Origin of the sequence: uncultured Allobosea sp. (assembly GCF_945957345.1) — a bacterium.
In the GTDB taxonomy this organism is placed as follows: domain Bacteria; phylum Pseudomonadota; class Alphaproteobacteria; order Rhizobiales; family Beijerinckiaceae; genus Allobosea.
The window spans coordinates 53,470-97,302 of the sequence record NZ_CAMFKW010000015.1 but is presented as its reverse complement, the minus strand read 5'-3'; the positions used below and the strand labels follow the sequence as shown (position 1 = coordinate 97,302).

The window sequence follows — 43,833 nt, the reverse complement described above, 5'->3', positions numbered from 1 at the left end:
GGGCGCTGCATGTCGTCGGCCAGAACAACCCGACCGGCGTCGAGGTGAAGAACGTGCAGAAGGACACCGTGCCGTTCACGCCCTATGCGACCGTCAAGGACATCCTCGGCATGGTCGTGTTCATGATCCTGTTCTCCTGGTTCGTGTTCTATCAGCCGAACTTCATGGGCCATGCCGACAACTATATCCCGGCCAACCCCGCCGCGACGCCGGCCCATATCGTCCCGGAATGGTACTTCCTGCCGTTCTACGCGATCCTGCGCGCCATCCCCGACAAGCTCGGCGGCGTCATCGCCATGGGCTCGGCCATCGTCGTGCTCGCCTTCCTGCCCTGGATCGACACCTCCAAGGTCAAGTCGATGAGCTATCGGCCGATCGCGCGCCAGCTGTTCTGGGCTTTCGTCGTGGTCTGCATCGGCCTGGGTTATCTCGGCGCCATGCCGGCGGAAGGCGGCTACGTCGTCGCCTCGCAGATCTTCACCGTGCTGTATTTCGGCTTCTTCGTCGCGCTGTTCGTCGTCGGGCTGTTCGAGCGCCCGAAGGCACTGCCGACCTCGATCGCCGACGCCGTGCTCGCTTCCGCCAATGGCGGATCGGCCGCCCGCGTCGCGACCGCCACCGCTGCCGAACCGAACGTCAAGGGCTGACGGAACCATGAGCAGAACATCGTTTCGTCTCGCCCTGACCGGGCTCGCCGCCGGCCTCTCGCTGACGCTCTTCCAGCCGGCCGTTCAGGCTGCCGAGGGCGGTCCCAAGCCGCCGCAGCTGAGCTGGTCGTTCTCCGGGCCGTTCGGCAAGTTCGACCGGGCCCAGCTGCAGCGCGGCTTCAAGGTCTACAAGGAAGTTTGCGCGAGCTGCCATGGCGCGAGCCTCGTCGCCTTCCGCAACCTGGCGCAGCCCGGCGGTCCCGAGTTCACGCCCGGCCAGGTCGCCGCGCTCGCCGCGACCTATCAGATCAAGGACGGCCCGAACGACCAGGGCGAGATGTTCGACCGGCCGGGTCGGCCGGCGGATCGCTTCCCGTCGCCGTTCCCGAACGAGCAGGCGGCCCGTGCGGCCCAGGGTGGCGCCTATCCGCCGGACTTCTCGGTCCTGGCCAAGGCGCGCACCTATACCCGCGGTTTCCCGACCTTCATCTTCGATATCTTCACGCAATATCAGGAGCAGGGGCCGGACTATATCCACGCCCTGATGACCGGCTACGAAGAGCCGCCAGCCGGCGTCACGCTCCTGCCGGGGCAGAACTACAACCAGTACATGCCCGGCCACCTGATCGCGATGCCGAAGCCGCTTTCCGACGGCCAGATCGAGTACCCGAAGGGGCCGGACGGTAAAGCGCCGGTGCCGGAGACCGTCGACCAGTATGCCCGCGACGTCGCCGCCTTCATGATGTGGATGGCTGAGCCGCACCTGGAAGCGCGTAAGCGCCTTGGCATGCAGGTGATGATCTTCCTCGTGATCTTCGCCGGGCTGCTCTACTACACCAAGAAGAAGGTGTGGTCGCGCATGCCGGATGGCTCGCCGGCCCACTGAGGCAGGCCGGATATCGTTATGGAAAAGGCCCCGGTGACGGGGCCTTTTTTGTTGTCGGGCCGTAGCGGTGATGAGCGTGACGCGGCTTCCGAAAAAGATGCGGACGGCGCGGGGAACCTCTCTCCTGTAAGGAGGGGGGCAGGGGTGAGGTGTAGGCTGTTGGATCAGTTTGCGGTGCTATGACCGCGGCAGGCGATCAGGTCGCAGCCAAAGCGTCCAACGGCCGACCTCACCCCGCCCTCTCCCTCCGGGAGAGGGTTCCCCGCGCTGTCCGCATGTCGGGCGGCAACTGGCACCGTATTGCGACCGTCATCGAAAGGTGGTCCTTTTCGCGCCGAAACAGGGAATCGACCATGAGCGAAGCTGTTCTCGGAATCATCGGCGGATCGGGCATCTACGATCTGCCGGGCCTCAGCGACCTGCGCGAAGAGCGCATCGAAAGTCCCTGGGGCGAGCCTTCGGACGTGCTGCGCATCGGCCGGATGGGCGAGACCAAGATCGTCTTCCTGCCTCGTCATGGGCGCGGCCATTCGATCCCGCCTTCCGAGATCAACTACCGCGCCAATGTCGACGTGCTGAAGCGGGCGGGCGTGACCGATCTCGTCTCGCTCTCGGCCTGCGGCTCCTACAAGGCCGAGCTCTACCCCGGCCTGTTCGTGCTGGTCGACCAGTTCGTCGACCGGACGAGCCGGCGCGAGAACTCCTTCTTCGGCCGGGGCTGCGTCGCCCATGTCTCCGTCGCCCAGCCGGTTGGGCCCGCCTTGCAGGCGCGGATCGCTGCGGCTGCCGAGGCGGAGGACCTGCCCTTCGTCCGCGGCGGCACGCTGGTGACGATGGAAGGCCCGCAATTCTCGACCTATGCGGAATCCATGACCTATCGTGGGCTCGGCTACGATCTGATCGGCATGACCGCGATGCCGGAGGCCAAGCTCGCCCGCGAAGCCGAGATCACTTATGCGACCGTCGCGATGGTCACCGACTACGACTGCTGGCACGAACTGCACGGCGCGGTCGACGTGGCCTCGGTCATCGCCGTGCTGCACGAGAATGCGGACAAGGCGCGACGCCTCGTGGCGCGGCTCGCCGCCGATTTTCCCGCGGAGCGCGAGCCATGTCCGGCTGGCTCTCACAACGCGCTCGACAATGCCATCGTGACCGCGCCGGCTTATCGCGATCCGGCCCTGCTGGCGAAGCTCGATGCCGTCGCCGGGCGCGTGCTCAAGCTCGCGTGATGACGGTGCCCTTGACGAAGCCGGCTCGGCGTCCGACCAAGGCGTCGGCTCCAGCTCCCGAGGCGGTTTCCATGAACCTTGCCGACAGCATCCGCGCGATCCCGGATTATCCCCGGCCCGGTATCGTCTTTCGCGACATCACGACGCTGCTCGGCGATGCCCGGGCCTTTCGCCGCGCCGTGGACGAGCTGGTGCAGCCCTTCGCCGGGCTGAAGATTGCCAAGATCGCGGGCATCGAGGCGCGCGGCTTCATTCTGGGCGGCGCTGTCGCGCACCAGCTCTCGGCCGGGTTCATCCCCGTGCGCAAGAAGGGCAAGCTGCCGCTGGAGACGCTGCGCGCGACCTATGCGCTGGAATACGGCACGGACGAGATCGAGATCCATCGCGACGCGGTGCAGCCGGGCGAGCGTGTCCTGCTGGTCGACGACCTCGTCGCGACCGGCGGCACCGCGGAGGCGGCGGTCAACCTGCTTGCCGGGCTAGGCGCCGAGGTCGTGGCGGCCTGCTTCATCGTCGATCTCCCGGAGCTCGGTGGCGCCGACAAGATTCGGCGGCTCGGCGTGCCCGTGCGCACGCTGGTTTCCTTTGCGGGCGATTGAACGGCGGATGAAGATCAACGGCCAGCCTTACCGGACGATCTGGCTCGCGCAGGATGGCTGGCGCGTCGTCGTGATCGACCAGACGCGCCTTCCTTTCCGCTTCGAGACCGTGGCGCTGGGCTCGATCGAGCAGGCGGCGGACGCGATCCGCAGCATGGTCGTGCGCGGTGCCCCGCTGATCGGCGCGACCGCGGCCTATGGCGTGGCGCTGGCGATGCGGGTGGATGCGTCGGACGCGGCATTGCAGGCCGCGCTCACTCTGCTCGGCGCGACGCGGCCGACCGCCGTCAATCTGCACTGGGCGCTGGCGCGGATGCGCGGCGCTCTCGTGAGCCTGCCGCCGGAGGCGCGCACTGATGCGGCCTATGCGGAAGCAGCCGCGATCTGCGAGGAGGACGTCGCCTTGTGCCGGGCGATCGGCGAGCATGGTCTGCCTGTCATCGCGGAGATCGCTGCGCGCAAGTCTGCCGGTGCACCGGTCAACATCCTCACCCATTGCAATGCCGGCTGGCTCGCGACGGTGGACTGGGGCACGGCGCTGGCGCCGATCTATCTGGCGCATGATGCCGGCATATCTGTTCATGTCTGGGTCGATGAGACCCGGCCACGCAATCAGGGCGCGGCGCTGACGGCCTATGAGCTCGGCTCCCATGGCGTGCCGCATACCGTGATCGCCGACAATGCCGGCGGCCACCTGATGCAGCACGGGCAGGTCGACATGGTGATCGTCGGCACCGACAGGACGACGGCGACCGGCGACGTCGCCAACAAGATCGGAACCTATCTCAAGGCGCTCGCCGCCCATGACAATGGCGTGCCCTTCTATGTCGCGCTGCCCTCGCCGACGATCGACTGGAGCATACGCGACGGCCTCGCCGGTATCCCGATCGAGGAGCGCGCGGCGCGCGAGGTTACGCATCTCTCCGGCCTCGCCGATGACGGCGAGGTCCGGTCCGTCCGCGTCGTCGCGCCGGGTAGCGGCGCGGCGAACCCCGCTTTCGACGTGACGCCGGCACGGCTCGTCTCGGGTCTCGTCACCGAGCGCGGCGTCTGTGCAGCCAGCACTGACGGGCTGGCGCACCTCTTCCCCGATCTTGCGAACAAGGGCGCGGCATGACCGAAATGGAACTCCGACAGGAGATCGTCGCGGTCGCGCAGGCGATCGATCGGGCCGGGTTCTGCCCGTCGAAATCAGGCAATGTCTCGGCGCGTTTCGGCGATGGCCTGCTGATCACCCCGTCAGGCCTGCCCTATGTGCAGACGAAGCCGGAAGACCTGATCCATCTCGGGCTCGACGGCACCCTCCGGAACGGCGGCCGCAAGCCGTCCTCGGAATGGCCCTTCCATGTCGCGATCTATCAGGCGAGGCCGGACGCGCAGGCGATCGTGCACACGCATTCGCCGCGCGCCACCGCGCTGTCCTGCACGCGGCGCGGCATCCCGGCCTTCCATTACATGATCGCGCTCTGCGGCGGCGCCGATGTGCGCTGCGCCGAGTACGCTACCTTCGGCACGCCGGAACTTGCCGAGAATGCCGTGAAGGCGCTGGAGGGGCGCAAGGCGGTACTGCTCGCCAACCATGGCGTGATCGCGCTCGGCCAGACGCTCGCAGGCGCGCATACGATCGTCGCCGAGGTCGAGAACCTCGCCGGACAATATCTCGACATCCTCGCGGCGGGGATCGAGCCGGTTATCCTCGACGCAGCCGAAATGGAGCGCGTCGGCGCCAAATTTGCCGGCTACGGCAAGGTCGGTTGAACCGGCCGCTTACCGACATCGGCGATCTGCGCTGCCTAGGGGTGGCAAGCGTGCCTGCTGCTGGTAGAGCGGAGCCCTACGGTTGGAGCCTGTCGCGAAGGCCAGTGCGATGAACCAGCGTGCCGCCAGAATCCCCCTGCTCAGGCGCTCCCGCGCCTTGGCGATCACACCACGCTTCTGGAAGCAGCGTTTGGTCTTCTGGGCGGGCGCGCTGGCGATCGGCATCGTCAGTGCCGCCTTCGCATGGCTCGCCGACGAGGCGCAGGCGCTGTTCGGCGCAGCCTTCCGGCATGAGGGGTGGCTTCGATACGCTCCCCTGCTGGCCACCCCGGCCGGATTTGCTCTCTGTGCCTGGATCGCCTTCCGTTTCGTTCCGGCTTCTCAGGGAAGCGGCATTCCCCAGGCAATCGCGGCGCGTCACCTGCGCGACGACACGGAGCGCGCTGGCTTTCTGTCGCTACGGATCGCAGCCGGCAAGATTGTCCTGACGGTACTTGGGTTGCTCTGCGGTGCCTCGATCGGCCGTGAAGGGCCGACCGTACAGGTCGGCGCTTCGATCATGCTGCAGGCGGCACGCTGGGGCGGCATGGCGCAGGCGCGCGGACTGATCCTCGCGGGTTCGGCAGCCGGCATCGCGGCCGCCTTCAACACGCCGCTCGCAGGCATCGTTTTCGCCATCGAGGAAATGAGCAAGACCTATCAGGCGCGGACCAACGGCATCGTCCTGTCGGCGGTGATCATCGCGGGCATTGCCGCGATCGCGCTCGTCGGCAACTACACCTATTTCGGGGTGGTTGCGATCGCTGCGGAGGTGAAGCGGGACTGGCTGCTGGTCGTGATCTGCGGCGTGGCCGGCGGTGCGCTAGGCGCCGGGTTCAGCAGCGCGATGGTCTCCCTGACGCGCCGCATCCGCCGCCTGCGTGCCGCGACGCCGCTCGTCCGGGTGCTCGCCATCGCCGCGGGCGCGGGGCTCCTGGTCGCGCTGGTCGGCATTCTGACCGGAGGCATGACCTTCGGAACCGGCTATGCGGAAGCGCGTAGCGCCATCGAAGGCACGCCGCTTCCGGCAACCTTCTTCCTGGGCAAGCTGGTTGCGACGCTCGCTTCCTCGCTCTCCGGTATACCGGGCGGATTGTTCGCGCCTTCGCTGTCGGTCGGTGCCGGACTGGGCAGCACCATCGGCAGCCTGCTGGGATCACCGATCGGACTTGCCGCGGTTCTCGGCATGGCCGCCTATTTCTCCGGCGTCGTGCAGGCGCCGATGACGGCCTTTGTCATCATCGTGGAGATGACGGGAAACCACGAGAACGTGCTGGCGCTGATGGCTGTGTCGATGTTGGGCTATGGAACGGCGCGGCTGGTGTCGCGAGAGCCGCTCTATCATGCCCTGTCGCGCCTGTTCATCGCGGACATGCTGCGCCGGCGCCGCGCGCGCGAGGCCGCCGAGCGGACTGGGGCGTGATCCTTAGTGATCTGAGCTGATTTGAGTCCTTAAAGCTGGATCGCTTTGGGTTAGAGTTTTCCGCGTCGTTTCCCATGGGCTGGGAGCAGCGGAAGACGATGAAGGATTCGAAGGTCTCGGACGCGCAGAAGGCGTTCATTCTGAAGCAGGGCGCGGACGGGTTTCCGGTGGCGGAGATCTGCCGGCGGGCCGGGATCAGCCAGGCGACCTATTTCAGCTGGAAGAAGAAGCACGAGGGGCTGCTGCCGGCCGAGATGCGCCGGCTGAAGCAGCTCGAGGACGAGAACGCGAAACTGCGCAAGCTGGTCGCCGATCTCGCGCTGGACCGTGAGATGCTGCAAGACGTCATCCGCCGACCCGAAGGGCCGCGCGGAGCAGCGAACCTCTGAGGCCTGGTCGCAAGCGCGAGCTTGTCGGCGCGATCTGTGGCGAGTGCAGGTGTCGATCCGGCGGGCCTGTGCGGTCCCGGAGTTCGACACGGCGAGCTATCGCTACAAATCGTGCCGGCCCGACCAGGCCCCCTTGGCAGCCCGGATCAAGGCGATCTGCGAGACTAAGCGTTCGCTATGGCTATCGCCGTGTCGACGTGCTGCTGCGGCGCGAGGCCTGCCGCTTCATGCAATGTCGCGTCATTCCCTTTGTCTTCGCCTAAGAATGTAGGCGAAGATAGTAGTCTTTCGAGATCCGAAGCGTGGGCCTGAACTCAGCCGAGTTGTCCGATCCATATCCAAGCTCGGGCCTGCGCTGGCCCGGCTTAGCCCTGCTCGATTGATTGCAACCGTCTCGTCCAAAATCAACAGGCAATCAAGGTACAGACAGGGATTTGAATTCTGGTATATCGCACTCAACTACGAGTATTTCCAATTTTTTAATTTTGTTTTCGATGGCTGAAAGTGTATGAATTATCGTCATTATTGCGCTTGATTCTCCATTATTATGAAGATAATTATCATTGTTCTCTTCAAAAATTTCGTAAATCTTGAAAGCATAATCATTTATTTCTTTAATTGTTTTAATTATCTTGGATGCTGGAATATTTCCTGTTTCTGTGGCTATTTTTTCGGCTATATATAGATGTTGATCTATAGAGTATTTCGCTATCTTTCTTTCATTGATGCTTCCGGAGAGTGCGTCCTTAATGAGGTCTGATCGCTTAAGCACTTCGTTCGTCGCGATTTCTGCTTCTTTTGGCAGCAGTTTCGATCCAAATTTTACTATAGATTTTGCTTTATCGTAGCCCGTGTGGTTCTCAAATCGACTCTGTATATAATTACTAGTCGCCGATATGACCTTGACCTCTGGGCGCCAGATTTCTACAGAACTAAGGATAACGTTAGATGTAGCTTTCACAAATTTTGCAGAGACCAGCATTCGGCCCCAAAATCGTTCATCTTTCTGCGCCGATCTCGCGTCGTTTAATGATTGCTGAAGTGATCTCCTGAGTTCTTTAAGGATGTCAAGGCGACCTTGAGCCATTGCGCAACTAAGGCCGGACTGCAAAGAATGTCGTTCGACAGAAAGTTGAATTTCTGTTTTGGATTTATGTTTTTTAGATAGCCCATGATGATTATGTTGTAAGTTCATGGACTTAACCTTTCAATTCTACATTCCGAATAGTTTTGAATCACTCACAGAAGGACTGGCCATTGAAGTTGAAACAGCGACCCCGGCCAGTTGCGCCCGTATTGGATGCTGGCTTGCGGGTTCTTGATCGGATATCTGATCCCCTTATGCGCTCGGCATCATTGACCGATGCTCGCCTCACGGCCGGGTCCGTGACACAGCGTGCCTGAGCATCGAGTTTTTGTCCCCGCGGACAAGCCTTGGCCACGCACCGCCCGTCTTTGGCGACCTCCCGCGCTCCGCACTTCATTGGGCACACCCGGGAACCACGCGCTTTCAGCAGCTCCAAGAAGGAGCCTGTTGGTTTTGCCGGAACGTCGACGCGTGCAGCCCGTCCGAATTCCTTGAGCGCCCGACGTGTCGGTTCGCTGTCCCATGAGAGGTCGACCGAACCGACGTAGCAGCCGACACGGTCGAGCTCGCTGGTTATGCTTCTCGCCAACCCAACGGTATCAGATGGCATGGTCAAGATGTCGGCAGCAGCCGGTAGGTTCGCGACCTGGTTCGATGGGGCGGACGGCTGCGGCTCCGACTTCTGTTCACGGGTCGATGCCTCGCTCCGCGCGCGCTCCATGCGACGTAGCTCTTCTGTAGCCTTTCGACGCTCCGCTTCGAGGGCTGCCGTCAGCTCGGCGCGCTCACGCTCCGCCGCCTCTCGCATTTCTTCCTCTGACTTGAAGCGAGCAGCCAGTTCGGCACTCGCGCGGCGGTTCTCCTCTTCGAGTTTGGCCAGCCGTTCGGAGATTAGGCGATCCGCCGCAGATTTCTGTCTGAGGGCTTCTGCCGCAGCAGCTCTCAGCCGCTCCGCCTCAATCGATGCCAGTCTATCCCTCTCCTGAAGCTGTTGTTTGCGATCAGCGTCGTCTTTGGATCGTCGCGCCTGCTCATCCGAGCGGGCGTCGAGTTCGGCCTTGGCTTTTCGATTATCGGCTTCGAGCTGAGCGATACGTCCGCTAAATCGTCGCTCCTGTTCGATTCGCTGACGGCTTGCCTCCTCCTCGGCCGCCTTGCGGGCTGTCGCTTGCTCGGCCGCTAAACGGTCCCGTTCCTTCTTCTCGCGGGCGAGCCTATCGCTCTCCTCTTGGCGTGCGGCATCAGCTGATGCGGCCGCCCGTTTGCGCTCTTCCTCGTATCGTGCGAGCTGGCCGCGGAGCTCTTCTTCGCGGCGCGAACGCTCGATGACGTCGATCCTGGCTCTGGCTGCGTCAGTCAGATAGCTCTTGGGGAAGCGTGTGAGAAATGATTGCAAGGCTGGCAGATCGGCGCTGTCACGGAGCCGGGCCCATGCCTGGATATCGGTTTCGGAGCGGTTGAAGTAGAAATCGCCGAGCAGGGAAATCGACAGCTCGGGGGTTTGCCGACCTCCGGTCCGTTGATTGACGCCGACCGCGACCTTTCGGAATAGCTGACCGATTTCAAGGCCCGGCTCTTTGAGCTGCTCCACAAATGACGCGGTAAAGGGGCTGTTTCGGCCCTGGCCATCCGCAGCCGTTTCGTTAGCTTGCGTGGCGTAGGCAATGACCATGCCTTCGCTCTGCGGCATTCGAGCCAATCCACGGCTCATGGAAATGTCTCGGGACTTTCCGGTTCGGGCAATGCGATCCGCGATTGGATTGTTTCGGCAGGCGTCCAGGATCAGGATGCGGACGCCCGTCGTGTGGTTCAAAGCCTCGGTGACGTCCGCGACGCGCGTGAGCTCATAGGGGATTCCGAACTCATCGCTTGGAGCGCTATCCACTGAGAGCAGATAATTTTCTCCCCGAAATTGCAGTCCGTGACCGGCGTAATAGAATAAGGCGACATCAGCTTCGTTGGCGGCCCGGGCAAATCGACCGAGCGCTTCTCCCATCCCGCGGCGGTCGAGGTTTTTGCCTTCGATAACCTCGAAGCCATCCTCTCGCAGCGCCGCAGAAACATCTTCGGCATCGTTTTGGGGGTTAGGCAGTTGCGGTACAGTGCGGTAGGCCGAATTGCCGATGACCAAGGCAACGCGGCGTCCTCCCGGCTCCTCAGCAACTGCTAGTCGCCCGTAAAAGAAGACGCCTAAGCTGCAAAACAGCAATGCTGAATATCTCAAGTATGCGAGCACAGAGCGTCTCCCCGACGGACCGCTGGTCGCGGATAAGCCATTCAAATACACCCTATTGCATGCCTTTAGGACATGGAAGAAAATCTATGGCATCCAGGTTAGCCGTGAACGCTCTTTCGGTGCGCGCGGTCCGTTTGACGTGAGAATTCCTCTCTTGACGACCTCGCATCGGAGTTGCCAATTTTCAGCAATGTATATCGGCGAATATATATCATTGCGGAGACCAAAATGATGATGAGACGTATTCTGCTTGGATTATCGCTCGCTATCTGCGTAGTCGGGCAGACAAGCGCTCAGACGCCTGGATTTTCCGCGCTGGAAGGGCGCTCTATTGTTTCAGATTACGAGGAAGAAGTATTAAGCAAGCGCTCTGGAAGCTTCAATAATAAATGGCATGATGAGCTCTATTTCTCAACTAAGGGGCGTATATTTCATCGACTTTCGATGGATAACGGCCGACGCGGCGATCATCGAAATCGGGATAGCGTCAGCGAAGAGGATGGATCCAATGATGGCCAGGGTGCCGCCTTTCGCTGGATCGGGAACGGCGTGATGAGAGAATGGACCAATCGTAGGGGGATTCGCCTTCGGCAATCGATTTTGGTCTATCCGTCTGCCGATGGATATTCCTGTAAGGCATCGGTTGAGCGAAACGGGAGATCGGGCAATGCGCGGGTCATTCGCGAAAATTGTCGCGTGGTTTTAGGGAATGTTCTGTCAAAATAGCGGCGACCGCCTGGTTCTGTTCAACCTTGCTCCCAGACTGATCGGTCGTAGAGTCCCACGCACCATAGAAGGCTGTAATCATTGGCGGTTCCGGCAGAGCTTATTAATCTTTAACTGTCTGGGCGACAAACATGCCAACGCTTCTGGTACGCAGCTTCGCCGTTTGGCCCGTAATACCAATTAAGCCTTTCCAATTCCGTGCCGGGTGATTGGCTCAATGTGGCTGTCGGAAAGAGAGCGCCCAAAGCGATTGCGAACAGGCCCGCTAGCGCAACATGTTTTAGCCTCATGATAGCGGCTTTTCTCCCTACGCTATCCGCGGTCCGCGCAGCTTCTTGAACTGCTCTTCGGCTGCATGCTGTCGCGCCACCGCTGCCAGCTCTCGGGAAACGACGCGTCTGCCGACCGGCCAAAAGGACAAGCCCGCGAGCTTGAACGATTGGATTCCGAAGGGAATGCCGATGATGGTTAGGCAGTTGATGATGCCGGCGATGATGTAAGAGATGAAGAGGATAAGCCCAAACGTGCAGGCCCACACAACGTTGGCAATGAAGCCGAGGGTGCCGGTGGCGCCCGTCGTGAGAGTGAGGCCCTTTCCGTCCAACTCTCGGATGTGAACGACATCCTTTCCAAACGGAAAGGCAGACATCTTTGCCATTTCCAGCGCGGCGCGTGAGAGCGGCAGGCCTACAATCGAAATAGCAAAGACAACCGCTCCAATGAGCCAAATTAGGCCCGTAATCGCACCACCGAGCACGAACCAGATCACGTTACCCGCAAACCTCATAATTCCCCCCAAGGGTCGGCTCTCAATTCTGGAATATCGCTCAATCCTTTTTTGCGGATTCCCGCTTTTTGCAACCGCCAAATTTGTAAACTAACGCGACCCCGGCGCGATCTGAGAGTCAATCGGAACTGTATTGAGTGGCGTCAAATTTCAACATGATCACGTTGAATCGGAACACGGTCGATTCGAATTCCCTGTTTGTCTTGCATACCAACTACGACCCGGAAAAATCCCGGCCACATCCGTAATCTTCAACAGAGAGTGTTTCGTCGTCGACCTCTATCAGGCGTTTGCCGTTCCATGCGGAGTTGGTGCTTTTGCCTGAGTTTTGGATGAGGAATGCCTTGTCAGCAGTATCAACTCCGAGTTCCCATTTCTGATGCTCTCGAATGTAGACGTGATATGCGGCTTGCTTGGCCGTTCATATGACGTTTACATTTGGCTCGGCCGCGATTGCATAGGATTGAAGCTGAGTGACGCCCACGCACATCGCGAGTGCCAAACGAGTACTGAAGACCCTCAACGCTGTGTCTCCTAGCCGTCGATGCCGCCGTAACCCGTATTACCAATTATAACTGGTGATCGAGCCCGCCGGAAATTACCAGCTGTGAGCGCATGGACATGCGCAAGCTGGTCGGAGAGAATTTTGCGCGACTACGGCAAGAGCGCGACCTGCCTCAGGAGCAGGTCGAGAGGCGCTCCGGCTTCAGCTAATGGTACATCAGCAGCCTTGAGCGCGGTCGACGAACCCGACGATCATCTCGCTCTACGAGCTGGCCAATGCCATTGGCGTGCGGGTGCCCGACCTGATAGCTGACGATGCTGTTTCAGCCAACGAATCGGGGCCCTCAGATGAGGCCGAAGCAGCGCATGCAGGCCCGGAAACCAAGCGTGATTGAATCTTCCGGTTCGTAGCTGCTGCGTAGATTTCCGAGAATTGGAATCCGCTTATCGCGTTATATGACATTGATTTCAAAGGGGTTTATCTCGGTCTCCGCTCGACGAACACGCAGCCGTCGAAGCTGAAGACCTCTTCGTCGTTCTGGTTCACGCCGGTGTTGCGGTGGAAAAACAGGCCCCATTGCGGCCGCGAGGCGCTCTCGCGCTTATCCACGACCTCGGAGCGATAGGTGATCCGGTCTCCGGCGAAGACCGGCTTCGTCCAGCGCAGATTCTTGAAACCGGGGGAGGGACCAAGGCGGGCAACGCGGTCCGGCGCCGCGGCGATCTGGCTCTTGCGGTGCTGGACCATGCAGGCCATCCAGACGGCCGCCGTGTGCCAGCCCGAGGCGGCAAGCCGGCCGAAGGAGCTGTTGCGTGCCGCCGCCTCGTCCATGTGGAAGGGCTGGGGATCGAAGCTGCGGGCGAAGGCGACGATCTCATCCGCCGTAAAGACGAAGCTGCCGAGTTCGTGGCTCTCGCCGACCGAGAGCTCCTCGAAGAAGCGCGTCGGTCCCGGCGGCTCTGTGGGCGCTTCCAGCGGGCTTTCGACGGCCGGGCGCTCGTAGATCGGCGCATGGTCGAGCCAAGGACCGGCCGGATGCTTGCCGATATCCGAACCCTTACGGCCGAACATGATCCAGTTGGTTTGCTCCAGGATCGGTTCGTCGCGCTGATTGAGGAGTTCGAGCCGGAAGCGAACGAGGCCCATTTCGGGGCGGGAGCGCGAGGCCTTGCTTTCCAGAACAGTGCGGCGGGCACTGACGCTGTCGCCTGGCAGGAGAGGGCGCAGCCACTTCACCTCGTCGATGCCCGGCGCGCCCATGCTGGCGGCGTCGAGCAGGAAATCCTCCGCCAGCAGGCGCATCAGCAGCGAGCAGCTATGCCAGCCCGAGCCGATCAGGCGGCCGACGAAGCTCGTCCTGGCGGCCTCCGGATCGACATGGAAATCCTGCGCGTCATAGCGCGAGGCGAAGGCGACGATGTCGTCCTGCGAGACGTCGAGGCTGCGCGAACGTGCGCTCTGGCCCGGAACGAAATCCTCGAAATACGACATCGCCGGCGGGCTCTTCAGTTCGCGAAGCGGAAATGCAGCACGTCGCCGTCCGCGACGACATACTCCTTGCCCTCGAGGCGGAACTTGCCGGCCTCGCGCGCACCGGCCTCGCCCTTATGGGTGACGTAATCGTCGAAGGCGATGGTCTCGGCGCGGATATAGCCCTTCTCGAAATCGGTATGGATCACGCCTGCGGCTTGCGGTCCCTTGGTGCCCTTTTCGATCGTCCAGGCGCGGGCTTCCTTCGGGCCGACCGTGAAATAGGTGACGAGATGGAGCAGGGCGTAGCCGGCGCGGATCACGCGGTTCAGGCCGGGTTCGTCGAGGCCGACGGCCTCCAGATACTCGGTCTGCTCCTCGGCCGGCAGGACGGCGATCTCGCTCTCGATCTTGGCGGAGACGACGACCGCGACCGCGCCTTCCTCGGCGGCGCGCTTCTTCACCAGCTCGGAGAAGCTGTTGCCCTTGTCGGCGCTGGCTTCCTCGACATTGCAGACATAGAGCACGGGCTTGGAGGAGAGCAGGCCGAGCAATTCGAACGGGCGGCGTTCCTCGGCCGAGAGCTGGACGAGGCGGGCGGGCTTGCCTTCGCGCAGCAGGGTGAGGCAGCGGTTCATCAGGTCGACCGCTTCCTTGGCCTCCTTGTCGCCGGACTTTGCCTTCTTCTCCAGCGGCAGCACGCGCTTCTCGAGGCTGTCGAGATCCGCGAGCATCAGCTCGGTCTCGATCGTCTCGATATCGTCGACCGGCGAGACCTTGCCCTCGACATGGGTGATGTCGCCATCCTCGAAGCAGCGTACGACATGGGCGATGGCGTCGCATTCGCGGATATTGGCGAGGAACTGGTTGCCTAGGCCTTCGCCGCGCGAGGCGCCGCGCACGAGGCCGGCGATGTCGACGAAGGTCAATCGCGTCGGGATGATCTCCTTGGAACCGGCGATGGCCGCGAGCTTCTCCAGCCGCTCGTCGGGCACGGCGACGTCACCGACATTCGGTTCGATCGTGCAGAACGGGTAGTTCGCGGCCTGGGCCGCGGCCGTCTGCGTCAGCGCATTGAAGAGGGTCGACTTGCCGACATTCGGCAGGCCGACGATACCGCATTTGAAACCCATGGGTCGCCTGTTCCGTTGCCCGTGGCGGATAGCTGCCGCCGGGCGTGAAGCTTTGAAAGTTGCGGCCTTATTGGGGGGCTTGCGCGATAAAGACAAGTACCGCGCGCCTTATGGCGGCCGTGTCCCTCACGCGAACGTGCATGGCGGTGCGGCGGATGCGGGTGCTGGATCGGGCCCGTCGCATTATCCGCGCCGTTCGGAGCCTCGTCATGAAGTGTTTTCGTCCTGCTCTCACTCTCTCGATCTTGGCCCTTGCTGGCGGCATCGCCCTGGCCCAGGCGCCGGGGACGCGGCTGCGCGGCACGGTCGAGCGCATGCAAGGGACGACGCTGGAGCTCAAGGCGGCGGACGGGCGGGACGTCAAGGTCGCGCTCGCGCCGGGTTTTTCGGTCGGCGGCATGGTGGCGGCGAAAGCCTCCGATATCGCCAAGGGCAGCTTCATCGGCGTCGGCGCCAAGCCGCAACCGGATGGAACGCTCCTGGCCGTGCAGGTCGTGATCTTCCCGGAGGCGATGCGCGGCACGGGCGAGGGGCATCGACCCTGGGGCGTGCTGCCGGATGCGACGATGACCAATGCGACGGTGGCTGAGACCGTCTCCAAGGTCGACGGCGCCAATCTGGTGCTGAGCTATCCCGGTGGCGAGCAGAAGGTCGTGATCACGCCGGAAGCGACGATCCTGATGGCGGCGCCGGCCGAGGCGAGCGAGCTGAAGCCCGGTGCCCAGGTCGCGATGACGGCGAGCCGGCAGGCCGACGGCAGCTACAGCACGAGCCGCGTCACGGTGGCGAAGGCGGGCGCCAAGCTGCCGCTCTAAGCGAAATCAGTCGTCGCTCTTCTCGCCGAGGCGCTTCACGGCGGCGTGGCCGCGCGCGTCCATGAAGAGATGGACCTTGTTCTGGAAGCCGGTGTCGTCATGGGCCGCGAGCGGGGCGGCATGATCGGCGCAGGCGGTGCAGAGATCCTCGACCCAGGGCTGCTCCGACTTGCCGAAATCGTTGAGCACATAGGCATGGACCAGCGCCTTGTCGCCGGGATGGCCGATGCCCATCCGGACGCGGCGGTAGTCGTTGCCGATCGCCGCAGTGGTCGAGCGCAGGCCGTTATGGCCGGCATTGCCGCCGCCGAGCTTCACGCGCAGCTTTGCGGGGGCGAGGTCGAGCTCGTCATGGAAGACGACGACATCGGCCGGCGCGATCTTGAAGAAGCGCGCGGCTTCGCCGATCGAACGGCCCGACTCATTCATATAGGTTTGCGGCTTGAGCAGGATGACCTTCTCGCCGCCGATCGTCGCCTCGCAGGCCTCGGCCTGGAAGCGGGCGCGCCAGGGCGAAGCACGGTGCAGACGCGCGATCTCGTCCACGGCCATGAAGCCGATATTGTGCCGGTTGCGGGCATAGCGCGCGCCGGGATTGCCGAGGCCGGCGAAGATCAGCATGGCGGGACTCCGGCAAGCTTATCGATACATAGCAAAACGGCCGGGGCTTGCCCGGCCGTCTCGTGATCGTTCCGAATGGAAGCGGCGCCGGTTGGCGCCGTTTCATCAGGCCTTGGCTTCCGGAGCAGCCTCGGCAGCCGCGTCAGCGGCCGGCTCGGCCTCGACGGTCGGCGGGGTGATCGAGACGATCGTGGCGTCAGCGCCAACGGAGAGCTTGGCGCCCGCCGGGAGCTTGATCGCGTCGGCATGGATGGAGTCGCCGACGTTCAGGCCGGCGACCGAGACGTCGATGGATTCCGGAATGGCGTCGGGCTCGACGGTGACTTCGAGGCTGTGCTCGACGATCTGGACCAGGCCGCCGCTCTTGACGCCGGGGCTCTGCTCCTGGCCGACGACGTGAACCGGGACCTGGACCGTGACGGTCTGGCCCTTGGCGACGCGCAGGAAGTCGACATGGATCGGGAAATCCTTGACCGGGTCGAGCTGGTAATCGCGCGGAATGACGCGCTGCTTCTTACCGGCGACGCTGATCTCGAAGATCGTGGTCAGGAAGTGGCCGCCGAAAATCAGCTGGCGGGTCTTGTTGGCGTCGAGCGCGATGGCTTCGGGAGCGGCGCCCCCACCATAGATCACGGCAGGCGTCTGGCCCTGGCGGCGAACAGCACGGGCGGCCCCCTTGCCGACCTGTGCGCGCGCCGAAGCCTCGATTTGCTTCACGGCGGTCATGTTGGATGTCCTTGACTTGTAAAATGACAAGGCCGCCTCGTGGCGGCCATCGGATGGTGCGTTCAGAGCCTCCAAGGGTGTCAGCCGAACGCAGGAGTGCTCATAGGCGAAAATCGCCGCGATCTCAAGTCCGGGTCAAGCCGCGTCCGCGACGAGGCCGGGAGCGAGGGCTGGCGCCTGCGCGGGCCGGGCGAAACGCAGCAGCCATTCGCGGATGACCGAGGCGGGAACCGCCGGGGAATACAGATAGCCCTGTCCGAGCAGGCAGCCCATTTCAGCGAGGCGCTCGGCCTGCGCCTGCGTTTCGATACCTTCCGCGACGATCTTCATGCCGAGGCGGTGGGTCATCGTCAGCAAGGCCTCGATGATGATCTCGCTGCGGGTGCCGCTGTCGATCGAACCGACGAAGGAACGGTCGATCTTGATGATGTCGATCGGGAAGTCGAGCAGATGGGTCAGCGAGGCGAAGCCGGTGCCGAAATCGTCGAGTGCGACCGGCGAGCCGCAGGCGCGCAGCGCCTCCATGGTACGCGCGACGCCGTCCTTGCGACCGCCCATGAAGACCTGCTCGGTGACCTCGACCACGAGATGCCGCATCGGCACTGCGGCCTTTTCCAGGATGCGGGCGGCGCGCTGCACCAGATCGCCCTTCTGGAAATCGGCCGAGGTGACGTTGACCGCGACATGCTGGAAATTCAGGCCGCTGGCCCGCCATTCGGCCATGTCGGCGGCGACGGCCGTCAGCATCTGCGTGGTGGTGCGATGGGCGATCTTCGGATCGCGGAGCGCATCCTGGAATTCGCCGGCGGTGACGATGCGGCCATCGTCGCGGCGCATCCGGGCCAGGGCCTCGAGGCCGACGACCTCGGCGGTGTCGAGGCGGATGACCGGCTGGTAATAGGGGATGATGCGCTCATCGCCGAGCGCGCCATTGACGTCCTGGCGAACATGGAGGCGCTGCATCATCGCGCTGCGCAGCTGACGGCGAAAGCGGACATAGCGTCCGCGCCGGGTTTCCTTGGCATGGTAGAGTGCGAGATCGGCGTTCTGCCGCAGCGTGACGCTGTCCAACCCGTCCGCTCCGGCGAGCGCGCCGCCGATCGTGATGCCGGGTTGGAGCGTGTGCCCGTCGTGCTCCAGAGGAGGCGCCATCGCCGCCAGGGCCGCGGTGGCGAGGGCGCGCATGCGGACCGGGCCCTCGCAATCCGAGATGAGGACCGCGAACTCGTCGCCACCGATCCGGCAGGTCAGGCAGCCGGTCAGCGCGGCGTCGAGACGCGCACCGACCTGGGCGATCAAGGTGTCTCCGGCTGCGTGGCCGAGCGTGTCGTTGACCAGCTTGAGATGGTCGATATCGATGAGCATCAGCCCGTAGCTGCGGCCGGCCGCGCTCATTTCGGCGATGGCGCCGTTGAACTGGCTGCGGTTCGGCAGGCCGGTCAGCGTATCGAAATAGGCGAGCCGGTGATTGCGGGTGCGGACCTCGTCATGCTCGATGGCGATGGCGCAGAGATGGACACAGGTTGCGACGATCTGACGTTCGAGCTCGCGGGCGCGGCGTGGCTTGGTGAAATAGAAGGCGAAGGCGCCGACGACGCGCCCGTCGCGCGCCTTGATCGGCGTAGACCAGCAGGCGCGCAGGCCGAGCGGCAACGCGAGGCTGATATAGGGCGCCCAAAGCGGATCGGTGGCGATATCGACGACTTCCACGGGTTCGCCGCGGTGGACTGCGGTTCCGCAGGAACCGACTTGGGGGCCGGCAGGCAAGCCCTTGATGCAGCTTACGTAATGGGCAGGCAGGCTGGGCGAGGCGAGGGGCTGGAGGCGTTGCTGGTCGTCGACCGTCACGACCGAGCAGATGACACCGGGCGATATCGCCTCGGCACGATGGCACAAGCGCTCCATGCACGCGGCCAGAGGCTCGCCCCGCGCGATATCTTCAAGAATATCGTTTTGCAGGGCTTGCAGGCGGCCCGAGGGTCTGGTCACGGCATTTCCGACCGGGTTCGTCGAAGACCCGGCTTCCTAGCGCAAATGCCTTAAGGTCAGGTTGAGACGTGGCCTTAAAATTTACGCGGGGTTGCAACGCCCGGTTTCAGGCCGCGACCAGCCCCAGCCGCTCGTCGCGGCGCCGCAGCAGATGCATCAGCGGTAGCGCGAGCAGCACCATCCAGGCCTTGCCGATGATCTGGCCGGCGAGGAAATCGAGGCTGCCGAAGGCGAGATGCAGGAAGACGAGGCTGTCGACGACAAGGCCGATGACGCTGGAGGCGAAGACCGCCGTGACGAAGCGCCGGCGCTGAAGCGGGGTATAGACCGCGAAATCCGCCAGTTCGGAGAGCAGGAAGGCAGCGACCGAGGCGAGCACGATCGCCGGCGGAGCAAGCATCGCCGAGATCAACGTGCCGACCGCGATGGCGCCGAGGCCAGCGAGCGGACCGAGGCGGCGCTGGACGATGTCGCGCAGCACCAGGGCAAGCCCGACCATCAGCACGCCGCTCGGCGCCATGACGCCGGGCCAGACCGGGACGAGGCACGGTCCATTCGGCACACAAACGGTGCCGGCATTGCCGATCATCCAGTTGGCGGCGGGAATGGTCAGGCCGAACAGGACGAGGGCGATCGCGCCTTCCGTCAGGCGCTGGCGGTCACGGGTCATGGAATAAGTCCAGTGTCGTCGGGGGCTGCGAGATAGGCCGCGAAGCCTTTTGCTCGCAAATCGCATGCCGGGCAATGGCCGCAGCCATAGCCCCACTCATGCCGGGTCGTCCTGTCGCCGAGATAGCAGCTATGGCTCTCCTCGATGACGAGGTCGAGCAGGGCCTGGCCTCCGATCTCGCGTGCCAGGGCGAAAGTCTGCGCCTTGTCGCGCCACATCAGCGGCGTGTGCAGCACGAGCCTGCGGTCGAGGCCGAGATTGAGTGCGACCTGCATCGCCTTGATCGTGTCGTCGCGGCAGTCGGGATAACCGGAATAATCGGTCTCGCAGACGCCGAGCACGATGTGCTTGAGGTCGCGGCGATAGGCGAGCGCGGCGGCGAAGGTCAGGAAGATCAGGTTGCGGCCGGGCACGAAGGTGGTGGGCAGACCTGTCTCGGCAAAGGCGATCTCGGTCTCGCGGGTCAGGGCCGTCTCGGAGATCGCGCCCAGTGCCTTGAGGTCGACGACATGGTCGGGGCCGAGCCGCTCGGCATAATGGGACGAGAGCGCCGGCAATTTTGCGCGGATCGCCCCGCGGCATTCCATCTCGATGCGATGGCGCTGGCCGTAGTCGAAGCCGATCGTCTCGACCGCGTCGAAGCGGTCGAGCGCCCAGGCCAGGGTCGTGGTGGAGTCCTGGCCGCCGGAGAACAGGACGAGGGCGCGGGAATTGCCCACGTCGGAACCTCTCAGTCGAACAGGCTCGACACGCTGGTCTCGCTCGCGGTGCGCTCGATCGCCTCGCCCATCAGGCCGGCGATGGAGATGACGCGGATGTTGCGGGCGACCTTCACGGCCTCGGTCGGCATGATCGAGTCGGTGATAACCAGCTCCTTGAGCTTGGAACCCGCGATGCGGGCGACCGCGCCGCCGGAGAGCACGCCATGGGTGATATAGGCGAAGACCTCCTTGGCGCCCTGCTCGAGCAGGGCGTCGGCCGCGTTCACCAGCGTGCCGCCGGAATCGACGATGTCGTCGATCAGGATGCAGGAGCGCCCCTCGACCGAGCCGATGATGTTCATGACCTCGGACTCGCCCGGCCGATCACGGCGCTTGTCGACGATGGCGAGCGGCGCGTCGATGCGCTTGGCGAGCGCGCGCGCCCGGACCACGCCGCCGACGTCCGGCGAGACGACCATGGCGTTCTTCCATTCCAGCCGGTCCTTGATGTCGCGCGCCATCAGCGGGGCGCCGAACAGATTGTCGGTCGGGATGTCGAAGAAGCCCTGGATCTGGCCGGCATGGAGATCGAGCGTCAGCACGCGGTCGACGCCGGCATGGGTGATCAGGTTGGAAACGAGCTTGGCCGAGATCGGCGTGCGGCCCGAGGCGCGGCGGTCCTGACGGGCATAGCCGAAATAGGGGATCACCGCCGTGATGCGCTTGGCCGAGGACCGGCGCAGCGCATCGGTGATGATCAGCAGTTCCATCAGATGGTCGTTGGTCGGGAACGAGGTCGACTGGATGACGAAGACATCCTGGCCGCGCACGTTCTCCTGGATCTCGACGAAGACTTCCATGTCGGCGAAGCGCCGGACGGAGGCCTTGGCGAGCGGGATGCTGAGATGGTTGCAGATCGCCTCGGCCAGCGGACGATTGGAGTTGCCGGCGACGACTTTAAAATGGGAGGCCATGCCGTAGCGCACCGTTGCAGTAAGGCTGAGCAGGGAGGGCCGGCATTGCCGGCTCAATTCGAACGGCTCTTAACAGCGTGGTCGGACGGAGTCGACCGCTGCAGTGCAATATCGACGAGCAAAAAGCGCGGGGCGTCGCGCCGTGACCCGGAAACCACTGCCGCAGCGTCGCTGCGGCGCGATATCAGCTCTTCTTCTTCTCGTCCGTGGCGGCGACGCGCGTGCCGGGCTTGGCAGGCTTTGCGGGCTTCTCGTCTACGGTGAGCGTCTCGACGCCCGGCGCGGTGACGAGGAAGCCGGCGATCGCATCCATCGAGTCGGAAGCGGCCTTGGCGACGATCGTCTGGTCGATGCCGGCCCAGGGATCGGAACCGCCGCTGCGCTTGCCGATGCTCTCGCCCTGAACGCGCTGGGCGCGCTGCTTGGTCGAATCGTAGACGTCCCAGACGAAGGCGAGCGCGGTCTGGCCGTCCTCTGTCGGCTGGGCCGTGAGGTAGCCCTTGACGCGGAAGCGCGCCGGCTTGTTGCCGGGGACGATTTCCATCTTGCGCTCGGCCGCAGCCTCGCCGAGCAGGCCGGCGAAGCTGGTGGTGACGTTTTCCGGCGCGCCGGAGATGCTCTGCACCGAGACCGGGACGCCGGGCGCATCGACGCGCGGACGGGCCGCGGTCTGGGTGGTTTCCTGGCAACCGGCGACAGCCAGCGCCAAAACCGGCCCCAGAACGAGGCCGCTAAAACGGTTGATCATGACGCCTCCCGCCCTTTGGGCTGTGGACTGCTTCGAGATTCCCTGCGCCGCTGTTCTAGGCTCAACGGATGACGAGGTCCAGATCGGGCAGATTGAGCGCTTCCGCGCCTCTCTCGCCGACGAGATAGGTCCGGCCCAGGCACATCGCGGTTTCGCTGGCGGAATCCATCAAAATCATATGGGCGAACATCACCATGCCCGGCACGATCGGCCAGTCATTGGCCTCATAGAACATCGGCCAATCCATCCAGGACGGGGTGAACTTGGCCCCCAATGAATAGCCGCAGGCATTGAGTCGGTGCTGCGCCAGGCCATGTTCATCGAAGACGCGGGCATGGGCGGCGAAGACGTCTCCGGCGGTGCGGCCGGGCGTCAATTCGGCCTCGCAGGCGAGCAGCGCGTCGCGGGCGGCGGCGTGATACGGGCGGTGGAGCGGGCGCGGCTCGCCGACGACGACGGTGCGCATCGCGGCGACATGATAGTGCCGGTCGGTGCCAGCGAATTCGAGCGTGATCTGGTCGTCGGCATCAAGCTTGCGGCGGCCGGATTTGTAGCGGCAGAGCAGGGCGTCGCGACCCGAGCCGATGATGAACTCGTTGGCGGGATAGTCGCCGCCGCCCGCGAAGATCGCCTTGTGCTGGGCCGCGAGAATCTCGCCCTCGTCGGCACCGACCCGAATCGCGGCGAGCGCGGCGCGGTCGGCGGCATCCGCCAGCACGGCGGCACGCCGAACATAAGTAATCTCCTCCGCCGATTTCACGGCGCGCAGGCGGGTGACGATCAGCGAGGCGTCGGCGAGCTCGGCCTGTCCAGCGAAACGGGCTTCGAGCTTGCGATAGTTCGAGGCGACGAGGCCGTAGGATTCGAATTCCACGCCGATGCGCTTGCCGGCAAGGCCAAGATCACGGGTCAGCGCGAGCAGATCGGCCGTCGGATCGGCTTCGCGTCCGTCCTTCCAGATGCGGATATCGCCGAGATTCGAGGTCTGCTGCGCCTGCCGGAGATCGGCGGAGCGCGTCAGCAGCGCCATGGTGCCGTCGGCTTTGACAACGAGGCACTGGAAGAAGCAGAAGCCAAAGGTGTCGTAGCCGGTCAGCCAGAACATCGATTCCTGCTGGAACAGGAAGAGCGCGTCGAGCCGGTCTTTCTGCATCGCGGCCAGCAGGGCTTCGCAGCGGCGGGCGAATTCGGCGGGCGTGAAATGCAGGGCCATGTGCGTCTCCTCCGGGCGGTGGAGCATGTGAGCGCGCCGGAGCTCCATGGGCAAGCCCGACATCCGGTCGCAATTGCGGCCCCCGCGCAGGCTGCCTATAGGCTGTCGTGAAAGAGTTTCGCGCCTCTGGAGCATCGGACTGAATATCGTATTCAGTCCGATGCTCCAGATCTTTGAATTTGCATCGGCTTTTCCCGAAAACCGCGTCACACTTTTCGGGCCGATGCTCTAAGGGAGAGAGCCATGGTGAACCCCGGCAACCGCATCCTCGACGATATTGCCCGCCTTGCCACGGATGCCGCCGGTGCGGCGCAGGGCGTGCGGCGCGAGGTCGAGACGGTGGTGAAGACCCAGATCGAGCGGCTGCTGCGCGATCTCGACGTCGTCACCCGCGAGGAATTCGAGGCTGTGCGCGAGATGGCGCTGATCGCCCGCGAGGAGAACGACAAGCTTGCCGCGCGGCTGAAAGCGCTGGAGGAGAAGCTCGGCAAGGCCTGAGACTCCTCCGGGGTTGCTTTAAAAGCTCGCCCCGGTTGCTCTTAGGTCATGTCCACAGCCATGTGCTGTGGACAGCCCTTCGGGGGGATTGAGCCCGCCGGCCGAATCCGCGGAGCTTGGCGCCGTGTTGGGAGCGTCACAGCGCCTGCGCTATCGTCGGTGGAAAGAATTGATTCGTCGGGCGGATTCGTCCTGCCGCGCCGGATGGGAGCATCTCCTTCGAGAGGCTCCGGAGGTGTGTTGCGTTCCTTCGGCTTTCCAGTCGCCGTGTTCCTCTTCTCGAACGCGCCGGAGCCTTTCGCTCCGGAAGGTGGACCTTAGGGCATGATAGACCTCGATATGGATGCCGAGCTGGATCGGCCTTCCAACCCGCTCGACCTGTTCGAACGCCTCGCCGCTTTCAACGACTGGTCCTTCGATCGCGACAGCGAGGATGAGTTGTCGGTCTCCGTCACCGGCGGCTGGTCGGAATACCATGTCGCGATCACCTGGCTGGCCGAGGTAGAGGCGCTGCATATCGCCTGCGCCTTCGACCTCAAGGTGCCGGAGCGGCGGCGCAGCGAGGTGCTGCAGCTCGTCAGCCTCGTCAACGAGCAGCTCTGGCTCGGCCATTTCGATCTCTGGAGCAGCGAAAGCGTGGTGATGTACCGCCATGGCCTGCTGCTCTCCGGTGGGGCCGAACCGACCGAGGAACAGGCGGCGGCGCTGGTGAAGGCCGCTGTCGAGGCCTGCGAGCGCTACTATCAGGCCTTCCAGTTCGTCGTCTGGGCCGGCAAGACCGCCAAGGAAGGCATGGAGGGCGCGATCCTGGAGACGGTCGGCGAAGCCTGAGCCGTCGATTCCATAAAAGGCAGACTTGACCGGGCGGCTATGGGACGGGAAGGCTCCCGGTCGTGAGCGTTCGGGCAGGGGCCCGCGAAACGCCTAGCCTTGAGAGGCCGTCATGTCGAATTCCCTTCCGCAATCGCTCGTGCTCATCGGCGCCGGCAAGATGGGCGGCGCGATGCTGGAGGGCTGGCTGCGCATCGGCATCGATCCCAAGGGAATCAGCCTGATCGATCCCAAGCCGTCGGACGAGATGGTCGCGCTCGCTCAGGAGAAGGGCATGCGGCTCAATCCCTCCGCCAAGGAGATACCCGCCGCCGAGGTCGTCGTGCTCGCGACCAAGCCGCAGATGCTCGATACGGCGGCGCCTGCCGTGCAGGCCTTCATCCATCCGAAGACGCTGCTGATCTCGATCCTAGCCGGTAAGACGCTGGGCGATCTTGCGGCGCGCCTGCCCAACGCCAATGCGATCATCCGCGCCATGCCGAACTTGCCGGCCGCCGTGCAGCGCGGCGCCACTGCGGCCGCACCCGGCAAGGGCGTCAGCGCGGTGCAGCGCGCCACCGCCGACGCCCTGCTCGGCAGCATCGGCAAGGTCGAATGGCTCGACGACGAAGGGCTGATCGATGCGGTCACTGCGGTGTCGGGCTCGGGGCCGGCCTATGTCTTCCATCTCGTCGAATGCCTGGCGGCAGCCGGCAGGGATGCCGGCCTGCCCGCCGATGTCGCGGAACGGCTAGCGCGGGCGACCGTGGAAGGCGCTGGCGAATTGCTGTTCCAGTCGCCGCTGCCACCCGGCACGCTGCGCCAGAACGTGACCTCGCCGGGCGGTACCACCGCCGCGGCGCTCGAGGTGCTGATGGCCGAGGACGGCATGAAGCCATTGATGCGCAAGGCGGTCGCTGCAGCGAAACGTCGCGCCGGCGAGCTTTCCGGCTGAATAGCCTTCCGTCCGCCACGATAGCGGCCTAACCTCCTCTCGACGCGAAGCGAGAGGAGCTGCCCCATGGCCCGCAAACCCGTTTCCACCCCGCCCGAGGCGCCGTCCGCGCCCGCGGCCAAGCCGGTCGATCCGCGCCGTCGCGCGGTCGATGCGCTGATGAAGCTCGCTGCAGAGCGGCCCTGGGACCAGATCGAGCTGCCGGATATCGCGACCGAGGCCGGTTTGACGCTCTCGCAGTTGCGCGGTTTGTTCCCGTCCAAGCTCGCCATGCTCGGCGGCGTGACCCGCATCGTCGACGATGCGGTCCTCGCGGGCTCCTCGGACGATCTCGCCGGCGAGCCCATCAAGGAGCGGCTGTTCGACCTCGTCATGCGCCGGCTCGATGCGATGGCGCCCTACAAGGCGGGCCTGCGCAAGATCGCGCCGGTCATCCGCCGCGACCCGCTGGCGCTGGCGGCGCTCAATCGCGGGGCCGTCAATTCCTGGCGCTACATGCTGGCCTCGGCCGGGATTCCGACAGAGGACGCGCTCGGCCACCTGCGCGTGCAGGGCGCGGTGCTGCTGATGGCGCGCGTCTCCGAGGCTTGGCTCGACGATGACGAGCCGGAGCTGTCGAAGACCATGGCGCGGCTCGATCGCGAATTGAAGACGGCGGGACGCATCATGGCCCGTGTCGAGGATGTCCACCGGCTGACGGCACCGTTCCGCGGATTGGCGCGGGCGATCTGTTCGGGGCGGCCGTTGAAGGCGCGCCGACGCGAACGCGCCTCCGAGCGTGGCGAGGACAATGAGGATTACGCCCCGGCGATCTGAGTGCCCGCGCGTCGGCGCGGACCCTGCGACAAAATGCGGCGAAACTGCGCCAATGTTAAGCGCGCCTTAGCCAATTCTGCGCGAATGAGGGGAATCTCCCATCGCGCAGGATACGCGAATGTCGTTCACCAGGAAGCTTGCGACCCTCTCGATCAGCCGTTCCTTCGGCCTGATTGCCGCCTTGGCCGTACTGATCGCCGTCGGCAGCGTTGGCTACACGCTGAACGCCGCCCGCAACGAAATGATCGGGCTCAAGCGGGCCGAGATGAAGAACGCCGTCGAGGCGGCAGCGACGACGGTGAAAGGCTATGTGGCGCGCGTCCAAGCCGGTGAGCTCAAGGAAGAAGACGCCAAGAAGCTGGCGATGGACGCTCTTGGCAGCGCCCGCTTCGACAGCGGAAACTATTACTTCCTGATCAATTACGACGGCATCAGCGTCCTGCACGCGAACAAGAAGATCCAGTCGACCGACATGCGTCCGCTCAAGGATGCGGACGGCAAGTTCTTCGTCCAGGACATGATCGCGCTGGCCAAGGCGAAGACCGAAGGCTTCATCGACTATGGCTGGCTCAAGGCCGGCGACAAGGATCCCTCGCTCAAGATTTCGTACGTCATCGGCATTCCGCAATGGCAGTGGGTGGTCGGCTCGGGCCTGCATGTCCAGGACGTCGACGCGGCCTTCATGGGCATGGTCGGTGGCGTCGCCAAGGTGCTGGTGCCGCTCGGCCTCATCATGCTGGGCCTCGTGATCGTGCTCAGTCGCCGCGCGTCCGGCATGTTGCACTCCGTGCGCGGTTCGATGGAAGGTTTGGCCGCCGGCCAGCTCGACACCCCGATCGCCCATCAGGAGCGCTCCGACGAGATCGGCGCCATGGCGCGCACGCTCGTCGTCTTCCGTGATGCCGCCCTCGCCAAGGAGGCGATGGAGACCGACAAGATTCGCATGGAGGAGGAGGCCGCCGGCCATCGCCACGCTGCCGACGGCGAACGCCGCCGCAACGAGGCCGACCGGGCCGAACATGCCCGCGTGCAGGCCGATGTGGTCCAGGCGCTCGGCCTGGGTCTGGAGCGCCTCTCGGACGGCGACCTGACCTATCGGATCGAGGACAGCTTCACGGCCGAGTACGTCAAGCTGAAGGACGACTTCAACGGCGCCATCGCGAAGCTCGAAGACGCGATGCGCCAGATCGCGACCAATACCGAGAGCATGAAGGCCGGTTCCACCGAGATCAGCCAGGCCGCCGACGATCTCGCCAGCCGTACCGAGCAGCAGGCTTCCTCGGTCGAGGAGACCGCGACGGCGCTCGACGAGCTGACTGCGACGGTGCGCCAGACCGCCGAGAGCGCGCGCCTCGCCAATCAGGCGACCGATCAGGTCAAGACCGATGCCGAGCAGTCGACCAGCATCGTCCGCGATGCGGTGACGGCGATGGGCGGCATCGAGAAGTCCGCCCAGGAAATCTCGCAGATCGTCGGCGTCATCGACGAGATCGCCTTCCAGACCAACCTGCTCGCGCTCAACGCCTCGGTCGAGGCGGCCCGCGCCGGCGATGCCGGCAAGGGCTTCGCGGTCGTCGCCTCCGAGGTGCGGGCGCTGGCGCAGCGCTCTGCAGCCGCTGCCAAGGAGATCAAGACGCTGATCGACGCTTCGACCATCGAGGTCGCGAAGGGCGTCACGCTCGTCGGCCAGACCGGTGGCGCATTGCAGCGTATGGCCTCCGAGATCACGCGCGTCACCTCGCTGGTCGCCGAGATCGCCGGAGCGGCGCAGGAGCAGGCCTCGGGCCTTCAGGAGGTCAATTCCGCCGTCGGCGAAATGGACCAGGCGACCCAGCAGAACGCCGCGATGGCCGAACAGTCGACCGCCGCCGCGCACTCCCTGTCGCAGGAAGCGGACCGGCTCTCCGCGCTGGTCGCGCGGTTCCAGCTCGGCGGCGACGTCGCAAAGCTCAAGGCGATCTCGCAGACCATGCGGGCGGCCGTCGCTGCGCCGCCACGTCCGGCGGCTCCGCGCGCCAAGGCCTATAACGGTGCCGTTGCCGCGGGGCCCAAGGCTGATGCGCGTGATGACGGGTGGGCCGAGTTTTGAGCGAGCCCGCCGCTCCGGCCGCGCAGATCGGCTTCGACGACTTTCTGAAGGTCGATATCCGTGTCGGCACGATCGTCGAGGCCGAGCCCTATCCGGAGGCGCGCAAGCCCTCGATCAAGCTCGTCATCGATTTCGGCGGCTCGATCGGCCGCAAGAAATCCTCGGCGCAGATCACCAAGCACTATCGGCCGGAGGATCTCCCCGGCCGGCAGGTACTTGCGGTGGTGAATTTCCCGCCGCGGCAGATCGGCAGGTTCATGTCGGAGGTGCTGACGCTCGGCATTCCCGATGCCGAGGGCGAAGTCGTCCTGATCGGGCCGGGACAGTCCGTGCCTGACGGCGGGCGGCTCTTCTAGAGCGACTCCGGACGCAAAACCGCTTCGCATTTTTGCTGGAATTGCTCTAGGCAGCCGCCGACCACAGGCCGGTCTGCAAGGTGGTCGGCGCGAACTCAGGCGCCGTCCAACGCAGGGGCAGCGCATACGCCCGGCGCCAGCCGCGCCGAACGTGAAAGCGCCAGAGGCGCTCGGCGCCATCGAGCCGGGTCAGCTCCGGACCCTGCCAGACGATCTCCGCCTCGCCCTGCAATTGCAGCAGCGTGCCCGTCGCGAAATCGACGAAGAGCAGCGCGGCGCGGGGCTCCTGCAGCAGGTTCCCCAAAGTGTTGAAGTAGTTGTTGCCGGCGAAGTCCGGGATCGTAAGCGTGTCGCCGTCGATGCGGACGAAGCCTGGCCGGCCGCCGCGATGCGAGATGTCTACGCCGCCGGTCTCGCTGCCGAGGGCCGCAGCACTGGCGATGAACAGGGTGTCGGCTCCGGCGATCAGGGCCTTCGCCTCAGCATCGAGACCCGACAGTTCCACGGGCTGCGCAGCGAACTCCGTTCCATCCTGAATCCGGTTGCGGATCTGGATGTATTTCGCGCAATTGCCGAAGCTCTGAGCCACCGAAACCGCGAAGCCGTCTGCGCTGACGGCCGCGATCCGGCCATTGGCGCGATTGCGGCGGCGGGTCTCAAGTTCGAGGCCGAGCAGGCCGATCGGGCTTCGCGGCCGGAAGGATTCGAAAGCCGGATCATTGCCCGAAGGCAAAGCCAGGGCCACCAGCGTGGTCGGATCCGGGCTCATGACGAAGCCCGGCCGGGCGGTCAGCACCGTCGCCAGCGGCCAGCCGTCCTGGTCGAGCACGCCGGCGAAGAGCCAGGGCAACTGGCCGAAGAAGATGCGGTGCTGATCCGGCATGAAGTTGCGGATGCCGGCGCCGCGCGAGGCGACACCGGCCAGTTCCTGCGCCGCCAGCTCGCCGGAATGGAAGGGGCCGTCAGGCAGCATCGTCGTCGAGCTCCGGCGGCAGGGGCGAGGGCGGGATCGGCTTGAAGAAGGGCAGGGCCTCGATCCGGGCGAGCCAGCGGCGCACGGCCGGATAGGGCTTCAGCGAGATGCCGCCTTCGGGCGCATGCGCGACATAGGAATAGCAGGCGAGGTCGGCGATCGTCGGGTGCGCTGTGGCGAGGTAGTCGCGCGTCGCCAGATGCTCTTCCATGAAGGTGAGGAGCCGGACCGCGATGCGTTTGGCACGGGCCTTGTCGTCGTTCAGGCCGAACTGGGTGATCAGCCGCGCGATCGAGGGGCCGTGCATGACCTCGCCTGCGGCGATCGAAAGCCAGCGCTGGACATGGGCGGCACCGACGGGATCGAGCGGCAGCCAGGTGCTGTCCGGGGCATAGCGCCGGACCAGATAGACCATGATCGCGTTGCTGTCGGCAAAGGTGAGGTCGCCGTCCTGCAGGACCGGAATCTGGCCGAGCGGGTTGAGCTTGCGAAAGGCATCACCCCGCCTGACATCGGCCGGAGCCTCCTCTGTGCGATAGGGCAGGCCGAGCGCCAGCAGCAGCAATTCGACGCGGTGGGCGTGGCCCGAAAGCGGCGTTCCGTGGAGGATGATCTCGGGCGACGGCATGACGGTTCTCCTGCTTTTGTTGAGATGATGATCGTTTCGCTGAAGAAGCTAAATCTGCTATTTTCCGAACTCAGAATTTCGATTTGTGGAATGATGTGATGGACCGGATCGAGGAGCTGGCGATCTTCGTGGGGATCGTCGATGCCGGCAGCCTCGCCGGAGCCGCCCGACGTTTGCGCAAGTCGCGGCCGGCCGTGACGCGGGCGCTTGCTGGGCTGGAGGAACGCGTCGGGACGCAACTGATCGCGCGGACGACGCGGCGCCTGACTCCGAACGATGCCGGTCGGGAGCTTGCCGCAACCGCGCGGCGCCTGCTCGCCGATTACGAAGCGGCGCTCGGCGTCGCGGCGGCCGAGCCGGTCAGCGGGCTGTTGCGCATCACCGCGCCGCTCTCCTTCGGAAGGCGGCATGTCACGCCGCTGGTGAGCGAGTTCCTCGATCGCTATCCACAGGTGCAGGTCGAGCTTGTCCTGGCGGACCGCAACCTCGACCTGATCGAGGAGGATTTGCAGCTTGCCGTCCGGATCGGACCCTTGCCGAATTCCGGCCTGCTGATGCGCAAGGTCGGGGAGGTCCGGCGCATCCTGGTCGCAGCGCCCACCTATCTCGCAAGCTGCCCGCCGCTCAGGCGCCCGGCCGATATCACGGCGCATGAGACGATCGCGAGCGTTGCCGCGAACCAGACGCTGACCTGGCGCTTCGGCGGGCCGCGTTCAGGCAGCTCGGTCGTGCTGACGCCGCGCTTGATCGTCAACGAGGTCGAGTCGGTGCTGATCGCTGTGCGGGCAGGGCGTGGACTGGCGCGGGTTTTGTCCTATCAGGCGGCGGACGACCTCGCTGCGGGGACACTGGTGCGGCTGCTGCCGGACTTCGAACCATCGCCATTGCCGGTGCAGATTGTGGTGCCTGGCGGGCGCCAGCCGTCGCCCCGCGTGCGGGCCTTCATCGACCACGCGGTGGCGCGCCTGCCCGCTCTCGCGCCGATCGGCCCCGGCGTCAGCGCAGCGAGCCTGCGAAGCTCGTGATGGCGGAGACGACCTGTCCCTCGCGGCCGATGAAGCCGTGATAGGCGCGGGCCTGGCAGGGATCGCCGGTCGAGCTGCCTCCGTCGATCCAGACCAGGCGCGCCTTTCCGCCGGTCCATTGCTGGAAGGCGACGGCCGATTCCGGCAGCGTCAGGCGACAGGTGTCCTGCCGGTGATGGATGATGAGCGTCGGCGGCAGGCGCGAGGGATCGCCGATCATACCGCGCGCGCCGTCCAGGATGGATGAGGCGAAGACGATGCCGTCCGGCCGTGCCGCCAGCGCTCCCGCGACTTTGAGGGCGCCGCGGCTCATCGCCACGACGATGACGCGCGGCGCGATCCCGCGCATGTATTCCACCGCCTCGGCCGGGTCGGCACCGCCATCGAGCGTGATGCTGGCAATGCCGCTACGTAGATAGTCCGCGCGGGTGCGCACGATCCAGTTGCCGTTGCGCGCGACGCTGCCATCGGCGCCGATGCCGACATATCCGTCGCCGCCGGTCAGCAGCACGAGCCCGGCACGGGCCCTGCCGGCGGGCTTGTCGAGCAGGGCGCGGCCATTGCCGAAGAAGCTGCCGCCGAGATCGACGACCTCCTCGGCCTGGACAGCCGTGATGGACAGCAGGAGGGCGCCCGCCAGAAGAGCCAGAGTCTTTCGTAGAAATCGCATGCCGGGCCTACCCTTGCCTCAGCGGGAGACTAGCGCCGGGCTTTGGCCGGTGTCGAGCGAAACCGCGCCTTTAGACCGGCAGCCTTACAGTCGCGCGCAGGCCGCCAAGCGGTGAGTCGCCCAGCATGATGTCGCCGCCATGGGCGCGGGCGATGTCGCGGGCGATGGCGAGGCCCAGGCCCGTACCGCCGCCATCGACATTGCGCGCCTCGTCGAGCCGGAAGAACGGCCGGAAGACGTCCTCGCGCTGGTCCGGCGGGATGCCGGGGCCGTCATCGTCCACCATCACGATCAGGTAGCGCGCGTCATGGGTCGCCCGGATCGCGATGCGGTCGCCATAGCGTGCGGCGTTGGAGACGAGATTGGTCAGCAGGCGGCGGAAGGCGTCCTGACGGATCACGACCAGCGGATCGCCCACCACCGTCAGTTCGGTCTGATGGCCCTGGCGCTCGGCGTCGGATTTCAGTTCCTCGAGCAGGGCGCGGATATCGGTCTCGACGGCCGTCTCGCCGGCATCGCCGCGGGCGAAGGCGAGATAGTCCTCGAGCATGCGGCTCATCTCGTCGACATCCTTCTCCAGCGCCTCGATCTCCCAGGAGCGCTCCATCAGGGCGAGCGAGAGCTTGAAGCGGGTGAGGATGGTGCGCAGGTCGTGGCTGACGCCGTTCAGCATCGTCGTGCGCTCGCCGATCGAGCGCTCGACGCGCCGCTTCATCTCGATGAAGGCATTGCCGGCGCGGCGGACTTCGCGGGCGCCGCGCGGCCGGAAATCGGCGTCGCGGCCCTTGCCGAATGCCTCCGCCGCGTCGGCGAGCTTCAGGATCGGGCGGATCTGGTTACGCAGGAACAGCACCGCGATGGTCAGCAGGATCAGCGACGTCCCGATCATCCAGAGCAGGAAGATGTGGCTGTTCGAGGCATAGGCCGAATTGCGCCGGGTCAGGATGCGCATCACGTCCTTGCCGAGTTTGATGCGGATCTCGATCAGGCTGGAGCGGCCGACCGTGTCGAGCCAGAACGGGCGGGCGACCTGCTGCGACAACTCGGTCGAGAGCGCATTATCGAGCAGCGAGAAGAACGGACGCGGGCCCGGCGCCGGTAGGTCGGAATCGGGGATGATGTCGAGATCCATGCCGAGCCGCTCGGCCGCGATGCGCGACAGCGTCGTAAGGTCGGCATCCTGCGGATAGCTCTCATAGACATCGATCAGCATGGCGATGTCGGCCGAGACGGCCGAGGAGAGGCGCTGCGTCACCGTTTGCCAGTGCCGCTCCATGAAGACATAGGCGATGACCGATTGCAGCAGCACGACCGGCGCGATGACGATGACGAGCGCGCGCGGATAGAGCCCCTTGGGCATATAGCGCGCGATGAGTTGCAACGGCCGGCCGATGCGTTTGAAGACCGGTCGGACCGCCTGGCCGAGATTTTCCAGCGCCCGTTCCACACCGGCAACGGCGCGCGTCACCACGCGTGCGGCGGAGCGCAGCGCGGATGGGCCTTTCCTGCCGGGTTGCAGCGGTGTCACGTCCGGTCCGTCACCAGCCTGTAGCCGACGCCGCGCACGGTCTGAAGATAAAGCGGGTCGGTCTGGTCGCGCTCGACCTTGCGGCGCAGGCGGTTCATCTGAACATCGACGGTGCGGTCATTGGCGGCGGAGCCCTGCGCGGCCAATTCCTCGCGTGGCACGACCTCGCCGGCACGTTCGGCGAGCGCCGTCAGGATTTCGCGCTCGCGCTCGGTCAGGCGGATGGTCTCCTCGCCCTTGCGCAGTTCGCCGCGCGCCAGCCCGTAGATGAAGGGGCCGAAACGGACGAAATCCGGCCGCGTCCCGGATTGCGCGGCTTCGACGACCAGCGTGCGCTTCAGGATATTGCCGAGCCTGAGCAGCAATTCACGCGGTTCGAAGGGCTTCGAGAGATAATCGTCGACGCCGATCTCGAGGCCGTTGATGCGGTCCTTGCCGTCGGCGCGGGCGGTCAGCATCAGGATCGGCACGGCGGAGCCGCCGCGGAAGCGGCGGGCGAAGTCGAAGCCGTTCTCGCCAGGCATCATCACGTCGAGCACGATCGCATCGAAGACGAGATTGTCGAGCCGGGTATCGGCTTCTGCCGCGTTAGCCGCGGTCGTCACCCGGTAGCCGTGATCGCCGAGGAAGCGGGCGAGCAACTCGCGCAGGCGCCGGTCGTCATCGACGACGAGGACATGTGGAGCCTCGTCGGGCAGAGGTTTGTGGGCCGGCTTCGCCAAGGTCTCGGTTGCGATCATCTCGCGCCTTTCTCCTGCGCCGGTCTTGGGCCGGCGCGCCGCGGTGCAGGGCTCCCATAGCATAACGTGCGGAGCCGGTCGCCGCCGAGGAGACTCTAAGCCTTGTCGAGAAGGCGCTCCACCTTCGGCCGCTCGGCCGGGTCGATCAAGGCGGCGAGATAGCGCGCGGCGATGGCTGCGGTCTCGGGGCTGGCGCCTTCGAGCGCCCGGTTGATGCGCTTCGCCTGGAGGCGGACGAGGCGCAGTGCCAGATCCTGGCCCGAGGGCGTGGTGTGGAGATGGCGCTGGCGCTTGTCCTGCCGGCCGGTGCGCTGCTCGATATAGCCCTTCTCGACCAGCTCCTTGAGCACGCGGTTCAGGCTCTGCTTGGTGATCTGGAGGATGTCGAGCAATTCGGCGATGGTGAGGCCAGGCCGGCGCTGGACGAAGTGCAGGACGCGGTGATGGGCGCGGCCGAAACCGTAATCGGCGAGGATGCGGTCCGGGTCTCCGACGAAGTCGCGATAGGCGAAGAACAGCAGCTCGATCAAGTCATGCGGCACCGCCTCGGAGGAAGGCCTGAGCGGCAGATCTTCTGCGTCGGACGGGGATGGGGCCAAAACGTGCCTTCCAAAAATTTGGGTCAGCCTTATTGACATATCTCAGACGGAAGATTACCGGTCAAGGGCGTTGAGCGAACGATTATTTCAAAGCGTGCCGCTGCAACGCAGCTTTAGACCCGCGCTTGCGTTCCGAAAACGGCTGTGTCCGAGTTCCGGAAACAAGCACCCAGGAGAAGGTCCATGTCAGTCATTCCTTTCGACCAGCGCGATGGCGTCATCTGGTTCGACGGCAAGCTCGTGCCGTGGAAGGACGCGAAGATTCACGTACTGACCCATGGGCTGCACTACGGCTCGTGCATCTTCGAGGGCGAGCGCTCCTATGACGGCGTGATCTACAAGAGCACCGAGCATTCGCAGCGCTTCCACAAGTCGGCCGAGATCATGGATTTCACGATCCCCTATTCGGTCGCCGAGCTCGACGAGGCCAAGTATCTCTGCCTGAAGGAGAACGGCCTGAAGGACGCCTACCTGCGCCCGGTCGCCTGGCGCGGCTCGGAGATGATGGCGGTCTCCGGCATGAATAACAAGATTCACACCGCGATCGCCGTGTGGGAATGGCCGAGCATGTTCGACATGGCGGCGAAGCTGAAGGGCATCCGCCTCGACGTCGCCGATTACCGTCGGCCGGACCCGGCCTGCGCGCCGGTTCATGCCAAGGCCGCGGGCCTGTACATGATCTGCTCGCTGTCCAAGCATAAGGCCGAGCGCGCCGGCTATGCCGATGCGATGATGCTCGACTGGGAAGGCAATGTCGCCGAATGCACCGGCGCCAACATCTTCTTCATCAAGGACGGCGTGATCCACACCCCGCTGGCCGATCGCTTCCTGAACGGCATCACCCGCCAGTCGGTGATCGACCTGTGCCGCCAGCGCGGCTTCGAAGTGGTGGAGCGGCGTATCCGCCCGGAGGAGCTCGAAGGCTTCAACGAGTGCTTCATCACCGGCTCCGCCGCCGAGGTGACGCTTGTCTCCGAGATCGGCCCCTACAACTTCATCACCGGCAACATGGGCAAGGTGGTGATGGAAGACTATTCGGCCGCGGTGCGCTCGCAGTCGAAGGCGGCGTGATCATTCGCCAGGTCTTGTCCACCGTTGTCATTCCGGGGCGCGCCGCAGGCGCGAACCCGGAACCCACGACCGGGTGAGACAGCCGATGCCGCGGTTGCTGGCCGATTTGCCCCGTCGTGGGTTCCGGGTTCTTCGCTGACGCGAAGCCCCGGAATGACGAAGGGGCTCTGAACGCGATTCTCGGACCGGGGCCTTGCTCCGCCCGAGAATGACGCTGTTCACTTCCCCTTGCTGCGATAGAGCGTGATCCAGTCCTCGGACGAGATGCCGCGGCATTCGCCCATCATGCTGAACTCGGTCTGGACGAAGGTGCTGCCGGTCCAGGCATAGCCGCCGGTCGCACCGCAATCGCCGATGCCGCGCCCCTTGTCGAAGAACGAGACGTGGCCGGTGCGCGGATCGAAGCTGGCATTGGTCAGATCGTTGCCGCCGCCGGCGAAGCTGAGCGGCGTCGCCTTGGCGGGCTCATTCTCGGGCATGATGAAGAACGAGGATGACAGGTTGTAGGCGCCGCGCGAGCAGGCAAGCGCGACCAATATCCGCTTGTTTCCGAGCGTCCAGGCTTCGTCCTGTTCAAGCAGGGCGGCGTCGTCCTCGCAGGAATCGGGGTCCTTCTTCTTCAACTCGGCGCGCAGGCTTGCGGCCTGTTGCTTGCCCGCCTTCATGTCGAGCATCGGCGGCGCCGGAACCGCCGCGATCACGGGAAGGGGCGAAGCCGGTGGCGCGGCTGCGGTCGTGCCCTTGCGAACCAATGCTGTGGCGGTGCTGAGGCGCCCCTGCTGCTCGTCGATCCAGAGCATCGCCGCGACCGAGCCGGCGAGCGAGACGCTGCCGGTGAGGCCGGGCGCCGAGACGGTCAGCTTCGTCGCCTTGCGCGCGGCCTCGATCAGAGCGGCCATGTCTTCGCCGGAAAAGGTCAGTGTCGCCAGATCGCCATCGACCGTAACGGGAAGCGGCTTGCCGCCTGCCGGGAAGGCGATGCCGTCGAGCTTGAGCTGGACCGTGCGCGGCGGGGTCTTCCAGTCGCCGCGCAGCCGCAGCACGAGGCTTGCCGTCCCTTCCGGACCGGCGGGACGTTCGAGGCGCAGATAGGCGACCGGATCGGCTGCCTCTGCTGGCAGGGAGAGGGCCGTGCAGGTCTTGATGTTGTCGCAGCCGGCCATCCAGTCGCGGAATGTCTTCGGCTCCGGCGCAGCGGCGAATGCAAGCGCCGGGAGCGTGGCAAAGCCCGCGGCGAATGCCGCGCTTCTCAAACTGTCAGGGAGCCTGTTCCCAGCGTTTCGCCGCATCGTCGTCATCCGTCTTGGCTTCGACCCAGCCGCCGAGCGTGCCGTCGGCGCGGTGCTCGCGCTTCCAGAACGGGGCGCGGGTCTTGAGGTAGTCCATCATGAAATCTGCGGCCTCGAAGGCGGCGCGGCGATGGGCGGAGGCCGCCAGCATCAGCACGATCTGCTCGCCCGGCCTGATCAGCCCGTAGCGGTGGATCGCGACGAGGCCGAGCAGCGGCCAGCGAGCGGCGGCCCCAGCAGCGACGCGCGCGATCTCGGCTTCGGCCATGCCGGGATAATGCTCGAGTTCGAGTGCGGCGAGCGTGCCGGCCTCGTCACGGCACAGGCCCGTGAAGGAAACGACGGCGCCGATATCGGCACGGCCGGCCAAGAGCGCGTCGATCTCGTCCTGAAGCGCGAAATCTTCCCGCTGGATGCGGACGAGGGGAGAGATCACGGCCTCAGCCGCCCGTCATCGGCGGGAAGAAGGCGATCTCGCGGGCGTTCCCAAGGCGGGCGTGAGGCTTGGCATGGACATGGTCGAGCGCGGCACGCACGATTTTCTCGTCGGCGAAGGCAGCCTCATAGCCCTCGCCGCGCGCCTTCAGCCAGCGCACGAGATCGCTGACGGTGGCGAGATCGGTGGGGATGTCGAGCGTCTCCTCGGGCAGGCCGACGCGCTCGCGTACCCAAGCGAAATAGACGATGCGGACGGTGCGTGTGCCCGCCGCTGCGGTCGCTGTTGCGGTGCTCATGGCGTGCGCTCGTCCTCTTCGACGAGATAGCGGATGCCGGCGTTGAAATAGTCCCATCCGGTGTAGATCGTCAGACCGGCGGCGGCCCAGAGCAGGACGATGCCGATCATGGTGTTGCCGGGGAGCACCTTGTCGCCGGCCGGGCCGACGACAAGGAAGCCGAGCGCGAAGAGCTGCGCCGTCGTCTTCCACTTGGCGACCTTGCTGACGGGGACGCTGACCTTCAGGTCGGCGAGGAATTCGCGCAGACCCGAGACCAGGATCTCGCGGCAGAGGATCACGATCGCCGCCCAGAGCGTCCAGCCGTGGATCTGGCCGGTATAGACGAGCATCAGCAGCAGGGCGGCGACGAGCAGCTTGTCGGCAATCGGATCGAGCATGCGGCCGATCGCGGATTGCTGGCTCCAGGCGCGGGCAATGTAGCCGTCGAGATAATCGGTGATGGCGGCGGCGGTGTAGATGCCCAGCGCGATCCAGCGCATCCAGTCGTCACGCGGCCAGAACAAGATCGCCACCAGGGCCGGGATCGCCAGGATCCGCCCGTAGGTGAGGAGGTTGGGCAGCGACCAGGGGCCGCGCCGCCTGATGGCGTCTGGAAGAATCGTCACGTCGAGCACCAAAGCAATCCGGCCATCGCAGCGTCAACATGCAAGGACGTGAATGTGGCAGAACTTTCAAGCATCGTGAAAGAAATCATGCACGGCCTTCGCCGTCGCGGCATTCACGCCCGGCGTCCGCATGAGGTCGTCGAGCTTGGCGCGCTGGATCGCCTTCACCGTGCCGAAATGCAGCAGCAACGCCCGCTTGCGTGAGGGGCCGATGCCGGGGATCTCGTCGAGCGGGTTCTTCATCGTCTCGCGCTTGCGCTTCGCGCGATGGGTGCCGATGGCGAAGCGGTGGGCCTCGTCGCGCAGGCGCTGGATGAAATAGAGAGCCGGATCGCGCGGCTGCAGCTTGAAGGGCTCCCGGCCCTCCATGTGAAAGGTCTCGCGCATGGCATTGCGGTCTTCCCCCTTGGCGATGGCGACGAGCGGGATGTCGGCCGCACCGAGCTCCTTCATGATCTTGAGCGCGGCGGTGAACTGGCCCTTGCCGCCGTCGACGATGACGAGGTCGGGGCGGGAGGGGAAGCCGTCCTCGTCCTTGCGCGGCTTCGGCGCCTTGCGGCCTTTCCCGCGCGAGCCCTCATCCTGAGGAGCCGCGTCAGCGGCGTCTCGAAGGACGTTCAAGGAGGCACCCGAGCCCTCTGGAGTATCCTTCGAGACGGCCGCTGACGCGGCCTCCTCGGGATGAGGGCTGAGGTCGACGCCGCTCTCCTTCGCCAGCTTCGCGAATCTCCGCGTCAGCACCTCGCGCATCATGCCGAAATCGTCTCCGGCGATGGTGTCGGTCGAGATGTTGAAGGTGCGGTACTGGTTCTTCACGAAGCCGTCCGAGCCCGCGACGATCATGCCGCCGACCGCGTTCGTGCCCATGATATGCGAGTTGTCGTAGACCTCGACCCGGCGGGGGGCGCTCTCCATGCCGAAGGCGGCGCCGAGTGCTGCGAGCAGCGATTGCTGCCCGGCATTCTCGGCGAGCTTGCGGGAGAGCGCCTCGCGGGCGTTCTTGACCGCATGGGCCATCAGGTCGGCCCGCTCGCCGCGCTTGGGATGGGCGACTTCGACCTTGCGGCCGGCGCGGGCGGACAAGGCCTGGCCGATCAGCTCGATTTCCTCGACCGGGTGCGAGAGCAGGACGAGGCGCGGCGGTGGCTTGTCGTCATAGAACTGGGCGACGACGGAGGCGAGCACTTCGGCCGGCGCCAATGAGCGGTCGGCGCGCGGGAAGAGGGCGCGGTTGCCCCAGTTCTGGTGGTTGCGGAAGAAGAAGATCTCGACGCAGAACTGCCCGGCCTGCTCGTCGATGGCGAAGACGTCCGCCTCCTCGACCCCTTGCGTGTTGATATCCTGGCCGGCCTGCACAGCCGAGAGCGCGGCGAGGCGGTCGCGATAGCGCGCGGCCTTCTCGAATTCGAGCTCTTCCGCCGCCGCCTGCATCCGGGCGGAGAGGAGCTGCTTCACCGCAGAGGAGCGGCCCGAAAGGAAGTCGCGCGCCTGACTTGCGAGCGCCTGGTATTCGGGGATCGAGACCTCGCCGGTGCAGGGCCCGGAGCAGCGCTTGATCTGGAAGAGCAGGCAGGGGCGGGTACGGTTCTCGTAGAAAGAATCGGAGCAGGTGCGGATCAGGAAGGCCTTCTGCAGCGCATCGATGGTGCGCGTCACCGCCCAGACCGAGGCGAAGGGGCCGAAATAGTCGCCCTTGCGCTGGCGCGAGCCGCGATGCTTCAGGATCGCCGGCGCGTCATGGTCGCCGGTCAGCAGGATATAGGGAAACGACTTGTCGTCGCGCAGCAGCACGTTGTAGCGCGGGCGGAGCTGCTTGATCAGGTTCGACTCGAGCAGCAGCGCCTCGGTCTCGGTGCCGGTGGTGACGAACTCCATGTTCGCCGTCTCGGCGATCATCCGGGCGACGGCGTTGGTATGCGCCATGCCGCGGGCATAGGAAGTCACGCGGTTCTTCAGGCTCTTGGCCTTGCCGACATAGAGCACCTCGCCGGCGCGATCGAACATCCGGTAGACGCCGGGCCTGTTGGGCAGATGCTTGGCGAATTGCTGGATGACCTCGATGCCGGCGTTGAGCGCGCCGGGCGCGGTCTCGGCGATGGCGAGCGCGGGTTCGGCGGGGAGGGCGTCCTCCTCGTCCTCGAACTCGTCCTGGGGCAGGTCGTCCTGGCGCTCGCGATTCATGGTCTCCATGTAGGATGCCGCAGCCGCTTCGTCATGTCAGGAGAGGCGCGGTTTCCTGGGTCACATGAACGGTCGTGTCCCATCCGATAGAAACAATGTGGAACTGAGAGGGGCGATCGTTTTTGACGGTTGTTTCCGGTCGTTCAGGCCGCAGATTTTCGTTTTCCCGGAGCGGCATCTTCGTTGTCGATTTGACATCGGTCCGGATGCTCCCTATCTCTTGATCTCGATTTAGGCCTGATGACTTGGCCATTCGTGCCTTTTGAGCGCGACATGCTGACGATTTTCTTCCTCTAATCGAATTCGCTGCCGCATGTTTTCCATGGGGCTTGGATAAGCATGTTTGCGGGAGGCGCAGATGGCTTCTGGTACGGTCAAGTGGTTCAACGCCACCAAGGGTTTCGGTTTCATTCAGCCTGATGATGGCGGGCAGGACGTGTTCGTCCATATCAGCGCTGTCGAGCGCGCCGGCATGCGCGATCTGCGCGACGGCCAGAAGATCTCCTACGAGATCGTCCAGGACAAGCGCTCGGGCAAGAGCTCGGCCGATAACCTGCGGGCCGAATAAGCCGCCTGGAGGCGGAACGACGACGCTTTGAGGCGACCACGGATGTACCGGCGCCACGACACGACGTTTCGCACAAGCGGTTGATGGAGGGTCGGGACTACAAGCCCGGCCCTTTGTGCTTTCTGGAAAGGATGACCATGCAAGTTCTCGTTCGGGACAACAATGTCGAGCAGGCGCTCCGCGTTCTCAAGAAGAAGCTGCAGCGCGAAGGCGTGTTCCGCGAGATGAAGCAGCGCCGCGAATTCGAGAAGCCGTCAGAGCGCCGCGCCCGTGAAAAGGCGGAAGCCGTGCGGCGCGCCAAGAAGGCCGCCCGCAAGCAAGCGCAGCGTGAAGGCTTGTTGCCGGCGCCGAAGCGCAAGCTGCCGGTCGGCAAGGGCCGCCCAGGCGCCGGGCCGGGAGCCGGGGCGCCGCGTCCGCCTTCCGTCTGACCGGCGCAGACCGATCAACGCCTGTCGCGTAAGGAGTTTCGCATGTCGAGCCGCAACATGAAGCTGGACGAGATCGCTGCCCGGGCGCAGGAGGCCCTTGCGAAGACCGAGCAGCGCCGCCAGGATTCTCTCGACGCTTGGCAGGCGCTCGAGGATGAGGCCAACCAGGCCCGCCTCAAGACCGAGAAGCTGCGCGCCCTGCGCCTCGCGCGGGATGCCGAGGAGGCCGCCGCAAAGGCGGCTGCCTCGATCAGCAAGGCGGCTGCGAAACGTCCGAGCCGGGCTGCCGCGAAGTCGCTCTGAAGCTCTTCCCTTGACGATGTTTCGGACGGGCGGCCATCTGGATGGGCCGCCTGTTCGCATTTTGGCTGGGGCGGTCTGTGTCCGGCAGAGGAGCGCGCAATGACCGATTCCTCTCCGGGGCCCGGCCGGATCATCCTGCTCAACGGCGCGTCGAGCAGTGGCAAGTCTTCACTGGCCCGCGCTATTCAGAGCCGGATCGATACGCCGTTCTGGCATATCTCGATCGACCATCTCCGCGATTCCGGCGTACTCCCGACGGCGCGGATCAGGAGCGGCGAATTCGACTGGCGGCTGATGCGCGAGGCGTTCTTCCTCGGTTTCGAACGCTCGCTGCTCGCCTATGTCGAGGCCGGCAACGACCTCATCGTCGAACACATCATGGAGAGCGAGGCCTGGCTGCTGCGCCTTGCGGACACGCTTGCCGGTCATGACGTGTTCTTCATCGGCGTGCATTGCGCGCTGGAAGAACTGGAGAGGCGCGAGCGCGAACGTGGCGACAGGCCGATCGGCGACGCCCGACGCGACTTCCACCGCATTCATTCCTATTGCCTCTACGATATCGAGGTCGATGCGATGCAGGATCGGAAGATCAATGCCGACGCGGTGATCGCCGCATGGCACGCGCGCTCGAACTCCACGGCCTTTGAACGGCTGCGCGAGCGTCGCGACCGGGGCTGAGCGCTGTCTGGTGTGGCGAGCGGTCAGGCCGCTGCGACGCAGTCGATCTCGATGTCGAACGGCCCTGGCCATGCCGGAACGCATATAAAGATGCGCGCAGGCGGGTCCTTCGGAAAATAGCGCGCATAAACTGCGTTCACTACGGGAAAGCTGTCGACCGAGGTGCAGTAGACATTGCATTTCAGAACGTTGTCCAGTGACGAACCCGCGGTCTCCAGGCAGAGCTTCATCTGCTCCAGAACGATCTCGGTCTGACGCTCGATGGATGCATGGGCGAGGATTTCGCCTGTTGCTGGATCGAAAGGCGGAAAACCCGAAACATACAGCGTGTCGCCATGACGCGTCATCGCCGAGGTCGGCGCCTTCCAACGCTCGAGCCATGTCGATAGCGGTTCGACGCGGATGATCTCTCGTTTCATCATCGTGCTGCGATAGCCTTGAATAATGGGTGGGCGGGGGCTTTCTAATTTAGCCTAGTCGAAACGCGCGCGGTTGCGATGGTGAACGCTACGGGCGTGACCGAAGCATCGGGCTCCAACAGGACATGCGAACATGATTCGGACCGATAATCTGCGCATCACTTTGGCCTCCCGCCCCGATGGCCGCCCGAGCCCGCAGAATTTCCGGCTGGAGCACGTGGCCACTCCGGCGCCCGCCGAGGGACAGGTGCTGCTCAAGATCCTCTATCTCTCGCTCGATCCCTATATGCGCGGGCGGATGAGCGCGGCGAAATCCTATGCCGCCGCGACCGAGATCGGGCAGGTGATGGAAGGCGGAACCGTCGCCGAAGTCATGGAAAGCCGCGATCCGGCCTTCAGGCCCGGCGATATCGTGCTGTCCTATTCCGGTTGGCAGTCCCATGCCGTGGCCGACGGCGCGCAATTGCGGAAGCTCGATCCGAAGAGCGCGGCG

At 64.8% G+C, this 43,833-nt stretch carries 47 protein-coding genes and 2 pseudogenes (1 of these 49 only partly in view); 24 read left to right on the top strand and 25 right to left on the bottom strand.

Going from position 1 to position 43,833, the window contains the following annotated elements; translation table 11 throughout:
- The 8 genes and pseudogenes from Q0Q36_RS10100 to Q0Q36_RS10065 all read left to right on the top strand — a co-directional run.
- A partial coding sequence (locus tag Q0Q36_RS10100; protein WP_367187169.1) for a cytochrome bc complex cytochrome b subunit occupies positions 1 to 647 on the top strand: 647 nt, incomplete at its 5' end.
- A 7-nt stretch (positions 648 to 654) separates the two neighbouring features.
- Positions 655 to 1,533, top strand: coding sequence for a cytochrome c1 (locus Q0Q36_RS10095; protein ID WP_293797832.1), 879 nt, complete (start codon positions 655 to 657; stop codon positions 1,531 to 1,533).
- A gap of 353 nt (positions 1,534 to 1,886) precedes the next feature.
- Positions 1,887 to 2,765, top strand: a complete 879-nt coding sequence (locus tag Q0Q36_RS10090) for an S-methyl-5'-thioadenosine phosphorylase (protein ID WP_293797831.1) — start codon at positions 1,887 to 1,889, stop codon at positions 2,763 to 2,765.
- 71 nt (positions 2,766 to 2,836) lie between these two features.
- The gene (locus Q0Q36_RS10085; RefSeq protein ID WP_257731306.1) at positions 2,837 to 3,364 is read left to right on the top strand and encodes an adenine phosphoribosyltransferase; all 528 of its coding nucleotides are present in this window, start codon (positions 2,837 to 2,839) and stop codon (positions 3,362 to 3,364) included.
- A 7-nt stretch (positions 3,365 to 3,371) separates the two neighbouring features.
- Positions 3,372 to 4,481: an S-methyl-5-thioribose-1-phosphate isomerase gene (mtnA, locus tag Q0Q36_RS10080; RefSeq protein WP_293797829.1), complete on the top strand. Its 1,110-nt coding sequence runs from the start codon at positions 3,372 to 3,374 to the stop codon at positions 4,479 to 4,481.
- Entirely contained in the window at positions 4,478 to 5,122 is a 645-nt protein-coding gene (locus Q0Q36_RS10075) for a class II aldolase/adducin family protein (protein WP_293797827.1), read from the top strand. Before mtnA ends, Q0Q36_RS10075 begins: the two co-directional genes overlap by 4 nt.
- A gap of 109 nt (positions 5,123 to 5,231) precedes the next feature.
- A complete protein-coding gene (locus tag Q0Q36_RS10070; RefSeq protein WP_293797825.1) occupies positions 5,232 to 6,584 on the top strand; it encodes a chloride channel protein in 1,353 nt (450 codons plus the stop codon).
- A gap of 98 nt (positions 6,585 to 6,682) precedes the next feature.
- Positions 6,683 to 7,188 (top strand): annotated as a pseudogene (locus Q0Q36_RS10065) (transposase); the annotation flags it as partial.
- A gap of 200 nt (positions 7,189 to 7,388) precedes the next feature.
- On the opposite strand, the gene Q0Q36_RS10060 reads toward Q0Q36_RS10065, so the two are convergent.
- Both Q0Q36_RS10060 and Q0Q36_RS10055 read right to left on the bottom strand, forming a co-directional pair.
- Complete coding sequence (locus Q0Q36_RS10060) at positions 7,389 to 8,168, bottom strand: hypothetical protein (protein ID WP_293797824.1); 780 nt, start codon at positions 8,166 to 8,168, stop codon at positions 7,389 to 7,391.
- A 40-nt stretch (positions 8,169 to 8,208) separates the two neighbouring features.
- A complete protein-coding gene (locus Q0Q36_RS10055) occupies positions 8,209 to 10,191 on the bottom strand; it encodes a caspase family protein (RefSeq protein ID WP_293797823.1) in 1,983 nt (660 codons plus the stop codon).
- A gap of 333 nt (positions 10,192 to 10,524) precedes the next feature.
- Between Q0Q36_RS10055 and Q0Q36_RS10050 the strand changes: the two genes are divergently transcribed.
- Positions 10,525 to 11,022: a hypothetical protein gene (locus Q0Q36_RS10050; RefSeq protein ID WP_293797822.1), complete on the top strand. Its 498-nt coding sequence runs from the start codon at positions 10,525 to 10,527 to the stop codon at positions 11,020 to 11,022.
- A 307-nt stretch (positions 11,023 to 11,329) separates the two neighbouring features.
- Here the strand turns inward: Q0Q36_RS10050 and Q0Q36_RS10045 are convergent, their stop codons facing one another.
- Entirely contained in the window at positions 11,330 to 11,791 is a 462-nt protein-coding gene (locus tag Q0Q36_RS10045) for a YccF family protein (protein ID WP_293797821.1), read from the bottom strand.
- A 633-nt stretch (positions 11,792 to 12,424) separates the two neighbouring features.
- Between Q0Q36_RS10045 and Q0Q36_RS10040 the strand changes: the two are divergent.
- Positions 12,425 to 12,708, top strand: a pseudogene (locus tag Q0Q36_RS10040) (helix-turn-helix domain-containing protein).
- An 83-nt stretch (positions 12,709 to 12,791) separates the two neighbouring features.
- Here the strand turns inward: Q0Q36_RS10040 and Q0Q36_RS10035 are convergent.
- On the bottom strand, positions 12,792 to 13,805 hold the full coding sequence (locus Q0Q36_RS10035; RefSeq protein WP_293797820.1) for a MaoC family dehydratase: 1,014 nt from the start codon (positions 13,803 to 13,805) through the stop codon (positions 12,792 to 12,794).
- 14 nt (positions 13,806 to 13,819) lie between these two features.
- Entirely contained in the window at positions 13,820 to 14,917 is a 1,098-nt protein-coding gene (ychF, locus tag Q0Q36_RS10030; protein ID WP_293797819.1) for a redox-regulated ATPase YchF, read from the bottom strand.
- Between the two features lie 209 nt (positions 14,918 to 15,126).
- Here ychF and Q0Q36_RS10025 point away from each other — a divergent pair, with 209 nt between their 5' ends.
- Positions 15,127 to 15,732 carry a hypothetical protein gene (locus tag Q0Q36_RS10025; protein ID WP_293797818.1) on the top strand — a complete coding sequence of 202 codons (606 nt, stop codon included), beginning with the start codon at positions 15,127 to 15,129 and terminating at the stop codon, positions 15,730 to 15,732.
- Between the two features lie 6 nt (positions 15,733 to 15,738).
- Here the strand turns inward: Q0Q36_RS10025 and pth are convergent, their stop codons facing one another.
- The 8 genes from pth to Q0Q36_RS09985 all read right to left on the bottom strand — a co-directional run bounded on the left by pth (position 15,739) and on the right by Q0Q36_RS09985 (position 23,374).
- Entirely contained in the window at positions 15,739 to 16,353 is a 615-nt protein-coding gene (gene pth / locus Q0Q36_RS10020; protein WP_293797816.1) for an aminoacyl-tRNA hydrolase, read from the bottom strand.
- Between the two features lie 105 nt (positions 16,354 to 16,458).
- On the bottom strand, positions 16,459 to 17,079 hold the full coding sequence (locus Q0Q36_RS10015) for a 50S ribosomal protein L25/general stress protein Ctc (protein ID WP_293797814.1): 621 nt from the start codon (positions 17,077 to 17,079) through the stop codon (positions 16,459 to 16,461).
- Between the two features lie 135 nt (positions 17,080 to 17,214).
- Positions 17,215 to 19,068 carry an EAL domain-containing protein gene (locus Q0Q36_RS10010; protein WP_293797813.1) on the bottom strand — a complete coding sequence of 618 codons (1,854 nt, stop codon included), beginning with the start codon at positions 19,066 to 19,068 and terminating at the stop codon, positions 17,215 to 17,217.
- Positions 19,069 to 19,174: 106 nt separating this feature from the next.
- Entirely contained in the window at positions 19,175 to 19,738 is a 564-nt protein-coding gene (locus Q0Q36_RS10005; protein WP_293797811.1) for a VUT family protein, read from the bottom strand.
- Positions 19,735 to 20,457, bottom strand: coding sequence for a 7-cyano-7-deazaguanine synthase QueC (queC, locus tag Q0Q36_RS10000; protein ID WP_293797810.1), 723 nt, complete (start codon positions 20,455 to 20,457; stop codon positions 19,735 to 19,737). The genes Q0Q36_RS10005 and queC overlap by 4 nt, the downstream gene beginning before the upstream one ends.
- An 11-nt stretch (positions 20,458 to 20,468) precedes the next feature.
- On the bottom strand, positions 20,469 to 21,413 hold the full coding sequence (locus tag Q0Q36_RS09995; RefSeq protein ID WP_265055783.1) for a ribose-phosphate pyrophosphokinase: 945 nt from the start codon (positions 21,411 to 21,413) through the stop codon (positions 20,469 to 20,471).
- 184 nt (positions 21,414 to 21,597) lie between these two features.
- Complete coding sequence (locus Q0Q36_RS09990; RefSeq protein WP_265055782.1) at positions 21,598 to 22,161, bottom strand: hypothetical protein; 564 nt, start codon at positions 22,159 to 22,161, stop codon at positions 21,598 to 21,600.
- Between the two features lie 61 nt (positions 22,162 to 22,222).
- Positions 22,223 to 23,374, bottom strand: coding sequence for a Xaa-Pro peptidase family protein (locus tag Q0Q36_RS09985; RefSeq protein WP_293797808.1), 1,152 nt, complete (start codon positions 23,372 to 23,374; stop codon positions 22,223 to 22,225).
- 243 nt (positions 23,375 to 23,617) lie between these two features.
- Between Q0Q36_RS09985 and Q0Q36_RS09980 the strand changes: the two genes are divergently transcribed.
- The 6 genes from Q0Q36_RS09980 (at position 23,618) to Q0Q36_RS09955 (ending at position 28,898) form a co-directional block, all read left to right on the top strand.
- On the top strand, positions 23,618 to 23,872 hold the full coding sequence (locus Q0Q36_RS09980) for an accessory factor UbiK family protein (RefSeq protein WP_047577935.1): 255 nt from the start codon (positions 23,618 to 23,620) through the stop codon (positions 23,870 to 23,872).
- A 324-nt stretch (positions 23,873 to 24,196) separates the two neighbouring features.
- Positions 24,197 to 24,703, top strand: a complete 507-nt coding sequence (locus Q0Q36_RS09975; protein WP_265055780.1) for a YbjN domain-containing protein — start codon at positions 24,197 to 24,199, stop codon at positions 24,701 to 24,703.
- Between the two features lie 112 nt (positions 24,704 to 24,815).
- Positions 24,816 to 25,637: a pyrroline-5-carboxylate reductase gene (proC, locus tag Q0Q36_RS09970; protein WP_293797807.1), complete on the top strand. Its 822-nt coding sequence runs from the start codon at positions 24,816 to 24,818 to the stop codon at positions 25,635 to 25,637.
- 66 nt (positions 25,638 to 25,703) lie between these two features.
- Positions 25,704 to 26,453 (top strand): TetR/AcrR family transcriptional regulator, encoded by a 750-nt coding sequence (locus Q0Q36_RS09965; protein ID WP_293797806.1) that lies wholly within the window; start codon positions 25,704 to 25,706, stop codon positions 26,451 to 26,453.
- 118 nt (positions 26,454 to 26,571) lie between these two features.
- Positions 26,572 to 28,542: a methyl-accepting chemotaxis protein gene (locus Q0Q36_RS09960; protein ID WP_293797804.1), complete on the top strand. Its 1,971-nt coding sequence runs from the start codon at positions 26,572 to 26,574 to the stop codon at positions 28,540 to 28,542.
- Positions 28,539 to 28,898, top strand: coding sequence for a tRNA-binding protein (locus Q0Q36_RS09955; RefSeq protein WP_293797803.1), 360 nt, complete (start codon positions 28,539 to 28,541; stop codon positions 28,896 to 28,898). Before Q0Q36_RS09960 ends, Q0Q36_RS09955 begins: the two co-directional genes overlap by 4 nt.
- Positions 28,899 to 28,944: 46 nt before the next feature.
- On the opposite strand, the gene Q0Q36_RS09950 is transcribed toward Q0Q36_RS09955, so the two are convergent.
- Both Q0Q36_RS09950 and Q0Q36_RS09945 read right to left on the bottom strand, forming a co-directional pair.
- On the bottom strand, positions 28,945 to 29,871 hold the full coding sequence (locus tag Q0Q36_RS09950) for a pyridoxamine 5'-phosphate oxidase family protein (protein ID WP_293797802.1): 927 nt from the start codon (positions 29,869 to 29,871) through the stop codon (positions 28,945 to 28,947).
- The gene (locus Q0Q36_RS09945) at positions 29,861 to 30,499 is read right to left on the bottom strand and encodes a glutathione S-transferase (protein WP_293797800.1); all 639 of its coding nucleotides are present in this window, start codon (positions 30,497 to 30,499) and stop codon (positions 29,861 to 29,863) included. Before Q0Q36_RS09945 ends, Q0Q36_RS09950 begins: the two co-directional genes overlap by 11 nt.
- A 98-nt stretch (positions 30,500 to 30,597) precedes the next feature.
- Here Q0Q36_RS09945 and Q0Q36_RS09940 point away from each other — a divergent pair, with 98 nt between their 5' ends.
- Positions 30,598 to 31,524, top strand: a complete 927-nt coding sequence (locus tag Q0Q36_RS09940; RefSeq protein ID WP_293797799.1) for a LysR family transcriptional regulator — start codon at positions 30,598 to 30,600, stop codon at positions 31,522 to 31,524.
- Here Q0Q36_RS09940 and Q0Q36_RS09935 read toward each other — a convergent pair.
- The 4 genes from Q0Q36_RS09935 to Q0Q36_RS09920 all read right to left on the bottom strand — a co-directional run bounded on the left by Q0Q36_RS09935 (position 31,496) and on the right by Q0Q36_RS09920 (position 35,100).
- Positions 31,496 to 32,194 (bottom strand): alpha/beta hydrolase, encoded by a 699-nt coding sequence (locus tag Q0Q36_RS09935; RefSeq protein WP_293797797.1) that lies wholly within the window; start codon positions 32,192 to 32,194, stop codon positions 31,496 to 31,498. The genes Q0Q36_RS09940 and Q0Q36_RS09935 overlap by 29 nt on opposite strands.
- Positions 32,195 to 32,264: 70 nt before the next feature.
- Positions 32,265 to 33,587, bottom strand: a complete 1,323-nt coding sequence (locus tag Q0Q36_RS09930; RefSeq protein WP_293797836.1) for an ATP-binding protein — start codon at positions 33,585 to 33,587, stop codon at positions 32,265 to 32,267.
- Between the two features lie 131 nt (positions 33,588 to 33,718).
- A complete protein-coding gene (locus tag Q0Q36_RS09925) occupies positions 33,719 to 34,462 on the bottom strand; it encodes a response regulator transcription factor (RefSeq protein WP_293797795.1) in 744 nt (247 codons plus the stop codon).
- Between the two features lie 95 nt (positions 34,463 to 34,557).
- Positions 34,558 to 35,100, bottom strand: coding sequence for a MarR family winged helix-turn-helix transcriptional regulator (locus Q0Q36_RS09920; protein ID WP_293797794.1), 543 nt, complete (start codon positions 35,098 to 35,100; stop codon positions 34,558 to 34,560).
- Between the two features lie 144 nt (positions 35,101 to 35,244).
- Between Q0Q36_RS09920 and Q0Q36_RS09915 the strand changes: the two genes are divergently transcribed.
- Positions 35,245 to 36,132 carry a branched-chain amino acid aminotransferase gene (locus tag Q0Q36_RS09915; RefSeq protein WP_265055769.1) on the top strand — a complete coding sequence of 296 codons (888 nt, stop codon included), beginning with the start codon at positions 35,245 to 35,247 and terminating at the stop codon, positions 36,130 to 36,132.
- A gap of 218 nt (positions 36,133 to 36,350) precedes the next feature.
- Here Q0Q36_RS09915 and Q0Q36_RS09910 read toward each other — a convergent pair whose 3' ends face one another.
- The 5 genes from Q0Q36_RS09910 to uvrC form a co-directional block, all read right to left on the bottom strand.
- Positions 36,351 to 37,385: a DUF1176 domain-containing protein gene (locus Q0Q36_RS09910; protein ID WP_293797793.1), complete on the bottom strand. Its 1,035-nt coding sequence runs from the start codon at positions 37,383 to 37,385 to the stop codon at positions 36,351 to 36,353.
- A gap of 4 nt (positions 37,386 to 37,389) precedes the next feature.
- On the bottom strand, positions 37,390 to 37,857 hold the full coding sequence (locus tag Q0Q36_RS09905; protein ID WP_293797791.1) for a molybdenum cofactor biosynthesis protein MoaE: 468 nt from the start codon (positions 37,855 to 37,857) through the stop codon (positions 37,390 to 37,392).
- A gap of 4 nt (positions 37,858 to 37,861) precedes the next feature.
- A complete protein-coding gene (gene moaD / locus Q0Q36_RS09900; RefSeq protein WP_293797790.1) occupies positions 37,862 to 38,155 on the bottom strand; it encodes a molybdopterin converting factor subunit 1 in 294 nt (97 codons plus the stop codon).
- On the bottom strand, positions 38,152 to 38,763 hold the full coding sequence (pgsA, locus tag Q0Q36_RS09895; protein ID WP_293797788.1) for a CDP-diacylglycerol--glycerol-3-phosphate 3-phosphatidyltransferase: 612 nt from the start codon (positions 38,761 to 38,763) through the stop codon (positions 38,152 to 38,154). Before pgsA ends, moaD begins: the two co-directional genes overlap by 4 nt.
- A 66-nt stretch (positions 38,764 to 38,829) precedes the next feature.
- Positions 38,830 to 40,944 carry an excinuclease ABC subunit UvrC gene (gene uvrC, locus Q0Q36_RS09890; protein ID WP_293797786.1) on the bottom strand — a complete coding sequence of 705 codons (2,115 nt, stop codon included), beginning with the start codon at positions 40,942 to 40,944 and terminating at the stop codon, positions 38,830 to 38,832.
- A 358-nt stretch (positions 40,945 to 41,302) separates the two neighbouring features.
- Here uvrC and Q0Q36_RS09885 point away from each other — a divergent pair, with 358 nt between their 5' ends.
- The 4 genes from Q0Q36_RS09885 to Q0Q36_RS09870 all read left to right on the top strand — a co-directional run bounded on the left by Q0Q36_RS09885 (position 41,303) and on the right by Q0Q36_RS09870 (position 42,921).
- On the top strand, positions 41,303 to 41,512 hold the full coding sequence (locus tag Q0Q36_RS09885; protein WP_257731337.1) for a cold-shock protein: 210 nt from the start codon (positions 41,303 to 41,305) through the stop codon (positions 41,510 to 41,512).
- A gap of 137 nt (positions 41,513 to 41,649) precedes the next feature.
- On the top strand, positions 41,650 to 41,940 hold the full coding sequence (rpsU, locus tag Q0Q36_RS09880) for a 30S ribosomal protein S21 (RefSeq protein ID WP_293797783.1): 291 nt from the start codon (positions 41,650 to 41,652) through the stop codon (positions 41,938 to 41,940).
- Positions 41,941 to 41,982: 42 nt separating this feature from the next.
- Entirely contained in the window at positions 41,983 to 42,243 is a 261-nt protein-coding gene (locus Q0Q36_RS09875) for a hypothetical protein (RefSeq protein WP_293797780.1), read from the top strand.
- A gap of 99 nt (positions 42,244 to 42,342) precedes the next feature.
- Positions 42,343 to 42,921, top strand: a complete 579-nt coding sequence (locus tag Q0Q36_RS09870) for a chloramphenicol phosphotransferase (protein ID WP_293797779.1) — start codon at positions 42,343 to 42,345, stop codon at positions 42,919 to 42,921.
- A gap of 23 nt (positions 42,922 to 42,944) precedes the next feature.
- On the opposite strand, the gene Q0Q36_RS09865 is transcribed toward Q0Q36_RS09870, so the two are convergent.
- Complete coding sequence (locus Q0Q36_RS09865; protein WP_293797834.1) at positions 42,945 to 43,340, bottom strand: RidA family protein; 396 nt, start codon at positions 43,338 to 43,340, stop codon at positions 42,945 to 42,947.
- 133 nt (positions 43,341 to 43,473) lie between these two features.
- Here Q0Q36_RS09865 and Q0Q36_RS09860 point away from each other — a divergent pair, with 133 nt between their 5' ends.
- Positions 43,474 to 43,833, top strand: the beginning of a protein-coding gene (locus tag Q0Q36_RS09860) for an NADP-dependent oxidoreductase (RefSeq protein WP_293797777.1). The gene runs 660 nt beyond the window's last position; 360 of the gene's 1,020 nt are visible here — the first part of the coding sequence; the start codon lies at positions 43,474 to 43,476; the stop codon falls past the right edge of the window.

Bases quoted from the DNA above. Each gene is read 5' to 3' on its own strand.
- Q0Q36_RS09950 (WP_293797802.1), bottom strand. From the start codon at position 29,871: ATGCTGCCTGACGGCCCCTTCCATTCCGGCGAGCTGGCGGCGCAGGAA.
- Q0Q36_RS09990 (WP_265055782.1), bottom strand. From the start codon at position 22,161: ATGATCAACCGTTTTAGCGGCCTCGTTCTGGGGCCGGTTTTGGCGCTG.
- Q0Q36_RS10025 (WP_293797818.1), top strand. From the start codon at position 15,127: ATGAAGTGTTTTCGTCCTGCTCTCACTCTCTCGATCTTGGCCCTTGCT.
- Q0Q36_RS09870 (WP_293797779.1), top strand. From the start codon at position 42,343: ATGACCGATTCCTCTCCGGGGCCCGGCCGGATCATCCTGCTCAACGGC.
- Q0Q36_RS09875 (WP_293797780.1), top strand. From the start codon at position 41,983: ATGTCGAGCCGCAACATGAAGCTGGACGAGATCGCTGCCCGGGCGCAG.
- Q0Q36_RS09995 (WP_265055783.1), bottom strand. From the start codon at position 21,413: ATGGCCTCCCATTTTAAAGTCGTCGCCGGCAACTCCAATCGTCCGCTG.
- Q0Q36_RS09920 (WP_293797794.1), bottom strand. From the start codon at position 35,100: ATGTCAATAAGGCTGACCCAAATTTTTGGAAGGCACGTTTTGGCCCCA.
- uvrC (WP_293797786.1), bottom strand. From the start codon at position 40,944: ATGAATCGCGAGCGCCAGGACGACCTGCCCCAGGACGAGTTCGAGGAC.
- Q0Q36_RS09960 (WP_293797804.1), top strand. From the start codon at position 26,572: ATGTCGTTCACCAGGAAGCTTGCGACCCTCTCGATCAGCCGTTCCTTC.
- Q0Q36_RS09885 (WP_257731337.1), top strand. From the start codon at position 41,303: ATGGCTTCTGGTACGGTCAAGTGGTTCAACGCCACCAAGGGTTTCGGT.
- Q0Q36_RS09980 (WP_047577935.1), top strand. From the start codon at position 23,618: ATGGTGAACCCCGGCAACCGCATCCTCGACGATATTGCCCGCCTTGCC.
- rpsU (WP_293797783.1), top strand. From the start codon at position 41,650: ATGCAAGTTCTCGTTCGGGACAACAATGTCGAGCAGGCGCTCCGCGTT.
- Q0Q36_RS09975 (WP_265055780.1), top strand. From the start codon at position 24,197: ATGATAGACCTCGATATGGATGCCGAGCTGGATCGGCCTTCCAACCCG.
- mtnA (WP_293797829.1), top strand. From the start codon at position 3,372: ATGAAGATCAACGGCCAGCCTTACCGGACGATCTGGCTCGCGCAGGAT.
- Q0Q36_RS09935 (WP_293797797.1), bottom strand. From the start codon at position 32,194: ATGCGATTTCTACGAAAGACTCTGGCTCTTCTGGCGGGCGCCCTCCTG.
- Q0Q36_RS09915 (WP_265055769.1), top strand. From the start codon at position 35,245: ATGTCAGTCATTCCTTTCGACCAGCGCGATGGCGTCATCTGGTTCGAC.
- Q0Q36_RS10070 (WP_293797825.1), top strand. From the start codon at position 5,232: ATGAACCAGCGTGCCGCCAGAATCCCCCTGCTCAGGCGCTCCCGCGCC.
- Q0Q36_RS10090 (WP_293797831.1), top strand. From the start codon at position 1,887: ATGAGCGAAGCTGTTCTCGGAATCATCGGCGGATCGGGCATCTACGAT.
- Q0Q36_RS10075 (WP_293797827.1), top strand. From the start codon at position 4,478: ATGACCGAAATGGAACTCCGACAGGAGATCGTCGCGGTCGCGCAGGCG.
- Q0Q36_RS10085 (WP_257731306.1), top strand. From the start codon at position 2,837: ATGAACCTTGCCGACAGCATCCGCGCGATCCCGGATTATCCCCGGCCC.
- ychF (WP_293797819.1), bottom strand. From the start codon at position 14,917: ATGGGTTTCAAATGCGGTATCGTCGGCCTGCCGAATGTCGGCAAGTCG.
- Q0Q36_RS09940 (WP_293797799.1), top strand. From the start codon at position 30,598: ATGGACCGGATCGAGGAGCTGGCGATCTTCGTGGGGATCGTCGATGCC.
- pth (WP_293797816.1), bottom strand. From the start codon at position 16,353: ATGCTGATCTTCGCCGGCCTCGGCAATCCCGGCGCGCGCTATGCCCGC.
- moaD (WP_293797790.1), bottom strand. From the start codon at position 38,155: ATGAGCACCGCAACAGCGACCGCAGCGGCGGGCACACGCACCGTCCGC.
- Q0Q36_RS10035 (WP_293797820.1), bottom strand. From the start codon at position 13,805: ATGTCGTATTTCGAGGATTTCGTTCCGGGCCAGAGCGCACGTTCGCGC.
- Q0Q36_RS09985 (WP_293797808.1), bottom strand. From the start codon at position 23,374: ATGGCCCTGCATTTCACGCCCGCCGAATTCGCCCGCCGCTGCGAAGCC.
- Q0Q36_RS10095 (WP_293797832.1), top strand. From the start codon at position 655: ATGAGCAGAACATCGTTTCGTCTCGCCCTGACCGGGCTCGCCGCCGGC.
- Q0Q36_RS09965 (WP_293797806.1), top strand. From the start codon at position 25,704: ATGGCCCGCAAACCCGTTTCCACCCCGCCCGAGGCGCCGTCCGCGCCC.
- Q0Q36_RS09925 (WP_293797795.1), bottom strand. From the start codon at position 34,462: ATGATCGCAACCGAGACCTTGGCGAAGCCGGCCCACAAACCTCTGCCC.
- Q0Q36_RS09945 (WP_293797800.1), bottom strand. From the start codon at position 30,499: ATGCCGTCGCCCGAGATCATCCTCCACGGAACGCCGCTTTCGGGCCAC.
- proC (WP_293797807.1), top strand. From the start codon at position 24,816: ATGTCGAATTCCCTTCCGCAATCGCTCGTGCTCATCGGCGCCGGCAAG.
- Q0Q36_RS10060 (WP_293797824.1), bottom strand. From the start codon at position 8,168: ATGAACTTACAACATAATCATCATGGGCTATCTAAAAAACATAAATCC.
- Q0Q36_RS09865 (WP_293797834.1), bottom strand. From the start codon at position 43,340: ATGAAACGAGAGATCATCCGCGTCGAACCGCTATCGACATGGCTCGAG.
- Q0Q36_RS10015 (WP_293797814.1), bottom strand. From the start codon at position 17,079: ATGACCGCCGTGAAGCAAATCGAGGCTTCGGCGCGCGCACAGGTCGGC.
- Q0Q36_RS10005 (WP_293797811.1), bottom strand. From the start codon at position 19,738: ATGACCCGTGACCGCCAGCGCCTGACGGAAGGCGCGATCGCCCTCGTC.
- Q0Q36_RS10050 (WP_293797822.1), top strand. From the start codon at position 10,525: ATGATGATGAGACGTATTCTGCTTGGATTATCGCTCGCTATCTGCGTA.